Annotated in this window: 56 protein-coding genes and 1 other annotated feature (2 of these 57 cut by a window edge); of the genes, 15 read left to right on the top strand and 41 right to left on the bottom strand. The window is 40.3% G+C overall.

Going from position 1 to position 57,671, the window contains the following annotated elements:
* The 8 genes from L2737_RS01825 to murJ all read right to left on the bottom strand — a co-directional run.
* On the bottom strand, positions 1 to 870 hold the 5' portion of the coding sequence (locus L2737_RS01825; protein WP_248954549.1) for a PilW family protein. Its footprint begins 102 nt before the window's first position; only the first 870 of its 972 coding nucleotides appear in the window; its start codon is at positions 868 to 870; its stop codon lies off the left edge, out of view.
* Between the two features lie 10 nt (positions 871 to 880).
* Entirely contained in the window at positions 881 to 1,426 is a 546-nt protein-coding gene (gene pilV / locus L2737_RS01820) for a type IV pilus modification protein PilV (RefSeq protein ID WP_248954548.1), read from the bottom strand.
* 287 nt (positions 1,427 to 1,713) lie between these two features.
* Positions 1,714 to 2,673, bottom strand: coding sequence for a 4-hydroxy-3-methylbut-2-enyl diphosphate reductase (gene ispH / locus L2737_RS01815; RefSeq protein WP_248954547.1), 960 nt, complete (start codon positions 2,671 to 2,673; stop codon positions 1,714 to 1,716).
* 1 nt (position 2,674) lies between these two features.
* Positions 2,675 to 3,109 (bottom strand): FKBP-type peptidyl-prolyl cis-trans isomerase, encoded by a 435-nt coding sequence (gene fkpB, locus L2737_RS01810; RefSeq protein WP_283108210.1) that lies wholly within the window; start codon positions 3,107 to 3,109, stop codon positions 2,675 to 2,677.
* 11 nt (positions 3,110 to 3,120) lie between these two features.
* Positions 3,121 to 3,618, bottom strand: a complete 498-nt coding sequence (gene lspA / locus L2737_RS01805) for a signal peptidase II (RefSeq protein ID WP_248954546.1) — start codon at positions 3,616 to 3,618, stop codon at positions 3,121 to 3,123.
* Between the two features lie 9 nt (positions 3,619 to 3,627).
* Positions 3,628 to 6,450, bottom strand: coding sequence for an isoleucine--tRNA ligase (ileS, locus tag L2737_RS01800; RefSeq protein ID WP_248954545.1), 2,823 nt, complete (start codon positions 6,448 to 6,450; stop codon positions 3,628 to 3,630).
* A 32-nt stretch (positions 6,451 to 6,482) separates the two neighbouring features.
* Positions 6,483 to 7,418 carry a bifunctional riboflavin kinase/FAD synthetase gene (gene ribF, locus L2737_RS01795; protein ID WP_229367732.1) on the bottom strand — a complete coding sequence of 312 codons (936 nt, stop codon included), beginning with the start codon at positions 7,416 to 7,418 and terminating at the stop codon, positions 6,483 to 6,485.
* A gap of 64 nt (positions 7,419 to 7,482) precedes the next feature.
* The gene (gene murJ, locus L2737_RS01790; protein WP_248954544.1) at positions 7,483 to 9,042 is read right to left on the bottom strand and encodes a murein biosynthesis integral membrane protein MurJ; all 1,560 of its coding nucleotides are present in this window, start codon (positions 9,040 to 9,042) and stop codon (positions 7,483 to 7,485) included.
* A gap of 255 nt (positions 9,043 to 9,297) precedes the next feature.
* Here murJ and rpsT point away from each other — a divergent pair, with 255 nt between their 5' ends.
* Positions 9,298 to 9,564, top strand: a complete 267-nt coding sequence (gene rpsT, locus L2737_RS01785) for a 30S ribosomal protein S20 (RefSeq protein WP_102529664.1) — start codon at positions 9,298 to 9,300, stop codon at positions 9,562 to 9,564.
* A gap of 201 nt (positions 9,565 to 9,765) precedes the next feature.
* Here the strand turns inward: rpsT and L2737_RS01780 are convergent, their stop codons facing one another.
* Positions 9,766 to 10,062: an ArsR/SmtB family transcription factor gene (locus tag L2737_RS01780; protein ID WP_102529665.1), complete on the bottom strand. Its 297-nt coding sequence runs from the start codon at positions 10,060 to 10,062 to the stop codon at positions 9,766 to 9,768.
* Positions 10,063 to 10,197: 135 nt separating this feature from the next.
* On the opposite strand from L2737_RS01780, the gene L2737_RS01775 reads away from it, so the two are divergent.
* On the top strand, positions 10,198 to 11,643 hold the full coding sequence (locus tag L2737_RS01775; RefSeq protein WP_248954543.1) for a M28 family metallopeptidase: 1,446 nt from the start codon (positions 10,198 to 10,200) through the stop codon (positions 11,641 to 11,643).
* 119 nt (positions 11,644 to 11,762) lie between these two features.
* Here the strand turns inward: L2737_RS01775 and yaaA are convergent, their stop codons facing one another.
* Positions 11,763 to 12,539, bottom strand: a complete 777-nt coding sequence (gene yaaA / locus L2737_RS01770) for a peroxide stress protein YaaA (RefSeq protein ID WP_248954541.1) — start codon at positions 12,537 to 12,539, stop codon at positions 11,763 to 11,765.
* Positions 12,540 to 12,711: 172 nt separating this feature from the next.
* The gene (locus L2737_RS01765; protein ID WP_229368150.1) at positions 12,712 to 14,148 is read right to left on the bottom strand and encodes an alanine/glycine:cation symporter family protein; all 1,437 of its coding nucleotides are present in this window, start codon (positions 14,146 to 14,148) and stop codon (positions 12,712 to 12,714) included.
* Between the two features lie 551 nt (positions 14,149 to 14,699).
* On the opposite strand from L2737_RS01765, the gene L2737_RS01760 reads away from it, so the two are divergent.
* From L2737_RS01760 to L2737_RS01740, 5 genes are all read left to right on the top strand, one after another.
* A complete protein-coding gene (locus L2737_RS01760) occupies positions 14,700 to 17,066 on the top strand; it encodes a phosphoketolase family protein (protein WP_102529785.1) in 2,367 nt (788 codons plus the stop codon).
* A 339-nt stretch (positions 17,067 to 17,405) separates the two neighbouring features.
* A complete protein-coding gene (locus tag L2737_RS01755) occupies positions 17,406 to 18,524 on the top strand; it encodes an OmpA family protein (protein WP_248954540.1) in 1,119 nt (372 codons plus the stop codon).
* A gap of 305 nt (positions 18,525 to 18,829) precedes the next feature.
* A complete protein-coding gene (gene tal, locus L2737_RS01750; RefSeq protein ID WP_248954539.1) occupies positions 18,830 to 19,783 on the top strand; it encodes a transaldolase in 954 nt (317 codons plus the stop codon).
* A gap of 25 nt (positions 19,784 to 19,808) precedes the next feature.
* Positions 19,809 to 21,446 (top strand): glucose-6-phosphate isomerase, encoded by a 1,638-nt coding sequence (gene pgi, locus L2737_RS01745; protein WP_248954538.1) that lies wholly within the window; start codon positions 19,809 to 19,811, stop codon positions 21,444 to 21,446.
* A 199-nt stretch (positions 21,447 to 21,645) separates the two neighbouring features.
* Positions 21,646 to 21,831 (top strand): DUF3545 family protein, encoded by a 186-nt coding sequence (locus L2737_RS01740; RefSeq protein ID WP_055025622.1) that lies wholly within the window; start codon positions 21,646 to 21,648, stop codon positions 21,829 to 21,831.
* Between the two features lie 86 nt (positions 21,832 to 21,917).
* Here L2737_RS01740 and L2737_RS01735 read toward each other — a convergent pair whose 3' ends face one another.
* From L2737_RS01735 to thrA, 4 genes are all read right to left on the bottom strand, one after another.
* Positions 21,918 to 22,460: a hemerythrin domain-containing protein gene (locus tag L2737_RS01735; RefSeq protein ID WP_229368153.1), complete on the bottom strand. Its 543-nt coding sequence runs from the start codon at positions 22,458 to 22,460 to the stop codon at positions 21,918 to 21,920.
* 209 nt (positions 22,461 to 22,669) lie between these two features.
* Positions 22,670 to 23,953 (bottom strand): threonine synthase, encoded by a 1,284-nt coding sequence (gene thrC, locus L2737_RS01730; RefSeq protein ID WP_248954537.1) that lies wholly within the window; start codon positions 23,951 to 23,953, stop codon positions 22,670 to 22,672.
* Between the two features lie 29 nt (positions 23,954 to 23,982).
* Positions 23,983 to 24,915, bottom strand: coding sequence for a homoserine kinase (gene thrB, locus L2737_RS01725; protein ID WP_248954536.1), 933 nt, complete (start codon positions 24,913 to 24,915; stop codon positions 23,983 to 23,985).
* Entirely contained in the window at positions 24,912 to 27,380 is a 2,469-nt protein-coding gene (gene thrA / locus L2737_RS01720) for a bifunctional aspartate kinase/homoserine dehydrogenase I (protein WP_102529673.1), read from the bottom strand. The genes thrB and thrA overlap by 4 nt, the downstream gene beginning before the upstream one ends.
* Before the next feature lie 692 nt (positions 27,381 to 28,072).
* On the opposite strand from thrA, the gene slyD reads away from it, so the two are divergent.
* Both slyD and L2737_RS01710 read left to right on the top strand, forming a co-directional pair.
* Complete coding sequence (gene slyD / locus L2737_RS01715; RefSeq protein WP_248954535.1) at positions 28,073 to 28,630, top strand: peptidylprolyl isomerase; 558 nt, start codon at positions 28,073 to 28,075, stop codon at positions 28,628 to 28,630.
* A 310-nt stretch (positions 28,631 to 28,940) separates the two neighbouring features.
* Positions 28,941 to 29,330 (top strand): hypothetical protein, encoded by a 390-nt coding sequence (locus L2737_RS01710; protein WP_248954534.1) that lies wholly within the window; start codon positions 28,941 to 28,943, stop codon positions 29,328 to 29,330.
* Between the two features lie 52 nt (positions 29,331 to 29,382).
* Here the strand turns inward: L2737_RS01710 and trpR are convergent, their stop codons facing one another.
* Positions 29,383 to 29,661: a trp operon repressor gene (gene trpR / locus L2737_RS01705; RefSeq protein WP_102529676.1), complete on the bottom strand. Its 279-nt coding sequence runs from the start codon at positions 29,659 to 29,661 to the stop codon at positions 29,383 to 29,385.
* Between the two features lie 207 nt (positions 29,662 to 29,868).
* Here trpR and L2737_RS01700 point away from each other — a divergent pair, with 207 nt between their 5' ends.
* A complete protein-coding gene (locus tag L2737_RS01700; protein ID WP_248954533.1) occupies positions 29,869 to 30,318 on the top strand; it encodes a c-type cytochrome in 450 nt (149 codons plus the stop codon).
* 174 nt (positions 30,319 to 30,492) lie between these two features.
* Here the strand turns inward: L2737_RS01700 and L2737_RS01695 are convergent, their stop codons facing one another.
* Positions 30,493 to 31,173: a cytochrome b/b6 domain-containing protein gene (locus L2737_RS01695; RefSeq protein ID WP_248954532.1), complete on the bottom strand. Its 681-nt coding sequence runs from the start codon at positions 31,171 to 31,173 to the stop codon at positions 30,493 to 30,495.
* Positions 31,174 to 31,722: 549 nt separating this feature from the next.
* Here L2737_RS01695 and hpf point away from each other — a divergent pair.
* Both hpf and L2737_RS01685 read left to right on the top strand, forming a co-directional pair.
* Positions 31,723 to 32,076, top strand: coding sequence for a ribosome hibernation-promoting factor, HPF/YfiA family (gene hpf / locus L2737_RS01690; RefSeq protein WP_102529679.1), 354 nt, complete (start codon positions 31,723 to 31,725; stop codon positions 32,074 to 32,076).
* 172 nt (positions 32,077 to 32,248) lie between these two features.
* Positions 32,249 to 32,367, top strand: a sequence feature (Phe leader region).
* A gap of 63 nt (positions 32,368 to 32,430) precedes the next feature.
* Complete coding sequence (locus tag L2737_RS01685) at positions 32,431 to 34,386, top strand: chorismate mutase (RefSeq protein WP_248954531.1); 1,956 nt, start codon at positions 32,431 to 32,433, stop codon at positions 34,384 to 34,386.
* 288 nt (positions 34,387 to 34,674) lie between these two features.
* On the opposite strand, the gene L2737_RS01680 is transcribed toward L2737_RS01685, so the two are convergent.
* The 8 genes from L2737_RS01680 to ffh all read right to left on the bottom strand — a co-directional run bounded on the left by L2737_RS01680 (position 34,675) and on the right by ffh (position 41,123).
* The gene (locus L2737_RS01680) at positions 34,675 to 35,007 is read right to left on the bottom strand and encodes a hypothetical protein (RefSeq protein ID WP_248954815.1); all 333 of its coding nucleotides are present in this window, start codon (positions 35,005 to 35,007) and stop codon (positions 34,675 to 34,677) included.
* A 115-nt stretch (positions 35,008 to 35,122) separates the two neighbouring features.
* Positions 35,123 to 36,262, bottom strand: coding sequence for a bifunctional chorismate mutase/prephenate dehydrogenase (tyrA, locus tag L2737_RS01675; protein WP_248954530.1), 1,140 nt, complete (start codon positions 36,260 to 36,262; stop codon positions 35,123 to 35,125).
* 36 nt (positions 36,263 to 36,298) lie between these two features.
* Positions 36,299 to 37,372, bottom strand: coding sequence for a 3-deoxy-7-phosphoheptulonate synthase (locus L2737_RS01670; protein WP_102529787.1), 1,074 nt, complete (start codon positions 37,370 to 37,372; stop codon positions 36,299 to 36,301).
* Between the two features lie 209 nt (positions 37,373 to 37,581).
* Positions 37,582 to 37,935, bottom strand: a complete 354-nt coding sequence (gene rplS, locus L2737_RS01665) for a 50S ribosomal protein L19 (RefSeq protein WP_055025610.1) — start codon at positions 37,933 to 37,935, stop codon at positions 37,582 to 37,584.
* Positions 37,936 to 37,969: 34 nt separating this feature from the next.
* Complete coding sequence (trmD, locus tag L2737_RS01660) at positions 37,970 to 38,716, bottom strand: tRNA (guanosine(37)-N1)-methyltransferase TrmD (protein ID WP_248954529.1); 747 nt, start codon at positions 38,714 to 38,716, stop codon at positions 37,970 to 37,972.
* Between the two features lie 15 nt (positions 38,717 to 38,731).
* Positions 38,732 to 39,262: a ribosome maturation factor RimM gene (gene rimM, locus L2737_RS01655; protein WP_102529684.1), complete on the bottom strand. Its 531-nt coding sequence runs from the start codon at positions 39,260 to 39,262 to the stop codon at positions 38,732 to 38,734.
* 20 nt (positions 39,263 to 39,282) lie between these two features.
* Positions 39,283 to 39,534, bottom strand: a complete 252-nt coding sequence (gene rpsP / locus L2737_RS01650; RefSeq protein ID WP_055025607.1) for a 30S ribosomal protein S16 — start codon at positions 39,532 to 39,534, stop codon at positions 39,283 to 39,285.
* Between the two features lie 215 nt (positions 39,535 to 39,749).
* On the bottom strand, positions 39,750 to 41,123 hold the full coding sequence (gene ffh, locus L2737_RS01645; RefSeq protein WP_102529685.1) for a signal recognition particle protein: 1,374 nt from the start codon (positions 41,121 to 41,123) through the stop codon (positions 39,750 to 39,752).
* A 265-nt stretch (positions 41,124 to 41,388) separates the two neighbouring features.
* On the opposite strand from ffh, the gene L2737_RS01640 reads away from it, so the two are divergent.
* A complete protein-coding gene (locus tag L2737_RS01640; RefSeq protein WP_102529686.1) occupies positions 41,389 to 42,177 on the top strand; it encodes a cytochrome C assembly family protein in 789 nt (262 codons plus the stop codon).
* 113 nt (positions 42,178 to 42,290) lie between these two features.
* Entirely contained in the window at positions 42,291 to 43,577 is a 1,287-nt protein-coding gene (locus L2737_RS01635; RefSeq protein WP_102529687.1) for an HlyC/CorC family transporter, read from the top strand.
* Between the two features lie 76 nt (positions 43,578 to 43,653).
* On the opposite strand, the gene L2737_RS01630 is transcribed toward L2737_RS01635, so the two are convergent.
* The 12 genes from L2737_RS01630 to rpoE form a co-directional block, all read right to left on the bottom strand.
* Entirely contained in the window at positions 43,654 to 44,196 is a 543-nt protein-coding gene (locus L2737_RS01630) for an Mpo1 family 2-hydroxy fatty acid dioxygenase (RefSeq protein ID WP_248954528.1), read from the bottom strand.
* Between the two features lie 226 nt (positions 44,197 to 44,422).
* Positions 44,423 to 44,803, bottom strand: a complete 381-nt coding sequence (gene acpS / locus L2737_RS01625; protein WP_102529689.1) for a holo-ACP synthase — start codon at positions 44,801 to 44,803, stop codon at positions 44,423 to 44,425.
* Entirely contained in the window at positions 44,803 to 45,540 is a 738-nt protein-coding gene (gene pdxJ / locus L2737_RS01620) for a pyridoxine 5'-phosphate synthase (RefSeq protein ID WP_248954527.1), read from the bottom strand. Before pdxJ ends, acpS begins: the two co-directional genes overlap by 1 nt.
* Positions 45,541 to 45,625: 85 nt before the next feature.
* Positions 45,626 to 46,333, bottom strand: a complete 708-nt coding sequence (gene recO, locus L2737_RS01615) for a DNA repair protein RecO (protein WP_248954526.1) — start codon at positions 46,331 to 46,333, stop codon at positions 45,626 to 45,628.
* 48 nt (positions 46,334 to 46,381) lie between these two features.
* Positions 46,382 to 47,386, bottom strand: a complete 1,005-nt coding sequence (gene era / locus L2737_RS01610) for a GTPase Era (RefSeq protein ID WP_102529692.1) — start codon at positions 47,384 to 47,386, stop codon at positions 46,382 to 46,384.
* Complete coding sequence (gene rnc / locus L2737_RS01605; protein WP_102529693.1) at positions 47,383 to 48,063, bottom strand: ribonuclease III; 681 nt, start codon at positions 48,061 to 48,063, stop codon at positions 47,383 to 47,385. Before rnc ends, era begins: the two co-directional genes overlap by 4 nt.
* Positions 48,063 to 48,977, bottom strand: a complete 915-nt coding sequence (gene lepB / locus L2737_RS01600; RefSeq protein ID WP_102529694.1) for a signal peptidase I — start codon at positions 48,975 to 48,977, stop codon at positions 48,063 to 48,065. Before lepB ends, rnc begins: the two co-directional genes overlap by 1 nt.
* 260 nt (positions 48,978 to 49,237) lie before the next feature.
* On the bottom strand, positions 49,238 to 51,028 hold the full coding sequence (gene lepA / locus L2737_RS01595) for a translation elongation factor 4 (RefSeq protein ID WP_102529695.1): 1,791 nt from the start codon (positions 51,026 to 51,028) through the stop codon (positions 49,238 to 49,240).
* A gap of 163 nt (positions 51,029 to 51,191) precedes the next feature.
* Complete coding sequence (locus L2737_RS01590) at positions 51,192 to 51,659, bottom strand: SoxR reducing system RseC family protein (RefSeq protein WP_248954814.1); 468 nt, start codon at positions 51,657 to 51,659, stop codon at positions 51,192 to 51,194.
* 72 nt (positions 51,660 to 51,731) lie between these two features.
* Positions 51,732 to 52,688, bottom strand: coding sequence for a MucB/RseB C-terminal domain-containing protein (locus tag L2737_RS01585; protein WP_248954525.1), 957 nt, complete (start codon positions 52,686 to 52,688; stop codon positions 51,732 to 51,734).
* A 12-nt stretch (positions 52,689 to 52,700) separates the two neighbouring features.
* The gene (locus L2737_RS01580) at positions 52,701 to 53,315 is read right to left on the bottom strand and encodes a sigma-E factor negative regulatory protein (protein WP_102529697.1); all 615 of its coding nucleotides are present in this window, start codon (positions 53,313 to 53,315) and stop codon (positions 52,701 to 52,703) included.
* Positions 53,316 to 53,340: 25 nt separating this feature from the next.
* Positions 53,341 to 53,919: an RNA polymerase sigma factor RpoE gene (rpoE, locus tag L2737_RS01575; protein WP_102529698.1), complete on the bottom strand. Its 579-nt coding sequence runs from the start codon at positions 53,917 to 53,919 to the stop codon at positions 53,341 to 53,343.
* Positions 53,920 to 54,143: 224 nt separating this feature from the next.
* Here rpoE and nadB point away from each other — a divergent pair, with 224 nt between their 5' ends.
* A complete protein-coding gene (gene nadB, locus L2737_RS01570; RefSeq protein ID WP_102529699.1) occupies positions 54,144 to 55,757 on the top strand; it encodes an L-aspartate oxidase in 1,614 nt (537 codons plus the stop codon).
* Between the two features lie 73 nt (positions 55,758 to 55,830).
* On the opposite strand, the gene L2737_RS01565 is transcribed toward nadB, so the two are convergent.
* The 4 genes from L2737_RS01565 to L2737_RS01550 all read right to left on the bottom strand — a co-directional run.
* Entirely contained in the window at positions 55,831 to 56,256 is a 426-nt protein-coding gene (locus tag L2737_RS01565) for a protein YgfX (protein WP_248954524.1), read from the bottom strand.
* A gap of 76 nt (positions 56,257 to 56,332) precedes the next feature.
* Positions 56,333 to 56,581, bottom strand: a complete 249-nt coding sequence (locus tag L2737_RS01560; RefSeq protein ID WP_102529701.1) for an FAD assembly factor SdhE — start codon at positions 56,579 to 56,581, stop codon at positions 56,333 to 56,335.
* 31 nt (positions 56,582 to 56,612) lie between these two features.
* Positions 56,613 to 57,545: a transcriptional activator NhaR gene (gene nhaR, locus L2737_RS01555; RefSeq protein ID WP_102529702.1), complete on the bottom strand. Its 933-nt coding sequence runs from the start codon at positions 57,543 to 57,545 to the stop codon at positions 56,613 to 56,615.
* Positions 57,546 to 57,572: 27 nt separating this feature from the next.
* A protein-coding gene (locus tag L2737_RS01550) for a hypothetical protein (protein ID WP_371997779.1) crosses the window boundary here: on the bottom strand, positions 57,573 to 57,671 show its 3' portion. 243 nt of this gene lie beyond the right edge of the window; the window shows 99 of its 342 coding nt (coding positions 244–342); the start codon falls outside the window, past its right edge; the stop codon is at positions 57,573 to 57,575.

Below are 57,671 nucleotides of genomic sequence, written 5' to 3'. Positions count from 1 at the left end.
ATAAGTTACTTCATTTGTATAACTTCTATCTATTTGAGACGAACGAACTAATAAGAAGACCCTTAAAGAAACTAAACGTTGAAATAGTTCGTTATCCCACATTAGTGAGGTAACATTTTGCACCGGCATATAACTATCAGCAGTATCATCCCCATTACTGTCAAAACCATACATAATACGCATATTTTCGATACCTTCGACAAGCTGCTCATCATTATTCATACCGTTACCTATTGATAACGTGCGCCGTTTTAACACAGGGATATCACCATCTTCCTCTACATAATAAACATGATGTTGAAACTCCCAAATTCGACTATTCACCAAAACAGGTGCAACCGAACTGCCATTAAAGATTTCAATTTGATTTGAGGTTGTAGAGGCATAATATCGACTGCTATTCATCTCAGCAGCAGTAACAGAAGGACCAATTAATCTTTTTATCTGTATAACATCCGTATTTGAGTCAGGTGTAATGCAATCCATATTTTCAGCACTAACATCAGCTTCATACCCCCACAAACGTCTAAAGTGAGCAGGCTGATTCTGAGGGAAACTTGCATTATTTAATCCTGCCCCAATACAATCATTAACTACAGCTGTGGCTGAAAGGTTGGTATTCGTTCCAACAATAAAATCAGTACCGGTTATATCACCAGTAAAACCAAGTTGACTTAAATCCCTATCAATAATAGCCAATGCTATACGGCCATTTTCTTGTAATTGATTAAATTGACTTGTAGTAGTGACATTCGTGGATGACATGCTGAACATAGTAAAAAGGCCAGCCGATAAAAAAAGACTGATAACCATTGCAACCATCAACTCTACAAGTGAAAAGCCATTGTGTGATCTACCTATTATTGGCATTTTATAATCCTTATAGAATAGCCGTGTTTATTTCTAGCACTCTACGGCGATCGCTTGTTGTGCCGCAGTTCTTTGCAAACGAACTACCTGCTGAAGCACCATCAGAAGTACCACGAATACCTTTCCATGTCATAACAACTGTGACATCTGACACATTAATATCAATACAAGCTGTTGCTGAATCCAAACCACCGATACTTTTGCCAGACAATTGCTCATTGTCACCTTGAAATAGTCGCTCCCATTGATACAAATCCCAACTACGAGTCTCTATTAGCGAACAAAGACTATTCCCGCCAACACCTACATCACAAGATTTTGGAGCCGTTGTTGAACCGCTATAAGTTCCTTCATAATTTGCTAGTTCAGCTCTATTTAATCGCATCCGATTAATGATATCGTTTATATAGTATGACGCTTGAGTTTGCTGAAAAGCTTCAAAGCTACCGCGCTTAGAAACGATATGCAGGTTAAAAATGCCAATTAACCCGACAGTTAAAATGACTAACGAAACCATGACTTCAATTAAGGAAAATCCATTCCTTTTAGCTGACATATGTGTCAAACCTCCATCGATTGCCATATCTTTGACATGACAATTAAAAATATTTGTTTAAAATCCTAAACTTAGATACAAAATACTATACTGCATATTAATAGTCGAGCAAGATGTAAACAAAAAGGTCACTTATTGTATACTAAATATTAGTTAATGATTAATTTTAGCGATCTTTACAGTATAGCCTAAGAAATAGTCCAATAGTTGTAGGCATAAAAAAACCGCAAACCCAGAGGGTTTACGGCTTTAGTAACGATATGAAATTTAGATAAAAAGTTGCAGGATTATCTTAATTCAGCAGGCACTGCAAAAACAGTGTCTTCTTTACGGCCTTCAACTTCTGTAATAACTGAAGGTTCAAATTTGGCAATAGCATCCACTACTTGCTGAACAAGCACTTCGGGGGCAGAAGCGCCCGCAGTCACTGCAACCTTAACGACACCAGTAAACCATGCTTCATCAACATCAGCGGCGGTATCTACTAAATAGGCTTTAGTGCCCGTTTTTTCAGCCAATTCTCGTAATCGATTTGAGTTAGAACTGTTCTTTGAGCCTACAACAATGAATAAATCAGCATCAGATGACATCGTTCTCACAGCATCTTGACGATTTTGTGTTGCGTAGCAAATATCATCTTTACGCGGCCCTTCAATTGACGGAAACTTAGCCTTTAATGCTTCGATAATATCTAATGTGTCATCAACTGAAAGCGTGGTTTGCGTGACAAAGCACAAGTTATCAGGGTTATTAACTTTTAACTGAGCAACACTTTCAGGCGATTCAACCAAATAAACACCACCTTCAGCATTGTCATACTGACCCATGGTGCCTTCAACTTCCGGATGACCTTCGTGGCCAATCAAAATACACTCAATCCCTTTACGACTTGCACGAGTCACTTGAAGATGAACTTTGGTCACTAAAGGACAAGTTGCATCAAACACTTTTAATCCACGACTTTTGGCTTCTTGCCTAACAGCTTGAGAAACACCATGAGCACTGAAAATAACAATACAGTTATCAGGTACTTCATCAAGTTCATCGACAAATATTGCACCGCGATCTTTGAGGTTTTCAACCACGTAACGATTATGGACGACTTCATGACGAACATAAATCGGCGGTTCAAATAACTCTAATGCGCGCTCAACAATACTAATTGCACGGTCTACACCAGCACAAAATCCTCTTGGATTAGCAAGCAATATATTAAGTTCAGGAGACGTCGGATCAACTTTAAGCATCTTAAAGTACCTCTACCACATCAAGTTCGAAAGTCACTTTCTGACCTGCTAGTGGGTGATTTAAATCTACAGTAATTGAATCACCAGCAATCTCTCTGACCATGCCAGGGATTTCGCTTCCACCTGGGCCGCCAAAACTGACGATTACACCTGGTTCAAGCTCCATATCCGCAGGGAAACGGCTTCTATCCATATGATGAATAGCATCAGGGTTGGACTCGCCAAATGCGTCTACTGGCTCCAAGGTGAAATTATGTTTATCACCTAGTTGCAAAGTATTTATCTCTGCTTCAAATGCTGGGCTTAAGCTACCATCACCAACATTAAATCTTGCAGGCTTACCTGATGACTTAGTGCTGTCAGCTGTCGAACCATCTTCTAAAATGATATTCATATGACACAAAATTGAACGAGATGAGGCTTGTTGTTCTGACAAAGTAATTCTCCCTAACTTTCTTTTACAGGTTCTTCAGGCTTAAATGATTCCCAAATTATCAATACTGCACCGATAAAAATACCTGCATCTGCAATATTGAACGCTGGGTAATGGCTAGTGTTCCAATAGAAATCAATAAAATCGACAACATAACCATGCATTAAACGATCAACCAAATTACCAATAGCACCACCAATGATCAGGGTATAGGCTAAATTCGTACGCCATAACGAAGATGACTGCTTACGTAACCAAATAGTCAGAAGCGTACTAAAACCAATTGCAATAATGGCAAAGAACCAACGCTGCCAACCACCCGCTTCGCTTAAAAAGCTAAATGCAGCACCATAGTTTCGAACATAGGTAAAATTGAAAAATGGTAAAAGCTGTATGGATTCAGACAGCTCAAAGTTTGCTAACACCCATTGCTTAGATAGCTGATCGGCAAAAAATACCAATACAGCTACCCAATACCAACGAATGCCACTTTCTTTCCAAGTAAGAGGCATTATTAGTCCTTATGCAAAGTTACGATGTTCACCATCGCCTTCAATGTTGGTTACACAACGACCACATAGCGTTGGATGAGCTTCGATTGTTCCTACGTCTTCACTGTAGTGCCAGCAGCGATCACACTTCTGTGCGTCACTTTTATTGACTATTAATTTCAGTGAGTTTAGTTCGGTTTCTATTGCGTCAGCTGGCGCGGCGTCTAACGTTTCAACAGCTGTTTTAGATGTAAGCAATACAAAGCGTAACTCATCAGCCACTTTGGCAAGTTGCGATGCTAAATCTGCATCAGCAAATAAAGTGATTTCAGCTTCTAATGAACCACCAATTCGCTTATCACGACGTGCTTGTTCAAGTACTTTGTTCACTTCATTACGAATTGTAAGCAACTGCTGCCAGTAATCATCACTTAAGTCACCTTCTAACGTGACAGACTCAAGACCTTGATACCATTCTTCAGTGAACACAAACTCAGTGCGCTCGCCTGGTAACAACTTCCAGATTTCATCGGCAGTAAAGCTTAAGATTGGTGCAATCCAGCGAACCATCGCCTCGGCAATATGGTAAAGCGCTGATTGACAGCTACGACGAGCATGACCATCTTGTTTCGCTGTGTATTGACGATCTTTAATGATATCTAAGTAGAAGCTGCCTAACTCAACTGAACAGAATTGCATTAATTTCTGCGTTACTGAATGGAAGTTATATTGCTCATACGCTTCAATAATTTCACTTTGAAGCGCGGCCGCGCGGCGCACAACCCAACGGTCAAGCGATACCATATCTTCAGTCGCAATCATGTCTGTTTCTGGGTTAAAGCCATTTAAGTTAGCTAATAAGAAACGAGCAGTGTTACGAATACGTCGGTATGAATCAGCACTACGATTTAGGATTTCATCAGAAACCGTCATCTCACCACTGTAATCAGTAGCAGCGACCCATAAACGTAAGATATCAGCACCCAGCTTGTTGATAACTTGCAAAGGTGCGATGACGTTGCCAACTGATTTCGACATCTTGCGGCCTTTACCATCAACGGTAAAACCATGGGTTAATACTTGTTTATAGGGTGCTTTACCATTCATAGCAGTTGAAATCATCAACGATGACATGAACCAACCACGATGCTGATCGCTACCTTCAAGGTATAAATCAATGTCATGTCCGTTAAATTCAGGACGTGATGCAACAACTGATGAGAACGTTGAACCAGAGTCATACCAAACGTCTAACGTATCAGTCACTTTGCGGTATTGCTCAGCTTCATCGCCAATCAGCTCACTGATTTCAAGATCCCACCACGCTTGGATGCCTTCTTGTTCAATGCGATGTGCAACACGTTCCATAATAGCTACGCTATCTGGATGCAACTCATCCGTTTCACGATTAACTAATAATGTGATCGGTACGCCCCAAGTACGTTGGCGTGAAATACACCAATCAGGACGGTTCTCAACCATTTTCTCAATACGGCTTTGACCCCAATCTGGGATCCATTGAGTTTGCTCAATTTCGCCTAATGCTTGCTTACGTAAGCCATGGTTATCCATTGAGATAAACCACTGCGGCGTAGCACGGAAAATAATTGGTGTTTTATGGCGCCAGCAATGCGGGTAGCTATGACGGTAAGCCACATGATGTAATAGTTGACCTTTTTCTTCTAAAAGTTCAACTACGCTTTTGTTTGCTTTAAATACATGTTGACCAGCAAAAAACTCTGTATCAGCTTTATATACACCGTTGTCACCAACTGGATTGGCAACTTCCAAACCGTATTTTTGACCAACAATGTAATCGTCTTGACCATGGCCAGGAGCTGTATGAACAACACCAGTACCTGCTTCAGTTGTTACGTGATCACCTAAAATAGCTGGCACATCAAATGCTGATAAAGGATGGTTAAAACGAAGCAGCTCAAGTTCTGCGCCTTTAGCTGTACCGATAACAGTATGACTTTCAGCTTCAAATCGAGTCATACAAGACTCAACTAACACTTCAGCTAAAATCAGAGTTTTAGTTACGCCTTCTTTTACAAACTCAACAAGGCTGTAATCAAGCTCAGGGCTTAGACATAACGCGCGGTTAGCTGGAATAGTCCAAGGCGTCGTGGTCCAAATAACAGCTGAAATTGTTGGGGTATAACCTTCAACACCAAACTTTGCTGCAACCGCTGCAGAATCTACAGCATTGAATGCAACATCAATCGCTGGCGATGTTTTGTCTTCGTATTCTACTTCTGCTTCAGCAAGGGCTGAACCACAATCAGTACACCAATGAACAGGCTTTACACCTTTGTGTAAATGGCCACTATCGATGACTTTAGATAATGAACGAACAATGTTCGCTTCTGTGCTGTAATCCATTGTTAGATATGGATTATGCCAATCTCCTAAGACACCTAAACGAATAAAGTCATCTCGCTGACCATCAACTTGTTTAGCTGCATACTTACGACATTCAGCACGGAACTCTGCTGCAGAAATTTTCTGACCAGGTTTTCCGACTTTCTTTTCTACCATCAGTTCGATAGGTAGACCATGACAATCCCAACCTGGAACATATGGCGCGTCAAAACCTGCCATCGTTTTAGATTTAATGATGATGTCTTTTAAAATTTTATTTACTGAGTGACCGATATGGATATTGCCATTCGCGTATGGAGGGCCATCATGTAAAATGAATGGTTTGCGTCCAATACGACTATCACGGATCTTTTGATAAAGTTCGTTTTGAGTCCAACGGTTTAACATTTCTGGCTCACGATTAGCCAGATTACCGCGCATCGGAAAATCTGTTTCCGGCAAATTCAACGTAGATTTATAGTCGGTCATTGATCCTATACCATTAATTGGGCTGATTTATTTCAGCCTGCATCATTGCCAAACAAAGCTTTTGCTTCATTTGCATCATTCAAAATTTGTTTTTTTAGTGCTTCCAGTGACTCGAACGGATGTTCATCACGGATTTTTGCCACAAGTTCTACTTCAACACGCTTACTATATAAGTCGCCGGTGAAATCAAATAAGTGGACTTCTAACTGACAGACTTGCCCATCAACCGTAGGTCTAAAACCTACATTGGCAACGCCTTCATAAATATCGCTGTCATCCCAATACATTTTTACCGCAAACACACCACGAACAGGTGAAACCTTTCGCTTTAGAGCAATATTTGCAGTAGGAAAACCTATGGTTCTGCCTAACTTTTGTCCGTGTGCAACACGGCCAGTTAATACAAAGGGGTGACCTAATAATCGTCTTGCTTGCTCTAGATTACCTAAAGCAAGTTGCTCCCTCACTGCTGTAGAACTTACTCTAATAGAGCCTAGAATAAAACTCTGAGTACTCACAACCGTAAAGCCGAACTTTTTACCCGCTTCAAGCAACATCTCAAAGGTGCCAGATCTGTTTTTACCAAAGCAAAAATCATCACCAACAACTAAGTATTTCACCCCAAGCTTTTTAACCAGCAAATCTTCAATAAACTGCTCAGCCGGTTGATTGGCAAAATGACTATTAAAATTAACACAAAGCAATCGATCAATATTCAGCTCATCAAGCAAACTAATCTTGTCACGCAATAAACTAATTCTTGCTGGGGCATCTTGTTGACGAAATAGCTCTTGAGGTTGAGGTTCAAACGTCATAACCACTGCTGGCAATTGAAAGTGTTTTGCTTTATTAACTAAGTTATTAAGCACTTGCGCATGGCCACGATGCACACCATCAAAGTTACCAATAGTGAGCACGCATCCATGATGCGAAGGTAAAATATTGTGTATACCGCGAATTAGTTCCATTACGCCAATTAACTGCTACTGTAAATCGGCTGATTATATACTAGATAGATTCGATAATCAGCATTCATGATTGACGTTTCATCTTCCAAGGTCTCAGCCCCATCAATACTAAGCTTAATAAATAAACACCTGCACCCGAAGCGATCAATTTAACTAAGGTTAGTACCTTCACCATCATCGGCATATCTAACCATATCGATTGGGCAGGTAATGTGTATAGCAGCAGTAGTGCCATAATCGCCGTAGCGATAACCACTTTCAAGAAAAACACTAATGTCGCGCGGCTAAATTTGTACACCCCAGCGATATGTAATCCACGATATAGAAGACTTGCATTAAGTAAGGCTGACATAGAGGTGGCAATAGCAAGACCAACATAGCCAAAAGGAATGGCAAAAATAATATTGAATATCATATTACTTATCATGGCGATAATGCCGTATTTAACCGGTGTTTTCGTATCTTGACGAGAGAAGTAACCTGGCGCTAAAACCTTAATCATCATAAAGCTCAACAAACCACAACCGTATGCAACCAAACTATATGATGCCATCTCTACATCTGTGACAGAAAATGCGCCTCGCATAAATAACACCATTAACATTGGCTGAGCTAAAATAATTAACCCAAGCATCGCTGGGGCGCCAAGTAATAAAATGGCTCTAACCCCCCAGTCCATGGTGTCACTAAAACCGCTTCCTTTGGCATCAACATGCTTTTTTGATAATGCTGGCAGAATGACCGTCGCAATGGCAATACCAAACAACCCTAGTGGAAATTCAAGTAATCTGTCTGAGTAATATAACCAACTTATGGATCCCGTCATTAAAAATGAGGCTATGAAGGTATCAAATAACAAGTTTATTTGAGAAACCGAAACGCCAAATAAAGCTGGGATCATCAAGGTTCTAATTTTTACCACCCCAGGATGGTTCCACCCCCAAGAAGGTTTAACTAATGCATTTTCACGCAATAAAAAAGGCAGTTGAAATAAAAACTGCACTAAGCCACCAGTAAATACCCCCCATGCTAGCGCTAACTCAGGTTGCTCCATCGTAGGCGCAAAATAAAGAGCTGCAACAATAATGGTGATATTTAAAAATACTGGAGTAAAAGCTGAGACTGCAAATTTACCTCTGGTATTAAGGATCGAGCCTGCTAATGCCGTAAAAGTAATAAACCATAAATAAGGAAAGGTAATTTTTAGCATTAATGCTGCAAGTTCAAATTTTTCAGCATTCGGCCCATCATTTAGCCAATCATAAAACCAACCACCAGCAAATAGTGCCGCAAGTATTGGCGAAGCAATCACACCTAATAACGTCACAACACTGACTATTCCCCCCAGTGTTCCTGCGACTTTAGCTAAAAGTTCTCGTGTTTCTTCTGGGGTATTTTTTTGTTGATACTCAGTCAGAACCGGCACAAATGCCTGTGCAAAAGCTCCTTCAGCAAAAAGGCGACGTAAAAAGTTAGGGATCTTGTTAGCAAAGATAAACACATCGGCACTACTACCTGCGCCCATTAAGTTTGCAATTACCACATCTCTTATCAGGCCTAATACTCTTGAAACTAATGTCATAACACTGACAATTGCACCTGATTTTAATAGCTTTTTACTCAAACACCCCTCCATAGCAGTTTGCTAACGAATGATTAAACGTGGATATATCTCAATTTTTCAATTCTAATACTGTTTATGCAATACAAGAACTGGTAGAATGCGCCACATCTTACACGAGTTGGGTTGAAGATAACCGAGCAAGGTAGTTTTATTTGTCTTTTTGAGGATATTTCTGCCATATTCATTGACAAAATGAATAAAAGCAGGCATATTCCTCGCCCTCAAAGTATTAATCCCAGTTTTAGGAGTTGCACCTTGGCTAATAGCAAGTCTGCAAAGAAGCGCGCGCTTCAATCTGAAAAACGTCGTCAGCATAATGCTAGTCGTCGTTCAATGTTACGTACATACGTTAAACGTGTTATCGCTGCTATCCAGAGCGGTGACCATAAAGCGGCTACAGAAGCATTCGCAGAAGCACAACCAATTGTTGACCGTATGGCGACTAAAGGCCTTATTCACAAGAATAAAGCTGCTCGTCAAAAGGCACGTCTAAACACAAGAATCAAAGCAATCGCTGCTTAATTTTGTGATTTAGTTTTTAAAAAACCGACTTAGGTCGGTTTTTTTATATCTATAATTTACCATCCCTTGCATTCAAGCTCTCTGTTTCTCTATTCATCATAAATTTTAAGCATAAAAAAACGCCTTAATCATAACTTACATCACGTAAGTATAATTAAGACGCTTTGAGTATGTTCAATCTGAGTATTTTAAACTGAGCCACTAGTGGCAATATAAGTTGTCCAATACTTTGATTAACTCACGTACTTCTTCACTTTTCAGTGAATAGAAAACAGTTTGGGCTTCTTTACGTGTACAAACGAGATTATCTTTTCTTAGCCAAGCTAAATGCTGCGATAACGCAGACTGGCTTAGACCTAGCTTTTTGTTCATCTCACCAACGCACATTTCACCTTCATTAAGCAAATGACACAAAATAAACAGACGACGTTCATTTGCTAGTGCTTTCAGCATTACTACAGCATGATCTGCACGCTGTTGCATTAATTCAATATTCATCACGCGCTTGGTTCTCCTCAATCATCTCCATGGCTAATATAGCCTTCCCTAACAAATAGGGCAGCGACATGAAGCACACTTTTTGGTAGATTGTTTTTAAAAATGAGACTTAGCTAATAAAAATGAAGGAAACTCATGAAAAACTACAATAAGACTCTCTGCGCCGCGATGATTTTGACAGCATTATCAGGCTGTCAAAGTAACCAAAGTGATACACAAGTAACAAACGAGACGGTAATAGAGAACAATAAGAATAACCAAATTAGTCAACAACTAGCGACAAAAGCCCTGTCGTCTTCATTAAGTTATGACATCGTTGAGTCATTAACTGTGGAAGTTGGCCCTAGATTAGCGGGCTCTGAAAAAGATATCATCGCCGTTAACTGGGCTATGAACAAACTAGAATCATTAGGTTTTGATAAAGTTTATAAAGAATCTGTTCAAGTACCCGCTTGGTATCGTGGCAGTGCAAAGGCTTCTATTATCGCTCCTTTTGAGCAACCACTGGTTATTAGTGCATTAGGCGGTAGCGTCTCGACACCAGACTCAGGGATACAAGCGCAAATAGTGCGTTTCGATACCCTCGCCGACTTACAAGCTGCCGATCCAGATAGCGTAAAAGGTAAAATTGCTTTTATTGATCATAAGACGGAAAGACACATTACAGGCAAAGGTTACGGTAAATCAGTAGGAGGTCGCTCACGAGGCGCTGTTGCAGCTGCCGAAAAAGGAGCTGTTGCTGTCGTCATTCGCTCAATAGGAACCGATCATGACCGCATGGCGCATACTGGAATGATGCGATATAAAGACGGCGTAGCAAAAATACCTGCAGCTGCGTTGTCTGCACCTGATGCCGACATGATTAATGCCATGCTAAAACGAGATGACAATATTCAACTGTTACTTAATCTCACTTCAAAGAACTTAGGCGTCGCGACTTCTTACAATGTCATTGCAGAGGTAACAGGAAGCAGTAAGCCTGATGAAGTCGTGCTAATTGGTGCTCACTTAGATTCTTGGGATGAAGGCACAGGCGCAATTGACGATGGCGCTGGTGTAGCCATCGTTACTGCTGCAGCCAAACTTATTCAAGACTTACCAAACAAGCCTGCAAGAACAATCAGAGTCGTTTTATACGCGGCTGAAGAAGTAGGCCTAGTTGGTGGTAAAGCTTACGCTAAACAGCATGCTGACGAACTGACAACACACTATATTGCCGCAGAGTCTGATTTTGGCGCAGGCGAGATTTATCAAATCGACTTTAATGTTAACCCAGCTGTATTTGAACAAGTAAAAGTAGAGCACAGCGGGATGACTGTCAATGGCGTTAAGCTCGGTAACAATAAAGCAACTGGTGGTCCAGATGTGTCAATGATGCCTTCTCTGGGCGTTCCAGTGGCATCACTAAGGCAAGATGGTACTGATTACTTCGATTATCACCATACGCCAAATGATACCTTAGATAAGATTGATCCTAAGGCGCTAGCTCAAAATGTTGCAGCTTATGCACAATTTGCTTATATCATGGCGCAATCAGAATTAGATTTACGTCCACTTGCCAAAAAAGATGATAAAAAGTAGTCCTTCTGAGCTTTATTTCATCCAAACAAAAAGCAGCTAATTAGCTGCTTTTTGTTTAACACCACATTAGCCCAAAACACATAGCTAATTATAAATTTACTTAATCAAGATCGTTGAAGTTACGTTCTTTCTTCACGTAAGAACACAGGTGCAGCTGGTGTAGATAATTCTTCACTAAAGTAATAACCATCAGCATCAAACTTCTGGATCCCTGCTAATGTGTTAATGTCATTATCAATCAAATACCTCGCCATTAAACCACGGGCTTTTTTAGCGTAAAAGCTAATGACTTTATATTGACCATTTTTACAATCTTTAAAAGCTGGAGTAATTAAGCTTGCCTTCAGTTGCTTTGGTTTAACCGCTTTAAAGTACTCATTCGATGCTAAATTTACAATAATGTCATCAGCTTGCTCATTAACAGCAGCATTTATTTCATCAGTTATGATATCTCCCCAAAAGGCGTAGAGGTTTTTGCCTTTAGGGTTAGTTAAACTTGTGCCCATTTCTAAGCGGTAAGCTTGCATCAAATCAAGCGGCTTTAATAATCCATAAAGCCCAGACAGGATTCGCAGATGGTTTTGAGCTTTTTCAACTTGTTGTTCCGACATAGAATCGGCATCAAGTCCGGTATACACATCACCTCTAAAAGCAAACATGGCTTGTTTCGCATTTTCAAGAGTGAAATTAGGTTGCCACTCACTGAATCTAGCCGCATTTAAGCCTGCTATTTTATCGCTTACTTTCATTAATGAAGCAATATCCATTGGTGTAAGCTCACGACAAACCTTAATCAATTGCTGACTATGATCTAATAAAGTGGGTTGAGTAAATGACGTGGTTTTAGCCGTGGTTTCGAAATCTAATGTTTTTGCAGGAGAAACTAATACTAACATCGTTAACTATCCTATTAAGCCATACAGTATTTAACTTTAATGCTCTCTATAATACTGGGCTCAATAAAAAAAACCATGCAATATATGCATGGTTTTTTAGATTGTTCTAATAGAGTTTTACTTTAGTTAACTGAATACTCAGAAATTAAGCACCCTCTTCAGAAAATATCAGTTACTTATCAGATTCAACTGGCTTATTTTTCCAGATACCATCTTCAAGTTGATCAGCAAGTTCAGGGAACTTATCTGTATCAAACACCGGCTCTTCACCCGCTTTTACCTGTTGGCGGTAATCATTAATCACTCGCACAGCAAGTCCTGATAATAGTAACAATGCAATCATGTTAACTAATGCCATTAAGCCCATAGATACATCAGCTAGGTTCCATACGATATTAATTTTCGCAATAGCACCAAACATTACCATACCTAAAACTGCTAAACGGAATAACGGTAAAGCACCTTTCTTGTTACCTGAAAGGAACATTACGTTAGTTTCAGCGTAAGAGTAGTTAGCAATAATAGAAGTGAAACAGAATAGTAAAATAGCGAAAGCAATGAATGCACCGCCCCAATCACCAACATGAGAAGATAACGCATTAATTGTCATCTCAATACCATCGCCACTACCAGCAGCATCGCCAGACAATAAAATAATCGCCGCAGTTGCAGTACAAATGACGATAGTGTCAAAGAAAACACCCATCATTTGCATGTAACCTTGTGATGCTGGGTGATTTGGGTTTGGTGAAGCACTCGCTGCAATATTTGCTGCACTACCCATACCCGCTTCGTTTGAGAATAAACCACGTGCAATACCCGCTTGCATCGCTTGAGCAATACTGTAGGCAACCGCGCCACCAGCTGCTTCTTGCCAGCCAAATGCGCTCTTAATCACTAATGTAAAGACAGCTGGTAATTGCTCAATGTTCATTAATACAACAACCAATGCGATAGCAATGTAAGCTACAGCCATAATTGGCACGATAACTTCAGAAACTTTAGCAACCTTCTTAAGGCCGCCCATAATCACAACGCCACTAAATAACGCAATGGCAATACCTACATAGACAGGTTCAAAGCCAAATACCGCAGTCATTGCGCCAGTAATTGTATTCGCTTGTACCGCATTGAAGACAAGACCAAAACAGATAATCAACAAGATTGAGAACAAAATCCCCATCCAACGTTGACCTAGGCCCTTCTCCATGTAGTAAGAAGGACCGCCACGGTATTGTCCGTCTGAATCTTTCACTTTATAAACCTGCGCTAAAGTGGATTCAATCATTGCGGTTGCCATACCCAACACGGCAATTGCCCACATCCAGAACACTGCACCAGGGCCTGCCATACCAATCGCTACAGCAACACCTGCCATGTTACCTGCACCGACACGGGCAGCCATACTGGTACAAAAGACTTGGAAAGAAGATAGACCATGACGGCCTGGACGACGGCTGATCGCGAGGATCTTGAGGCCGTGTGTAAAATGCGCAATTTGGATAAAGCCAAGACGCACAGTGAAAAATAAACCTGCACCAACTAGCCCGTAAACTAACAATTTACCCCAGAGTAAATCGTTCATGAAATTCACAATCGTTTCTAACATTGCCATTGCTTTATTTATTCCTTGGAATAACTTTATTTTGCAGGAAGTCAGCCTGTAGTTAATTACCCCAATGGCTTATAGCTTCAGACAAAATAAAATTATCGTATTATTTTAATAAAAACACTCAAGGTCTATGTCAACAGCCCTTTTCAGGCTAGCTGCCTAGATTGAGTTTCAGTGAGCGAAAATATTAGTTATTTATTATTTAGGATTTGATCGAGTTAACTTTACTTTTTTTAAGCACGAATGCCTAGCAAACTTTCTCAATTCATTATCTCCGATTTTTTCGGAGCAAAAAACTAGCATAGATGATCTGAACCGTCAGGTGATCTTTATCACATTTATCTAATTACTCACCTTTCCCCTCATCACAAATAACATTCTTAGGTCCTGAAGCCTAAAAGAATTAACACTAAATCAACCTGCGCCCATTTTTTTAATAAAAACATTTAATAAAAACTTAGACAAAGACCACATTATTGCAACGATTTAAAGAATACAGTGTTCTCATTAAAGGTTAAATGAATTTTACTTTACACATTGAGGTCAATATGACGCATGCAAATGAAATCACGTCGCTAAAGAAATTTGTTCGAGCTACAAATTTCCTCGCTACTTCTCAAATCTACCTAAAACAAAATGTATTATTTAAAAGAGATTTGAAACACGAAGACATCAAACCACGACTACTTGGCCATTGGGGTACATGCCCTGGTATCAACTTTGTCTATGCCAACGTCAATCGACTTATTGTAAAACATCAAAGAGATTTCATTTATCTTGTCGGTCCAGGTCACGGTTTTCCAGCAGTTCAGGCAAACTTGTTTGTGGAAGGTTCATTAAGCCACTTTTACCCAGAAACAATTCCATATAATGAAGCTGGGATCGAAGACATCTGTAAAAAGTTCTCTGCTGCTTACGGCTACCCTTCTCATGCAAACCCTGAAGCACCAGGTCAAATACTTGAAGGTGGCGAATTAGGTTACTCGTTGTCAGTTGCTTGGGGCGCTGTGCTTGATAACCCTAATTTAATTGCTGCTTGTCTCGTCGGTGATGGCGAATCAGAAACAGGCCCTCTTGCAGCATCTTGGTATGCAAACCGTTTAGTCGATCCCGCTACCAATGGTGCTGTACTTCCTATTGTCCATATTAATGGTTATAAGATCTCTGGTCCGACTCGCATGGGTCGCATGGATCATGAAGAACTGGATTTAGAATTTCGTGGTTTAGGTTACCATCCTATTATTGTTGATGATGAACTTGAAGAAGACGTATTTGAACAAATGGCCAAAGCCATGGACCTTTCTTACGAGATGATCAATGACATTCAAACTCGTGCTAGAAATGGTGAAGATGTATGTAAACCCCGCTGGCCAGTGATTTTAATGCGTACAGCCAAAGGTTGGACGGGGACCGCTGAACATGGCGGCAAAAAACTTGAAGGCAACTGCGAGTCACATCAAGTTATCGTTAATAAATGTGCAACTGACCCTAGTCATTTAACCGCGTTAAACGAGTGGTTAGACAGCTACAAATTTGACGAGTTGTGTGACATCAACGCTGAAGGTGAAATTACCTTTGATAAAGACATTCAATCTCTGATCCCACCTAAACATCTTTGTTGTGGCCGTCAGCATTTGAGCTACGGCGGCGAAATTGTACGCGCGCTTGCGCAACCAGATCTTAAAAAGCTCAGCTATGGCCCTGAGACGCCTCGTGGTTCTCGCGGTGTTTCAATGTATAAAATGGGTGAATGGATGCGTGATGCATTCAAATTAAATCGCGACCAACGTAACCTACGTATCTTTAGCCCAGATGAAACATACTCTAACCAGTTGCAAGCGGTCTTCGAAGAAACAGATCGTGCTTGGCAATGGCCAATCAAGAGCTGGGATCAAGACATGGCTCGCGACGGTCGTGTGATTGAGCTACTCTCAGAGAACTTACTCTTTGGGATGATGCATGGTTACACTGTCACAGGTCGTCATGCAATGTTCCCGACCTATGAAGCTTTCTCACAAGTCGTTTCATCAATGGCAGACCAATACTGTAAATATGTATATGCAAGCCAAGGAGTGCACTTCCGTAAACCTGTACCTTCTTGTAATGTGGTACTGTCTTCATTACTAGAGCGTCAAGATCACAATGGCTACTCTCATCAAAACCCTTCTTTCTTAGGGGCAATGTTAGAAAAGCACCCTGACATTATCTCTGCTTATTTACCTGCAGATGGTAATACTACACTTACCTATACAGAACGTGCTTATGAAGACCGCGATAAATTGAATATTTTAGTCGCAGGTAAAAAAGACTTACCTCAATGGTTGTCACTTGATGAGTCACGTAAACAAACTGAAGATGGTGTAATGGTTTGGGATTTCGCTTCAGATGAAAACCCGGATGTCGTGCTTGCTGGTTGTGGTGATTACGTCACCCAAGAATGTATGGCATCACTGGTACTCATCCGAGAACTATTACCAAGAGTGCGGATCCGCTTTGTTAGCGTTACCGAATTAAATAGTAATGGCTTAGGCAGTAGAGCATTCCAAAATAAACCTTGGATGATGGACGAAATCTTTACTGAAGATAAAGGCGTAGTATTTAACTACCATGGTTACCCAAATACAATTAAGAAATTGGTCTTTGATTATAAAGGTAGCCGCCGTTTCAGAATTAAAGGTTATGAAGAAGAAGGTTCAACGACAACGCCATTTGATATGGGCGTTCGTAATGGCACATCACGCTACCATTTAGTGATTGATATGGCCTATAAGCTGTTCCAACAAGGTGTAATAGATGAAACACAGCACGTGGCTATCACCACAGACATGCTGCAGCGATTAGTTGAACACCGTAACTACATCAAAGCTAACGGTGTTGACCCTAAAGAAATTGAAAACTGGGTTTGGACCCGTTAACTACCCATTTCTATTTAAACAACTCACGAAAGCGCCTAAGGGCGCTTTTTTTTGTGATTGCTTTTAAAGACCTCAAATTTATGTGAATCAATAAAAATATCAGTAAAAAATGAGAGAATACGATTTTGACATAGCACAACAATCTCAACAAGCAAGCAATATAATTCACTACAAATTACAACATTATGCTTTTTTACTATGGAAAACCATTGAATTTACGACGATAATTACGCTGCTGACAAAAACATAATAGGAACACCACATAAGCGTCGGCGGCACATGTCATAAACAACTCATTTACATGTGTTTTGGTGAAGTAACATAACAATGGACTTATACATGATGAAGAACACATTAAAAGTAGTATTACTCACCTCACTGTTACCTTTTGCTGCTGTTGCAGAGCAAGAGTTAACGCCGTGGTACGTTGGTGGTGGTTTAGGTATCAATAACTACGAGCCTAACTGTGACCTTAAAACAATGAAAATTTGTGGCGAAGATGACCCATATGCATGGGATGTTTTCGGTGGTTATTTATTCAATGATTACTTTGGTGTTGAGCTTGGCTACCGTGACCTAGGCCGAGCTGAATGGACTGATTATAGTAATAAACGTAATGATGTCGGCGCTAGAGGCATGACATTAGGTTTAGCGGCGTTTATGCCAATTGCAGAAAAGTGGAGTTTATCAGCAGAAGCTGGTGCAATGAACTACCTAATTTCAAATAAAAAGAACTACAACACAGAGTACTACAGTGACAGTGGTATTGCTCCATACGTGGGTGTCGGTGTTGGTTATAACTTTACTGAAAACTTAAAGTTACAAGCGAAATACCGTCGTTATGAAAACCTTGATGACGACAAGTACAATACCTTAGATATGGAAAGTAACTACTGGGGACTTGAGCTTAGCTACCGCTTTGGCACTGAAAAGCCAGCGGCTGTTGTCGCACCTGTTGCTGTAGCAGCAGTTGTTGCTGCACCAATCGATTCTGATAATGATGGTGTTACTGATGACAAAGACATGTGTCCTGATACGCCGTCGACTCATAAGGTCGATGCGCAAGGATGTACTATCTATGAAGATGCCCCAATTTCTTCACGCATGGAAGGTGTATATTTCGACAACGATTCTGCAGTATTGAAACCTGAATCATACGATCGTCTTGAGAAAGGCGCGAAATACTTAAAAGAAAATCAACATACTACAGCTGTAATTGAAGGTCATGCTTCACTTGTAGGTAACGCTGATTACAATATGAACTTATCAGAACAACGTGCTCAAGCTGTTGTTGATGCACTAGTTAATAAATATGGCATTGATGCAAGCCGTTTAAAAGCTGTTGGTTTTGGTGAGGATAATCCATTAATGGAAGGAACATCTGCAGAAGCTAACAAGCAAAACCGTCGTATTGACGCTGTTGTTAGTGGTGCAGAGAAACGCCCTGTACTAAAATAATCACAGAACTGTGGTACTAGATTAAAAAGTCGCTGCTTACAGCGACTTTTTTATTTTAAAACTTTCATCATACAAATAAAAAATGGTAACTCTTTATATTTACTAAGTTAAATTGGCTTTATACATTAGTAAATTGGCTTTACTACCAATAGATTCAGGTATTAAATGACATGTTTTACTTTTAAATCGCTCTGAATGGCATTTTTTATGTAATTTTTTTACAAATTGTATTGGAAAATACAGTAAAATCGCATCTAATATCCGCATTGAACAAAATAACTTTGTTACTTGAGAGGGAAATTTCCATGGCGAACACGTTAGCTCAACTTAAAGCACTGACAACCATCGTTGCAGACACTGGCGACATCGAAGCAATTAAACGTTACCAACCTGAAGATGCAACCACCAACCCTTCTCTGATTTTAAAAGCTGCACAAATTCCTGAATACGCACCGCTCATTGATGATGCAATTGCTTGGGCTAAAGCTCAGTCAAATGATGTTGCACAACAAGTAGAAGATGCAGGCGATAAATTAGCGGTCAATATCGGCGTAGAAATTTTAAAAATTGTTCCTGGTCGTATCTCAACAGAAGTTGATGCACGTCTTTCATTTGATAAAGCAGGCTCAATTGAAAAAGCACATAAACTTATCAAGCTTTATAAAGAAGCGGGTATCGATCAATCTCGCATTCTGATTAAGCTTGCTTCAACCTGGGAAGGCATTTGCGCCGCTAAGCAGCTTGAGCAAGAAGGCATCAACTGTAACCTGACCTTATTATTTAGCTTTGCTCAAGCTCGAGCTTGTGCTGAAGCCGGTGTTTACCTTATTTCACCGTTTGTAGGTCGTATCTTAGATTGGTACAAAAAAGACACAGGTCTTGATTACACTGCAGAAACAGACCCTGGTGTTGTATCAGTAACTGAAATCTACAACTACTACAAACGTCATGGTTATAACACTGTTGTTATGGGCGCAAGCTTCCGTAATATCGGCGAGATCATTGAGCTTGCAGGTTGCGATCGTTTAACGATTGGCCCTGCATTACTAGAAGAATTAGCTAACAGCGACGTAGCGATTACTCAAAAGCTAACAACTACAACTTCAGTTGAAGCAGCGCCAACACCGCTGACTGAAGCTGAGTTCCGCTGGGAGTATAACCAAGACCCTATGGCAGTGGATAAACTTGCTGAAGGTATACGTAACTTTGCTATTGACCAAGGAAAACTAGAGGTCATGTTAAACGAGAAACTTGGCTAAATCCAAATTCAATGGAGTGATTTGCATGACACATTTAACGCAGAGTAATACCTGGCAGCAGTTATCTCAAAATGCAGCAGCATTACCACATATGCGCGACCTGTTTGCTCAAAACCCTTCAAGGTTTGAGCAACTTAGTGTTAAAGACTGCGGTTTACTATTAGATTACTCTAAAAACCGCGTTAATGATGAAACCCTTACCTTGCTGTTTAAGTTAGCTGAAGAAGTAAACTTAAGTGATAAAATTGCAGCAATGTTTAACGGCGATATTATTAATAATACTGAAGGACGCGCGGTATTGCATACCGCACTTCGCAGCAAGCCTGAGCAAGTCATTATGGCTGAAGGCTGTGATATTGTTCCTGAAGTGCAACAGACCTTAGCCAAAATGACACAATTTGTTGAATCCGTTCAACAAGGTCACTGGAAAGGACATACCGGAAAAGCCATTACTGATATCGTCAGTATTGGTATTGGTGGTTCTTTTTTAGGGCCAAAAATTGTCTCTCAAGCACTTCGTCCATATTGGGTTAAGGGCCTAAATTGTCATTTTGTCGCCAATGTTGATGCAAGCTCTATATGTGAAAAGCTTAAACTTTTAGATGCCGAAACTACTTTGTTCGTGATGTCTTCTAAGTCGTTTGGCACACAAGAGACTTTAACCAACACTCTGAGTGCCAAAGACTGGTTCCTTGCAAATGGTGGCTCTCAAGCAGATGTAGCCAAGCACTTTGTTGCAGTCACTTCAAATGTCGTTAAAGCAACTGACTTTGGTATTGACGCGAGTAACATTTTCCCTATGTGGGATTGGGTTGGCGGTCGCTATTCATTATGGTCTGCAATCGGATTACCCATCGCACTACTAGTAGGTATGGATAACTTTAAGCAACTGCTTGATGGTGCCCACCAGATGGATAACCACTTTGCCAACGCCCCATTTGAGCAAAATATGCCAGTGATCATGGGCATGCTGTCTGTGCTATATGGTAACTTTCATCATGCTCAATCTCATGTTGTACTCACTTACGATCACTATTTGCGTGGCTTACCAGCTTACTTCCAGCAACTTGATATGGAAAGTAACGGTAAATCAGTCATGTTAGATGGCACTGAAGTTGACTTCAGCACAGGTCCCGTAATTTGGGGCGGTGAAGGAACCAATGGTCAACATGCTTATCATCAATTATTGCATCAAGGTACTGCATTAATTCCAGCTGATTTCATTATGCCTTTGCAAAGTCACAATCCATTAGGCGAGCATCACAACCAGCTTGCTTCTAATTGTTTTGGGCAAACTCAAGCATTAATGCAAGGACGCACATTTGATGAAGCATTGGCTGAGTTATCAGGTAAGCATTTACCTGATAGTGAAAAAGCACTTATCTCTAAACATAAAGTGATGACGGGCAATAAGCCAAGTAACACCTTATTAATGGATAAATTGACTCCGAGCACCTTAGGTTCACTCATCGCACTTTATGAGCACAGAACCTTCGTACAGGGCGCTATATGGCAAATAAACTCATTTGACCAATGGGGTGTAGAGCTCGGTAAGTTGCTAGGCAATGATGTACTTGATCGGATTGGCGCTGAAAATGACGCTTCCGAACTAGATTCTTCCAGTAATGCATTAATTAATTTATATCGACAAGGTCAGATATAAACACTAAAAAAGCCAGCGCAAGCTGGCTTTTTTGTATGTGGTTCATGCAACTCGGTAGCAGATGTCACTATTTTATCCAGTCCAGCTTCATTAAACCGTCAGACCCCCTTAACAATAATGAAACATAACTATTGCACTATAGCGAAGAAATATGATACTTATTTGCATAGAGACATCATAATAACAAGGGAGGTTTACCATGGATCGATTAGACTATGGTGGTGCGCTAGACCAAGTTGTTGAAAGACCAACTCGCTCAAAAAGCTCGAACAAAAAACGTAAATGGCGGGAGATAGAAGCGTTAAAGGACAAACAGCGTCTACTAAAAGAACTTCAAGACATTGATACAAGTTTTGATTTTGACTTTGAAACTATGCCACTTTAGGCATAAACAGCCAACTGCATATTTATTCAGTTATAGAAGTAAAAAAAGAGCGCCTTAGGCGCTCTTTTTGTATCTAAATTGTTAAATCAACTTTTGTCAGCATGAAAGATATGCTCTCTAAGCTCATCAAATATCGTCTCGTCATTATCACTGAATAACGGATCTTCGACCAATTGTTTATCGCATTGTGACTTAATCTTTAGCCAGTCTTCTTCTTTCAGTTGTTTAGCGAACAAAGGAAATAACTCTGTTTCTTCATACTGCATATGCTTTTGTTGAATTTCTACATAAGCCTGCAGGTCAGTCACCAGTTTTTCTCTTGAAATGACTACGTCTGATAAGATTAAATTCAAACTATACATTAACGCGCCAGAATACTCAGCGAGGCGGCTATGCTCTTCGTGTAATTGTGTATTACATGGACTAGAAAACTTTTTCACAAAGTAATCATACGTAATGTCTTCTAAAGGATGATGACTATGCTCAGCATAAACTTGCATATATTCGACAACATCTCTGATAAGCGCAAAATTAACCGCTTCTCCTTCAGAAAGTTTGATGTTTTTCTTCGCTAATACATCAAGTAAGATAGCAATATGCTTATGATCATTCATAAGCCTTTTCAGTATCATCTTATCCATTATCACCATTCCCTCATGTATAAAGATTAAGCAAACATTGAATATATTCAATCTACACTAGTGGTATTGATGATGTTATGACGAAGATCATAAAATAGAAATTTTTCAAAAAAGCCATTTAAAACAAAGAAAAAGAAATATTAAAAATAAAAAAGCACCCAAAAGTGCTTTTGTAGTTACACACAAATTTAGCCTTTTTAAGTTAAGGTTTTAAATAAGTGCGTTTTAAGTTGTTCAAAATCAGCCGCTATTTGTGCGGATAAAATAGGTTTATCAACCACAGCTTCAAGCTCTGGGGGTAAAGGCAGATTGATATTTAATTGCACATCGACCACATCTTTAAATTTAGCAGGGTGTGCGGTGCCTAAAAATATTCCGGTTTCCCCAGCCTTAAGTTCACTTGATAAGGCTTGGGCTGCAATCGCTGCGTGCGGTTCTGATTGATAACCTAATTGATATAACTCAGCTAACGCAGCAGACGTTTGTGCCTCTGTTAAGGCTAAACCTGTGATTGATGATAAAGGCCAACCCATCGCTTCACAAATGGCCTCAACGCGCGGCCAGTTTGATGGTTCTGAAACATCCATCGCGTTTGACATCGTGGCTACAGTCGAATTTGGCGCCCAATCGCCTGCGGCTAAATAGCGCGGTACTGTGTCATTAGAGTTAGTGGCTGCAATAAAGCGCTTAACCGGTAACCCCATTGCCTTTGCAAATAGACCTGCGGTTAAGTTGCCAAAGTTACCACTGGGTACTGATATAACAACTTCATCATCACTATGACGTTTAGCTTGCGCAACAGCTTCGAAGTAATAACAAATTTGCGCTAATAAGCGACTGATATTAATAGAGTTGGCAGAATTCAAATGCAAGCCATCACGAATGTCACTATCATCAAAAGCTTGTTTAACTAACGTCTGGCAATCATCGAAATCAGAAGTCACAGCGACAGTGTGGATATTCTTACCTAACGTCGTGAACATCTTTTCTTGCAGTTCACTAATTTTACCCTTGGGGTACATCACCACGACTTGAACGGCATCTAAACCGTAAAAAGCATCAGCAACTGCAGCGCCAGTATCGCCAGAAGTTGCCGTTAATATAGTTAACTTATTATCGCCTGCGAGTAAATTAACGCACTGAGCCATAAAACGGGCACCGAAATCTTTAAAAGCTAACGTAGGGCCGTGAAATAACTCAAGACAAGCACGATTGTCGTCAGCTTTGACTAGAGGTGCATCAAATGTAAACGCATGATCAACTAATTTATCTACACTTTCTTGCCCCAATTCACTTGCAAGCCAAGCACCTAGGATACGCTTACTTCGCGCAGCAAAGGGGAGAGCCAATAACTCGTCCATATTTTCAAGCACAGGAATAGACTTAGGAAAAAATAACCCTCTATCTTTACCTAGTCCTAACTGTACTGCTTCACTGAAATTCACGACTTGTGAAGGATGCTTTAAATTATATAATTCCATTTTGAACGCCTTTATAAAATAATTCAGTATTAAACCCGACGAGTTCCAGACTCATCCAGTTTACAGACATGGGCAAAACCACCAGCCTCAGATAAATAATGTTGCTCAAGCCACACTTGAGCAGCTTGGGCTGTTTCAAGAGAGTCAGTCACAGAGAATAACGTCGGGCCACTACCCGAGATGCCAGTCGTTAACATGCCTAATTTTTCAAGCTCACTACGCGCATCTGTGTAACCCGGAATAGCTTCTGCTCGATAAGGTTCAGCCATGACATCTTTAAGCACTGCAATGGCCAAATAAGCATCTTGCTGATAGCTCGCATGCACAAATGCACTTAAATGACGTGCAAAATCAATTGCTACTGATTTGTCATATTGACTTGGTAATAGTTCACGCATTTTAGCGGTAGATAATGAAATACCAGGATAAGCGACAACCCAATACCACTGCTTAAAACTTGGGATAGTTGCGCACACTTGCTTAGGCGTATTTAACATTAACTGCATACCGCCCAAGTAACATGGCGCGACATTATCAAAATGCACACTACCAGAAATCATTCCCTCGAACTCACCCATTAGAAGTAATAAAGCTTGTTCATCAAATGGTTGTTCAAAATGTTCGTTGAGTGCGTAAAGCGCAGCGACAACTGAGCTTGCGCTCGAACCTAAGCCACTGCCAACCGGTAAGTTTTTTTCTAAATCAATAACAACACCTTGAGTGCTATTTAGCTTTTCTAGGAAAAATTCAGCACATTGATAAACAATATTTTGCTTACCGTCTTCAGGTAACTTATGTGCCCATGGCCCTGTTTGCGAATAATGAACACCAGAATCTGCAGCCTCAATCATCACTCTGTCACCCAATAAGCTGCCATCAATTGGCGCGAGTGCTGCGCCGAGTAAGTCATAACCTACCCCGACATTGCCCATAGAGGCTGGCGCATAAACCGTTATGCTCATAAGCCCACCTCACGCGTCCAGTTGAGTGTTCTAAGCACGTCAGCAAAAGCACCTGCAGCAGTAACATCTGTTCCTGCGCCATAACCTCTTAGTACAAATGGAATAGGTTGATAATAACGACTGTAAAATGCCAATGCATTCTCGCCACCTTTGACGCTGTATAGGGGATCTGTCGCATCGACTTCTGCAATACGGACATAGCATTTTCCTGACTCAATCTGACCAACATAACGCAGCACTTTACCTTCAGCTTTGGCCGTTTCTACACGGGCGCTCACTTCAGCGTCCAATTTCGGTAGGTTGCTCATAAAGGTGTCAATATCACCTGAATCATCGAATGAGCTAGGTAAAACGGACTCTACGTTAATGTCTTCAAGCTCTAACTCCATGCCAACTTCACGAGCTAAGATCAGCACTTTACGTGCGACATCCATACCGCTTAAATCTTCACGAGGATCCGGCTCAGTAAAGCATTTCTCGCGGGCTATTGAGGTTGCAGCAGATAGACTCATCCCTTCATCTAACATACCAAAGATGTAAGAGAGTGAACCCGATAAAATACCGTTAAAACGTTGCAGTTTATCACCGGCATATAAGAGCTTTTTCAGATTATCGATAACTGGGAGCCCTGCTCCTACGGTGGTTTCATATAAAAACTGGCGACGCTGTAATAGTGCTGTAGTACGAAGCTGTTGGTAATATTGATAATCACGCGTATTGGCTTTCTTGTTAGGGGTTACCACATGAAAACCAGCATTCATAGCATCGACATATCTGTCTGACACCAGTTCACTTGAAGTACAGTCAACCAATACAGGGTTCAACAACTGTTGCTCTTTGCCCCAATTAAAGAGTTCAGTTAAATCATATTGGGTATCACAATCTGCAAGTAATGCCTGCCAATTAGCTAAATCAACCCCATCACTGTTGAGTAGCATTTTTCGTGAGTTGGCAATACCACAAACACGCATAGTAATATGTTGCTCTTTAAGCATCGCAGCTTGTTGTTTGATTTGTTCTAACAAACCAGCGCCAACATTACCTGCACCGACTAAAAACACATCAAGGTATTGCTGCACATCAAAGAATGCTTGATGACAAGCTGCAATGGCGTGTTTTGTTTTTCGCTGTTGAATTACCGTTGAAATTGAGCGCTCTGAAGAGCCCTGTGCAATCGCAACAATGTTCACGCTTGCCTTTGCCAGTGCACTGAAGAATTTCGCTGCAGCGCCCTTATGAGTCTTCATACCATCGCCAATTAATGACACAATAGCTAAGTCTTGTCTTAATTCAATTGGCTCTAATAACTCAGATTGAATCTCTAATTCAAATTCAAGTTCAAGTGCTTGCTTAGCCTTTTCAGCTTCATCAGTATTAACACAAAAGCTAATACTGTATTCAGATGAACTTTGAGTAATTAAGGAGACAGAAATACCACTTCGAGAGATGGCTTCAAGCGTACGGCTAGCCATACCAACCATGCCTTTCATGCCTGGGCCTGAAATATTAAACATGGTTTGGTTATCAAGATTAGATATAGCTTTAACTTGTAAACCGGTTTTATCAACCTCATTGGATACCAAAGTACCTGGTGCAGAAGGGTTAAAACTGTTTTTGATATAACAAGGTATATGATATTGAGCAATGGGGGCGATAGTCTTAGGGTGAAGTACTTTAGCGCCAAAATATGACAATTCCATCGCTTCTTGATAGCTCAATTGTTCAAGTAGTTTTGCGTCCGTCACCACACGAGGATCTGTATTGTATACGCCATCAACATCGGTCCAAATTTCACAGCTTGATGCATCTAAACAGGCAGCTAACACAGCAGCAGAATAGTCAGAGCCATTTCGGCCCAAAGTTACCGTTTTTCCCTGTTCATTTGCTGCAGTAAACCCTGGCATGATCCACACTCTTGCATCAGCTAGCTGAAGCGCAGCAAAGCGTGGCTTACTGACACTGATATCGACTACTGACTCTAACGCTTTACCGTGTGCTAAAAATAGCTTTGTTGGATCAAATTGTGCTGCGGTTAACGACTTAGCCAACATCACTTGTTCCATTAGCGCAGCAGACAAACGCTCACCAGAAACAACCACTTGCGCTTGCACATGATCTGGACACTCATTAAGCAGCTTAATCCCTGTTAGCTTGTCATTCCAATCATCAAGCTGGTTCGCTAACTTATTTTCTAGTAAATGTTTTTGTTCATGAGAAATTAACTCAGCAGCAGCTTGTTCAAACAAACCATTAAACACGGTTTCAATATGCGTCAATACCGCTGAATAATCTTCACCACGTTGAGCTAAATCAACTAGCTCAAGCAATCCATTCGTGACAGTCGCAGGAGCAGATAACACAGTTGCAATTGACTCTGTCTGCGCAGATTGCTCTATGATATCCGCAGCCATCAAAAAACGCTGCCAATTGGCTAACGAAGTCCCACCAAATTTCATTACTTTCATTTTCTACTCCCTTGACTCGCTAGCGCTAAGTTAAATTTAATTCCTAAATCATTATTTTTAAGTCTGAAAACAAAAAGCCCGCTTCTTTGTGGGAAGCGGGCTTGTTGTAAAAATCTTTAGGGTGTACTCAGCCCGCCCCCACAATGTTAATTGTGGTGGTTGTAATAATGGTAGCTACAACGTGGAACTGGATTTTCATCATGACACTCGATTAATTTTTATGTATTTGTTTTGAATTAATAATAGAATTGCTTTTTTACCTGCCTGTTGTCAACCCCTCAACATAGCTTTATTTGAACATGTATATTCCACATCAATCTAAATCAGCACCGAAATGAACTAAACCCTATATTTTATACAAAAATAACAAGCTTATAACGCCCACGGTAACACTTTACGTTAACGTAAGGTCAATTAATGAGAACTTAAAAATAACTTTATTACAACCACTTACAGCAACAGGCGGTCAAATAAAACTCACTAACCATCTAATAAGTCACTTACAACGCTAAAAAAGCATCAAGGTCACAAATGACAAATTTCAATAATCAAAGGCTCACTCACGATGATGAAATTGATTCATCTAACTGAATTTACAAAACATGTGATTGAATAAGCAAAAGCTGATACTGATCATTCCCCCCTACTATAAAAAGTATTATCATGCGCGCACATTATGAATTGGAGTCGTTATGAAAATCACAAAACATTCAGCAGTGACTATTCACTACCGTTTAACAGACCAAGATGGCCAGCTAATCGAAAGCTCATTTGAAGCAGAACCAATGGCTTATCTTCATGGTACTGAAGGCCTGATCCCAGGCTTAGAAGTCGAACTTGAAGGCAAAGTGGTTGGTGATAAATTTGACGCCAACATTCCTACTGAGCAAGCTTATGGTGAATACCATGAAGGGCTAAAGCAAGAAGTACCTTTAGAAGCGTTTGGTGATGTTGAAGATATCGTTCCTGGTATGCGTTTTATTGCTGAAACTGAAATGGGCCAACGTCCAGTTCAAGTAACTGAAGTTAAAGATAGTGTTGTCGTGGTTGATGGCAACCACCCATTAGCAGGTCAAGCATTAAACTTCAGTGTTGAAGTCATGGATATTCGCGAAGCAACAGCTGAAGAAGTCGCTCACGGACACATTCATGCAGCAGGCGGTTGTGGTCACGATCATGCTCAAGAACATGAACAATGTGATACAGAAAAGCCAGGTTGTGATGGTAATGGCGGCTGTGGCTGTCACTAATAGTGAAAAATAGCTAAGCCTGATTAAGCCTAATTCAATAACTTAGCTATAAACGACTAAACCGAAAGTTTGAAATCAAAGATACGTTAGCCAAATCCTTGGGTAACGTATTTTTTTTGCGTTATTATTCATATTAGTTGATTAACATTTACCTGCCTAAATGCAATCAGCTAACACTAATTTATTCACCCTTTGATTCTTAATAATACGTCGGTTAGCTATGACGTGTATTAATAGTAGGTACTAGATGAGGCTATAGACTTAGCCTAAAAAGACTTACTTATGATTAATCACAAGCGACGGAGTGCTTATGTTAATTAAACCGATTTATGAAATTTTGCCATTCACTTATATGATTATAGGTGCCGGAAGTGTTGCCTTGCTCAAAGAGCCCTACGCAATCATAGCCTCACTACTCGTCTTCTTTTATGGCGCTCATATTTGGAATCAACGATCTAAAAACCGTCGAACAGATAGAAAAAGAAAACGTATTGACGGGATATTACCTGAATCGATTTACGGATATTTACCATTCATCTATATCATGTCAGCAGGATTAATCTTTCGCTTTCTTCCAAAAGACTCTGGTGTTGTTATTTCTATATGTCTCTTTACTTATGGTACTTATGTACTGTTAAGAAGAATCAGCTACCGACATCATAAAATCCCAGGCGTACAAACGAGAGCAAAGTTTAACTAGCCGAATCTTAGATTAGACATAACTCATTAAGCAGCCATCAATCCAGTAATTATTAGTCAAGTAATAGTTGCTGGATTTTTTGTTTCTGTTCCGGCTGCATGTTTTTTAAATAATTTGAGCAACGCGTAATAGTCGCAATACTTACCTGATAGTCTGCAGAGATTTGCCTTTGACTTAAATCGCCTTGAAGAAGTAATTGGAACACTTTTAAGCGGCCAGCTACAGCACTACGCTCCTCTTCAGTTAATAACAATTGGAATAATATTCCTAATTCATCAGAATTTGGATAACTTAACACTTTCTCAACCACAGATTCCCAATTGGCTCGCATAACACTCTCTTTTAGTAATGCCTCAACAGTACAAAGTGTACCAATATTTCTTATCCAGCAATAAGAAAATTTAAAAATAATTTTATTTTTGAACATTTCACGAGATTACTTACAAATAGACACAAACAAGATTCGCACTCAGTTCAAATTTATGTGTAAAATGTGATTTAAACCACCGTCATATAATTAGAAAATAAGAGAAAACTTATGAAACACAAAATTTTTGCAATTGCTGTAAGCGCACTGCTCATCCCTACTGTTAATGCACATAACTTCGAAGATGCTAATGAAGCAATTGAATACCGTCAATCAGCCTTCAGCTTAATTCGCTACCAGTTCGGCGATATGGGCGCAATGCTAAAAGGTAAGAAGGATTTTGATTTAAACGTATTTCAAACCCGCGCGGCAAATTTAGCTGGTCTTGCAAATATTCCTCATGAAGGTTTTATCGACGGTTCAGATACAGGTGATACAGAAGCACTTGCTAAAATCTGGAGCAACAAAGCTGATTTCGATAGCCAAATGACCACTTTCCAAGAGAATGCGGCTAAATTAAATGTCGCAGCGCAAACTGGTGACAAAAAGCAAATTAAACAAGCTTTTGGCAATACAGGTAAAAGCTGTAAAGGTTGTCACGATATGTACAAGAAAGACTAAGCCTCTTTCAATAGAATGCCAGTGATTGAATAGATGATTAATCACAAGTAATAAAAAGCCCACTTTTGTGGGTTTTTTATTATTTAACAGACGCTACAGTTAAATGCTCAATTTAGCCTCAGTACAACTTATTTTTTAAGCTGATGTGAAATAAACAAGCTAGCCTTATTGCTGTTAAAGGTACGCTACAATCGGTGCGATCAACCAATAACCAATCACTAGACTAATAGCTGCAACGATAATGATAGCTAATACTGATGATGTCATTTTAGGTTCTTGAGATAACATATTATACTCTTTATCTGTCATTTTTTTATTCCCTGAAATCATCGCAGTCACTAAATTATTTCCTTTAATGGCATAAAGCAAAATGACTGAAATGTGGAGTACTATACAAGCTAGAATCACATTAAAATTGACTTTATGAAGCCAAGTAAACCAGGCACCTAGATCAGAAGAAACGGTTGAATATAAAGGGCCTTCGGTAAAAATATCATCACTAGAGAATAAACCACTAAACAGTTGTAAAGATAAAACTGTGAGCATGAATAATACCATGTAACCACCCAGTGGATTATGGCCAACGACAGTAGACTTATGCTTACCCGTAAGGTAATTCAAAACCTTTGTAGGTCCAGATACAAAGTCAGTAAAACGTGAAGTCTCACTGCCAACAATGCCCCACAAAAGCCTAAAAATAACTAACACCATCAGGCTATATGCACATATTTGATGCCACTCCATTTCGCCACTATCAGCTGTCCACCAAAGTGAAATCAATAAACCAACAGTTAGCCAATGAAATAATCGAGTGGGTATATCCCATACCTTAATTTTTTTTTGTTCTATACTCATATTATTCGCCGTTAATTCTATTCATGTTAAACGTAATCAATATTGTTCAATTATGATTATAAAGATACAGCACTAGCTCTCATAGGGTAGGAACGTAAAGAAAGGTAATTTATGTGTGAAAATTTCGTAGTTTGTAACAAGCGAAGTACTTTATACAGGGTGTAATAAACAATACATAACTTTTTGCACATAACCGTTAATGGGTCATCCTCAAGTCAACTATCATTTAGCTGAATTGAACATACATTATTGAGTTGGTCATTGCTTTAGAAATGAATTGATGAATTAGGCTATATAGGAATGAAGAGGAGTGTGAATTTAAACCAAAATTAACGAAGGTTTAGATTTCTCGTCCCTTGTTATTTATTCCAATATGAGCCTAATAAAATAAGATTACAAGGCTTTTAAGAGACTTTTTGCTCCATTTTGTCTAAGCGATCAAATATGAATCAAACAGATTAAAACAGCGATAAAAATGTGATTTAGATCACGATTTTTGTCTGTAAGCTTGGTAATCTGAATTCAAGCAAACAACAGAAGGTTCGAAATATGCTGAAAATCACTAGCAAGCAACTTGAAGTCACTGCACCAATTCTTGAACGCATCGAAGGACAGTTTGAAAAGTTAACACGACACGATATTCAATTAATAAACCCGCACGTCATCATCACTCAAGAAAAGCAGAGCTTTAAGATTGAGTCTTCTGTAGGCTTGCCAAGTGGAGAACTATTTGCCCAGGCGAAAAACGAGAACCTTTACGCAGCTATTACTGCAATGGGTAAAAAGCTGGAAAAACAGCTAAATCGCCTGACACATAAACCCCAATCTCAACGTCACGTTTCGCCAACAGCTGAAACGAATAATGATTTTGAGTATGACTATAAGGAGGAAACTGCAGCTTGACGATTTATTTACTGATTAACCAAGAGCGCATCCTCGGATGCGCTTTTTAATGCCTAATCATCTGCTAAGAAGCTAAATGATTACTGACATCCTCTCCCGACAGCAGAATATGAGCAATCTTCAGCATTATTTGATTGACACATTCTCCTTAGCCCTTTAGTTTTAATGTGATGAAAACATTTACTCAGAACGATTTTATTTTCTTTTTTATTCAGCCCCCTTATTGAGGCGGATTTTTTGTGTAAAAACGAAAATGAAATATGAAGCCTCCCACTTGGGGGGCTTTTTATTATTAACTTTAAAATGCTACCTGTTTAAAGGTATGTCAGCTAAGCAGTCGTCATTGAGGCAATTATGAACAAAGCGCCAGAATTAAACCAAACCCGCAAGCAAATTACCGCCTTAGATAAAGAACTGCTGTCTTTATTGTCTAAACGTCGTGACTTAAGTTTAGATGTCGCTCGCAGCAAAGAAATCGATGTAAGACCGATTCGAGATACCCAACGAGAAAAAGAACTACTAGCAAGGTTAGTTGAACAAGGAAGAGAGCACGGTTTAGATGCTCATTTCGTTATTTCTTTATATCAAAGCATCATCGAGGACTCGGTATTAAACCAGCAAGCCTATTTACACGGCAGGGCGAACCCAGAGATCCAGCAACAGCAATCAACCATCGCATACCTTGGCGCTCGAGGCTCGTATTCCTTTTTAGCCGCAAGTCGTTTTTGTCAACGTCGTCAGATAGACATGATAGATCTCGGTTGCCAAAGCTTTGATGAAATCATCAAATCAGTAGAACTTGGACATGCTGACTTGGGCTTTCTGCCGATTGAAAACACTTCTTCTGGTTCAATTAATGAAGTTTACGACGTACTTCAGCACACTTCGTTATCTATTGTTGGCGAAACCACTATCGAGGTTGGGCATTGCCTATTAACCAAAGATGGCGCTGGTTTAGATAGTATTAAAACCGTATTTGCTCATCCACAGCCTATTAGTCAATGTAGTCATTGGTTATCGCAACACCCAAGCCTGACGCTAGCCTATTGCTCTAGCAGTGCTGAAGCGATGCAGAAAGTGATAGACGCTGAAGATAGCAGTGTTGCGGCCATTGGCAGCGCTGAAGGCGGCGCCTTATATCAGTTAACCGCTGCAGAAAATGGTTTAGCAAATCAAAAAATAAACCAGAGTCGTTTTATTGTGGTTGCAAGAAAAGCGGTTGCTGTCCCTTCACAATTACCCGCTAAAACCACGCTTATTATGGCCACTGGACAAAAGCCAGGTGCATTAGTTGAAACTTTATTAGTGCTTAAAGCGCACAATATCAATATGAGCAAACTTGAATCCCGCCCTATTCCGGGGACACCGTGGGAAGAAATGTTCTATCTCGATGTTGATGCAAATCTTGCGACAACTGAACTACAGCAAGCACTTAAAGAGTTAGAGCGTCTCACCCGCTTTATCAAAGTATTAGGTTGCTACCCTTGCGAAACAGTCAAACCAACTCAGCTTAATAACAGCCAATTAGTGATCGAGCCTAATAGTTCAAAAGAATCTATTAGCACCCCGTCAGAAGATAATGACGCACCCAAATTTTCAAAACGATATCGCCAGCAAAATACTCAAATTGAGTTGAAACAATTTAATGTCGGCGGCAGCGATTTTGCGGCAATGCAACAAGTCAGTTTACCAATAGACAAGGATGTATTTGCCACTAAAGTTAAGCAAATTAAAGAATCAGGCTTTCAGGCGGTATTATTACTCGATACTACAACCGCCAGTCTCAGTGCGATTGAGATAAAAGAATATTGTCACTTAATCGATCAAGCAGGCCTAACGAGTGCAGTTCAAATTGATTCTGTGAATCACTTTAACGAAACCGTCAAAGTGGCAGACATGATCTACCTTGCAGGTAAAGAGATGTATAACGAGGAATTACTTGGTTTAGCGGGTTCTGTTAGCACACCTGTTTTGCTAGAGCGCAATACAATGGCAAGCACAACAGATTGGTTAGCATCAGCAAATAAAATATTAACCCAAGGCAACCAACAATTAATATTGGTTGAGGCGGGAATAAGAAGTTTTAGTAACCCTGAGCAACTTGCTTTAGATCTCGCAGGGCTTATTGAAGTACTGTCTGAGAGCCATTTACCTGTATTAGGTAATGTGAGCTATGCCGTTGAAGATAAACTAGTCTGTCAGCAAGCAAAAGCCTTAAAACAGCTGCACGCAAACGGTGTCATTATTAACGACAACCAACTCAACTGTCCTGAACAACAGGCCGAGTTATTACACCGACTGCATCAATAGAGATATGTTCATCACTGTCGTTAAAGGCATGGGGTTTCTTGTTAACTGAAATTTTTGCTAACGAAACTCTTGTTAACCAAAATTGCTAGTAACCTAAATTATCGGTACTAAGCGATTTGTTTAACATCTTGCTTAGGCTATAACTGTGACTGTGACTGTGACAGTGACTTAGCACAGACTCAGTACTGTATAAGCAAATCTATAGCTAAATTGAAGACAATAAAAAACCGAACTCATGGGTTCGGTTTTTTTATGCCTTCTGCTTAACAAAGGTTGATTAATTAATCACTAATACATACTGAGGTTATCGTTTAGGCCTAACCAACCTTTGAAAATACGATAACTGAACCAAATTAAAGCAAAAGTGAATACTGGAATACTCAGCCAAAGTTGCGGTATAAAGTAGCCAATGATCAATAATGGCATTAAACCTGTAATACTATTACGTTGCCATCTAAGGTGTGTTGCCAGTAACGATTGAGAAGCAACATTAGTCTGCGAGATATTAATCACTAAACTAAAGAAAACCGGTAAAAAAAATAACGGAAATGCACTCATCAACGCATATAAAAAATGCCCAAGCGATAAATCTTCTGCGGTATAAACCTCAGCTTCTGTCATAAGATTCACTCCTAGTGCGTTAAAATTAAGGGAGTTACTCATCGTAACTCCCTTATAACAATAATCCTAGATCTTTGGTTTCGCAATATTTTGCAAACTTATCCAGCAAAATGACTTAATTTGTCTTCATATCGTTCACTGATTGCAACATTGCACGGCTTTCATGTTGAAATTGCGGTGCAAAATCGCCAAACCATTTAGCCACATCTCTGAACTGTGCAACGAATGCATCTCTATTACCGCTTTTCAATAAATCTAATGCATCACGGTAATTGTCCAGATAATCGCTGATAGCAACTTGACTACCTTCTTGTGCAAAAATTATATCGGCGTAGAGCTCAGGATCTTGAGCAAACAACCGGCCTACCATGGCAAGCTCTAATCGATAAATAGGCGAACTGAATTGCAATAAACTTTCAATATCAGCTTCTTCTTTACACAGATTAACTCCGTACACAAAACTTGAGAAATGTCGCATTGCTTGCACTAGCTGCATGGCTTTATCATGTCGCTCTGCATCTTCATTAACAATGCGGGCTCCCCAAATCGTAATTTGCTCTAAAAACCATTGATATTTCTCGGTATCACGTCCATCACACACCACTACAACTTGTTTGGCTAAACTACCCACATCAGGTCCAAACATTGGGTGTAAACCCACTACAGGTCCCTTATGGGCCTCTAACATTGCATTGAGCGGCTCTGACTTAATTGAGGTGAGATCAGCTAAAATACAATGATCAGGTAAATTGTTTAATTTGCTACGAATAAGCTCACAAGTCACGTTAATTGGCACAGTAACAATCACCATCCCTGCACCATCAAAAAGTGCATCAGCCTGATCCCAGTCATCTTTATCTAAGCTTTTCACTTGATAACCTGAAAGGGTTAGCATTTGACTAAACAAACCACCTAATTGACCTTCACCACCGACAACCACGATGTGTCCGAGATCGGTTTTAACCTGCTTAAAGCCGACATCCTTTTCATTAAGGTACGACTCACGCATTAAGCGTCTTAGGATATCTTCAATCAATTGCGGAGAGATATCCATTTCACTGGCTTCTTTACGACGCTTAGCTAACATCGAAGCTTCACGTTGTGGTGCATAAATTGGCACCCCTGCAGCATGCTTAACAGTACCAACTTGCGCGACTAGATCGAGACGTTTACGGAGTAAATTTAATAACTGTTGATCAACGCCGTCAATCAGGTCTCGTAAATTTTCTAAATCTAATGTGGTTTTTTCATTCATAGCTTATATCCATCTATCGCACAACTTACTTATAAATTAACCAGCAAAGCGATTCGGTAAAACAGGTTTTAATAAATCGGCATTACGACGCAAAAGTGATTCAGTAGTTGCCCAGTTAATGCAAGAGTCAGTAACTGAGACACCGTAAGCAAGTTCAGGTAAAGGTTTATCAGAAGACTGATTACCTTCATTTAAATGGCTTTCAAGCATGACGCCTATCACTGAGCGATTACCATTTTGAATTTGCTGGAATACATCCTCGCAAACTATGGTCTGTCTTGTATAGTCTTTCGATGAATTACCATGACTACAATCAATGATTAATCGCGCATTGAGTTTAGCCTTGTGTAATTGTTCTTCACATGTGGCAACACTTTCGGCATCATAATTCGGCGTTTTACCACCACGTAAAATAACATGACCATCTGGGTTTCCTGCAGTTTGCAATAACGATACTTGTCCTTTCTGATTAATTCCCATAAACCTGTGGCTGCTAGCTGCTGACTTTAAGGCGTTAATTGCTACATCAAGTTTTCCATCAGTACCATTTTTGAAACCAACAGGCATAGATAGACCTGATGCCATTTCGCGGTGAGTTTGCGATTCAGTGGTTCGTGCGCCAATAGCAGACCAAGTCACTAACTCAGACATGTATTGTGGGCTAATTGGATCAAGCGCTTCTGTAGCTACAGGTAACTCTAATTCAGCAAGCCAAATCATCAACTCACGCGCCATTCTTAAGCCTTTTTCGACATCGAATGATTCATTCATATCAGGATCATTGATAAGGCCTTTCCAGCCAACGGTGGTACGTGGCTTTTCGAAGTAAACCCGCATTAAGATGTAGAACTCACCACTTAATTCATCATGCAGCTTCTTAAGTTTCAATGCATACTCTTTTGCTGCGTCAATGTCATGAATAGAACAAGGCCCAGTCACAATTAAGACACGGTTATCACGCTTGTGGACAATATCCGCCACGGTTTGGCGCGCGTCTAAAATATACTGATAAGCATGATCAGATAACGGTAACTCTTTTTTTAACTCAGCTGGGGTTACCAACACTTTTTCAGAACTAATGTGGACGTTATTAATCGTATCTTGTTGCATGCTCATTACTCACTTCTTAAGGTTTCTACTCAATAACACTTCAATAAATATCAGTGTAGCGCTACACCATTACAAACTTGTGCTAACTATGCCTTTTTCAATAAGGCTTAGCAACCTATAAATGACATTTTCTCCAAATAAACAAAAACCCGCCATATAGGCGGGTTGTTGTGCGAACACTGCATCTTATTTTTTCAAGCGGGTAACTATTACTTAGTTGCCAACTTCTCACGGATACGTGCAGATTTACCTGAACGCTCACGTAGGTAGTAAAGCTTAGCACGACGAACACGACCGCGACGCTTAACTTCGATGCTAGCTACTAGTGGACTGTGAGTTTGGAAACCACGCTCAACACCTTCGCCATTAGAGATTTTACGTACAGTGAATGCAGAGTGAAGACCACGGTTACGCTTAGCGATTACCACACCTTCAAACGCCTGTAGACGCTCTTTTTCACCTTCTTTAACACGTACTTGAACTACTACTGTATCACCAGCACCAAATTCAGGTACGTCAGTTTTCATTTGCTCATCGTTGAGCATTTTAATGATATTGTTCATAACTTACTCCGTTCTAGGATTAACTGAGCTTCGACTAAACAGGCTTGTTCATATTGGTAACAAACTCTGCTAAAAGAGTCTTTTGTTCGCCAGTCAGAGCTAGATTTTCAAATAATTCTGGTCGTCTCAAAAAAGTCCTACCAAGACTTTGTTGTAACCGCCAGAGTCTAATTTTTTCGTGGTCACCGCTTAATAACACTGCTGGAACACCGACACCATCTAAGTTTTCTGGGCGAGTATAGTGTGGACAATCCAATAAGCCATCAGAGAAAGAATCTTGCTCTGCTGACGCTTGCTTACCTAGTACACCAGGTACTAGCCTTGCAACTGAATCGATTAAAGTCATCGCAGGTAACTCTCCGCCCGAAAGCACATAATCACCAATCGACCACTCTTCATCTACTTCAGATTGGATGATACGTTCGTCAACACCTTCGTATCGACCACATACCAATACCAAACTAGATGATTTACTTAACTCACTGACACCTTGCTGATCCAGCTTGCGTCCTTGAGGTGATAAATAAATCACTTTCGCACCGTCACCTGCCGCAGCTTTCGCTGCATGAATAGCATCGCGTAACGGTTGCACCATCATCAACATACCTGGACCACCACCATAAGGACGGTCATCAACAGTATTATGTCGATCATTCGTAAAATCACGAGGATTCCACGTTTGCAACTCTAACAGGCCGTTTTTAACGGCTCGACCCGTAACTCCAAAGTCTGTAACAGCACGAAACATCTCAGGAAACAGGGTTACTACCCCTAACCACATATGTTGTACCTCGACTTAAAAGTCTGGATCCCAGTCCACTAATATCTGTTTACTTTGCACGTTCACCTCAAGGACGAACTGCTCAGGGACAAAGGGGATCATTCGTTCCGCTTTGCCGAATGCATCTTTTACGTTAGCTTTAACAAGTAGTACGTCGTTAGATCCTGTTTCCACGATCTGTTCAACTTCACCCATGTTATAGCCTTTAGTATTGGTCACAGTACAACCAATCAAGTCTCGCCAGTAGAATTCATCTTCCGACAAGTCTTTAATTTGGTCAGCCTGAATTGCAATCTCACAATTTGTAAGTAATTGCGCATCCTCACGTGTATTTACACCTTCAAGACAGGCAACAAGTGCTTTACCTTGAAAACGCCACTGAGTGACTTTTACTTCACGCCATTCACCTTGTTCTTTAATGAACCAAGGAGAATAATCAAAAATACCTTCAACAGAATCGGTATAAGAAGTGATTTTCATCCAACCTTTAATACCATGACTAGAGCCAATTTTGCCTAGTACGATTGGTTGTTGGTTACTACTCATCTATTTATACCTTAACGCTATTAAGCAACAGCTTTACGAGCGTCTTTGATCAATTTCGCTACGCGTTCTGAAGTTGCTGCACCTGTAGCAACCCAGTGATCTACACGGTCTAGATCTAAACGTAGAGTTTCTTCTTGGCCTTTAGCTAAAGGATTGAAAAAACCAACACGTTCGATGAAACGACCGTCACGAGCATTGCGGCTATCAGCAACAACGATATTGTAAAATGGACGCTTTTTTGCGCCGCCACGAGCTAAACGAATGGTAACCATGCGTTTTATTCCTCTAATGATTTGCTAGTAAGCAAAAATAAAAACTGGGACTCCGTGTTCGCGAAGGGCCCCAGAGAAAGCCGCAAGATTTTACCTGATTTTTCAACTATTGCAACCAAATCCGTTGTTTTAAAAACCAAAGGGCTTATGGTCACATAGTTGATAATCAGTCTTACGAACTGATGTAGATAATTTTTTTGGAGTTTTAAAGCGAATTAACGCCCTGGAAACTTCATTCCAGGAGGCATCATTCCGCCCATGCCGCGCATCATTTTCTTCATGCCGCCTTTACCTGACATTTTTTTCATCATTTTTTGCATTTGAGTAAACTGCTTCAATAAACGATTGACGTCTTGAATTTGAGTACCCGAACCTAATGCAATACGGCGCTTACGCGAACCTTTGATGATATCAGGACGTTGGCGTTCACCAGGCGTCATTGAATTAATAATGGCTTCCATTTGATTGGTCATTTTGCCGTCTTGAACTTGAGCTAATGCTTCTGGAGGCAGTTGTCCTACCCCTGGTAGCTTTTCAATCATGCCCATCATGCCGCCCATGTTTTTCATTTGCTGCAGTTGTTCACGAAAATCTTCTAGATCAAATCCACCGCCTGACTTCACTTTTGAAGCAAGCTTCATCGCTTTGTCTTTATCGACACCACGTTCAACTTCTTCGATAAGTGACAATACGTCACCCATACCAAGAATACGTGAAGCGATACGTTCTGGGTGGAACGGCTCTAATGCGTCAGTTTTCTCACCGACACCTAAAAACTTAATTGGCTTACCGGTAATGTTTCTAATTGATAATGCTGCACCGCCACGGGCATCACCATCAACCTTTGTTAAAATAACACCGGTTAGAGGTAGTGCTTCATTAAATGATTTAGCAGTATTTGCCGCATCTTGACCTGTCATTGCATCGACAACGAATAACGTTTCAACAGGTGTTACAGCAGCATGGAGATCTTTAATCTCATCCATCATGGCTTCATCAACATGCAAACGACCTGCTGTATCGACAATTACAACATCAATGAATTTTAATTTTGCATGCGCAATTGCAGCTGTCGCAATATCAATTGGCTTTTGGCTTACGTCTGATGGGAAAAAGTCCACTTCAACTTCTGCAGCCAATGTTTCCAATTGCTTAATCGCTGCTGGACGATAAACGTCGGCACTCACAACTAAAACAGATTTTTTCTCACGCTCACGTAAAAATTTTGCCAGTTTTGCAACACTGGTTGTTTTACCCGCGCCTTGCAAACCCGCCATCATTAATACTGCAGGTGGCTGGCTGGCTAAATCTAATGCTTCATTAGCTTCGCCCATCGCTTTTTCAAGTTCATTTTGGACAATCTTAATGAATGCTTGTCCTGGACTTAAACTTTTAGAGACTTCTTGACCGACTGCACGTTCTTTTACGCTGTTTACAAATTGGCGTACAACGGGCAAAGCAACATCAGCCTCAAGTAGTGCCATGCGCACTTCACGTAAGGTTTCTTTAATGTTGTCTTCGGTTAAGCGACCACGACCACTAATATTCTTGAGGGTTCGTGACAGTCTGTCGGTTAGATTCTCAAACATGCTCTGCTGTTTACCTTAAACGATTCGATAATTGCCGCCTATTATACCCAAACTACTTCAAGATGCGAGATTAGCCTGAGGCCTGTCTATTGATGTATGTCATTTTTCGTAAATTATTTGGAGTTAAATGGTGGAAACTGTTAAATTTTGAGTCTTGGGTCACTGCCCTAATGGGTAGGGTTCATGTTAATCTAAGATAAATATAGATGTGCTGATTTTATTTTTAAAAACAACCTGCACTCATAACTTGATAGGTTTATTCCAGATGGTCATTTTTTCAGCTTCGGCTATGTTGTTTTATTGCATTGCACTCGTATTAGTGACGAGTCGTTTGTTCCATGCAGAAGGGCCGAATCGTCGATTGGTTGCAATTTTTGCATCTATTGCCGTTGTGCTTCACGGTATTGCACTTTCGCAAACTATTTATACTGCTGACGGTCAAAACTTCAGTTTAACGAATGTGATTTCATTAGTTAACTGGATTATCGCCTTCAGCTTTACCATTATTATGCACCGCTTAAAGGTGATAGTTGTGGTACCTGTGGTTTATGCCTGCTCTGTTATTTCAGTTGCAGTGTTATGGCTCATACCGCCACAGTACATTATTCATTTTGATATCCACCCTGAGATCTTAGCGCACATTGTGCTTTCTCTTATGGCTTACAGTGCATTAATGATTGCCGCGCTCTATGCGATTCAATTGTTATTGATTCAAAATAAGCTTAAAAACAAGAAAACCATGATGAGCCCTGGCATGCCGCCTTTAATGACAGTTGAAAAACAACTTTTTCATTTAGTCACTATCGGTATGTTCTTACTGACTCTTTCATTAATCACGGGGTTTGTGTTTTTAGAAGATATGTTTGAAGATGGTAAAGGTCATAAGGCAATTTTATCCATCTTAGCTTGGTTAGTATACGGCGCTATGCTATGGCAAAACTACACCATTGGTTGCCGTGTTCGCACAGCCGTCATCTACACATTATCAGGTGCAACATTATTATCTTTAGCTTATTTTGGCGCTCGAATAGTGACTGAAATCATTTTAAGATAAACTACAACTCTGGCAGGTTAACCTTCCCAGACTTGACACTCATGACGAATGATTGATACTCATCATTCGTCTTTTTTTTACTCAGTTTTTAATTACGTTTACTGGAGCCCTTTTTGGACGCTATTTCTACCAGCGCACTCCTCCTCTCTCTTCTAGTGTTAATCTTAATCTCAGCCTACTTTTCTGGGTCTGAGACAGCCATGATGACATTAAACCGCTACCGTCTTCGTCACCTTGCTTCTAGTGGGCATAAAGGGGCGCAAAGAGCATTAAAGATGCTTGAAAGACCTGACAGGTTAATTGGTTTGATTCTAATTGGTAATAACCTCGTCAACATCTTAGCCTCGGCCATTGCCACCATTATTGGTATGCGCTTATTCGGCGATATGGGTGTGGCAATCGCAACGGGGGTGCTGACATTAGTAGTGCTGATATTTGCTGAAGTTACGCCGAAAACGGTTGCAGCTCTTCACCCTGAACGTATCGCTTTTCCATCTAGCTTCTTACTAAAAGCCCTGTTATCAGTGTTATGGCCACTGGTTAAAGTCATTAATCTGATCACATCAGGCTTTTTGCGTGTATTAGGTATAAAAAATATCAGTGTCAACGATGCATTAAGCCAAGAAGAGCTGCGCACTGTGGTTCATGAGGCTGGTGCACTGATCCCTCAGCGACATCAAGAGATGTTGATATCCATTCTCGACTTAGAAAAGGTCACCGTTGAAGATATTATGATCCCGCGATCAGACATCTATGCAATTAACGTCAATGACGAGTTCAAGTTAATCAATAAGCAAGTCACTCAAAGCCCACATACTCGAGTGTTGGTATATCGTGACAATATTGATGATGCCGTCGGCTTTATTCACCTTCGTGATGCCCTTAGACTTCGCTCGAAAGAAGAATTCAGTAAGTCCTCTTTGCTTAGAGCAGTAAAAGAGTTGTACTTCATTCCTGAAGGTACACCGCTCACCGTACAACTATCTAACTTCCAGCAAAATAAAGAACGCTTTGGCTTAGTGGTTGACGAGTATGGTGACATTCAGGGGCTAGTGACGCTTGAAGATATCCTAGAGGAAATTGTCGGCGACTTTACCACTTCAATGATCACCACTGCCAGCGAGGATATTGATATTCAACAAGATGGCAGTTTTGTCATTGATGCGACGATAAACATCCGTGATTTGAACAAAGAAATGAAATGGGACTTTTCAATTGATGGCCCTAAGACACTCAACGGGCTTATCATCGAATATCTAGAAGATATTCCTGATGCGGGAACAAACGTCACTATCGATAATTATAATATTGAAGTGATTGAGGTCTCTGACAACATGATTAAAGCGGTCAAAGTAGTACCTGGACTTAAAGAAGATACTACTGAAGAGTTGACTGATTAGTCCAATTCAAACGCCATCAAAAAAGGCGCTGATAAGCGCCTTTTGTATTGCTCGTATAAACTTTATTTCGCTTACTTTACGCTGTCTGACGGCGATTGGCTTCTAATGCTCTTCTTTTATCTCGAGCGATAGGCGTAATTTCATGCTCTAAATTTTTGTTTAAGCCCATCATGAAGTACAACTCAGCCATTAAGAAAAAAGGGCCTATCAATAACTGATTTAAATCATCGATGAATGCAGGTTTCGCCTTTTCATATTTATGGCCAATAAACTGAATAACCCAACCAACAAAAAATACACCAACACCCATCATCCAAGCATTATCTAATTCAGCCACCATTGAAGAAGTCATCAGGACTGGGATGATAAAAATGGTTAAACCAAGCGCTAAGCCTTTATGCAATATAAAATAATATATCAATGTCCCCAAAGCGAAGATGGTTGCGATATTAATCTTAAATCCATCTTCGGCTAACAAAACAAAATTAATTGGGATTAGATTTAGCAATAAAAAAACAGACCAAATAATTAGCGGTACGCCAACAAAGTGAGTTTTAATATTTTTGGGGTTTAAATGCACACTTTTATAAGTGGCAAGCTGCTCAACGGCCGATTTCATTACGAGTCCTTATTATTTTTATCAAGTAACATCCTATTAACTTACCCTACTTCAACTATGGAGCTCAAGCTCTAGAATCATTCGCAGTTGTAATTTAATGCCCGATAAGAAATAAATACCAGCAAACACCTTTTGATAAGAGTCGAAAAAGGCGCCCAAAAAAGACGCCGAAGCGCCTTAATAGATTACTTGTGCAATCAAGTAGTGAAATCATCCTAATACCGATTTAAGACTCTATGATAACTGTCGCTACAGCATAGTGTTGCTCATCGGCGATAGTGATGTGAACATGGCTAGCGCCAAGTTCATTCATTCTCGTTAAGGCACCATCAGTAAAACTCACAATGGGGGCACCACTGTCATTATTGGCAATATGAATATGCTGAAATGACACCCCACGTCCAATGCCAGTGCCTAAGGCCTTGGCTGCAGCTTCTTTAGCAGCAAAACGCTTTGCAAGATATCGATGCGGTATTTTAGAACTCTGATAAATTTCAAGTTCTGCTGGCGTTAATACACGTTTAGCCAGTTTATCACCAAGGCGCATAAACTGGGTCTCAATACGAGCAATCTCGACAATATCAGTACCTAAGCCAATAACAGCCATTATTCGCCTCTGCGACCTTCTTGCATCAGTTGCTTCATGCCTTTTACTGCAACAGCTAAGCCGTCAATTGCTGCGCGCGCTATCACAGCATGACCGATATTAAGTTCATACAACTCAGGAATAGCCGCAATTGGTTTGACATTATGGTAATGCAAGCCATGACCTGCGTTAACAATCAGGCCTTTACCGTGAGCATATTTTGCCATTTCGGTAATACGCGTTAACTCTTGTAATTGCTCTGCATCAGTTTTCGCATCAGCATAACAGCCTGTGTGAATTTCAATATAAGGCGCTCCCGAGGCCACTGCAGCATCTATTTGTGCTTTGTCTGCATCAATAAATAAAGACACCTTAATACCCTGTGCCGCAAGACGTGTGACAGCTTGGGTGATTTTATCAAGTTGGCCCGCAACATCTAAACCACCTTCGGTAGTTAATTCCTCACGTTTTTCAGGTACCAAACAGGCATAAGCTGGCTTAACATCACAGGCAATTGAAATCATTTCTTCAGTCACAGCAAACTCAAAGTTCATCCGTGTTTTTAGGGTTTTGGCCAGTAGGTAAACATCACGATCGACAATATGTCTGCGATCTTCACGTAAATGAATTGTGATGCCATCAGCACCAGCATGTTCTGCCACGGCTGCGGCATGTACAGGATCAGGGTATTCAGTACCACGAGCTTGGCGTAAAGTGGCGATATGGTCGATGTTAATGCCTAATAAAATTCCACTCACTGTGGGCTCCTTATATATTTTTGTTCTTGTCTAATTTCAGCACTGTTATCAGAACTAATATCGTTCTAATATCAGTGCTAATCTGTTACTTCTTAATAAATAATTTTCTGCTTAATAGTGGTTTCCCACCTAACAATGGAGTTAATAATAACCTCATTAATCCTTTCGCCTGCACTAAATTATTTTCAACAAGTTGTTTGGATTTTAAGTTAATCAGCATCTCACCAGATAATAAATGGCGGCTATTTGTCACGTTTGCTGATGCCTGCTGAGCCACAGGTAAAAAGCCTTCATCGGCAATAATCCGATAACTCATATCAGGCATAATACTTTCCCCTTGAGTATCATATTCAAGTGAAGGTAAAGCGCCCAGTTCATTAAGCAATTCCATTTCAAAATAGCGTAAATGCTCTGAGCTAAACTCGCTCGCTAACGCCATCAAACTGCGATGATAATGTAAAAATAAGCTTTCGGCATGTTGGCCTGAATTAAGTACTCTCACCAGAAGCTCATTAAGGTACATCGCAGAATATAAACTATCTGATTTTAAGGGAAGTGCAGGCGCTGCAGGTTCAATTTGGGTAATAAACTTAAGTGAAGAATCTGCTGAGTCTGATTTACTATTGAATTGAAATATCAGAGGCTGAAAAGGCTGGATGATACTTTTAATGGACTTTTTACCGCTGCCTACCCTGACTAATGCATCAAGGCGACCCACACCATCGACTAACAGATTGACAATCACACTGGATTCTCTGTAAGGACGATGATGGAGTATATAGCCGCGTAACATCGAAAAAACGACTAACGGCTATAGCATGAGATCAAGGCTGACATTGTATTAGTCTTCGCCGTAACCTAGACTGCGCAGTGCTCTTTCGTCATCTGCCCAACCTGATTTCACTTTCACCCACACTTCTAAGAAAACTTTATTATCAAATAAGGTCTCCATATCAAGGCGTGCTTGGGTAGCAATGGTTCTAATACGCTCACCTTTGTTACCAATGACCATGCGTTTTTGGCCTGTACGCTCTACCAAAATCAAAGCATTAATTTGATAAACACCATTGTCCATCATTTTAAACTGCTCAATCTCGACAGTGGCATCATAAGGTAGTTCATCACCTAAGAAGCGCATCAGCTTTTCACGCACAATTTCAGATGCCATAAAGCGCTGAGAACGATCAGTCACATAATCTTCAGGGAAATAAAACTGCCCTTCAGGTAAAGACTCTTCCGCTAAATCTAAAATACGTTGCACGTTCGTGCCTTTAGTGGCTGAAATCGGCAAAATCTCATCAAAAGCAAACTTTTCAGAGAGCTCTGCAAGATAAGGAAATAAGGCTTCTTTATCTTTAATGTTATCGACTTTATTAATGGCTAAAACAGTTTTACGCTTACCACTACCTTGTTGCAGCTTATTAAGCACCATTTCATCATCTTCAGTCCATGTCATACCATCAACAACAAACACAACCATAGACACATCAGCTAATGAACTGGCAGCAGCACGGTTCATCAAACGGTTAATGGCGCGTTTTTCGTCAATATGAAGACCTGGGGTATCAATAAAGATGATTTGTTTTGCTTCATCTGTATGAATACCCATAATACGGTGACGTGTGGTTTGCGGCTTTTTAGAAGTAATACTCACTTTCTGACCAAGTAACTTGTTCAGTAAAGTTGATTTACCCACATTCGGGCGACCTACAATGGCAACCATGCCACAAAAAGTCACTTCATATTTCGCTTCAGCAGCGGGTGCGGCACCATTCATCCTTGCCAATAATTCATCCAAGCTTGGCTCTGCTGGCGAGCTTTCTGGCAAGTCTGTTTTTTTGGTCATTTATTAATTAGCTCCAATACCTGAGCTGCAGCTAGCTGCTCAGCTTTTCTTCTAGAAGTACTGACACCTGTCACTACTTTATCTATTTCTGATATTCGACATTCAACCGTGAATGTTTGATTGTGCGCATCACCCTTAACATCTACAACAAGATATTCTGGTAATGGCTTTTTATAACCCTGTAAATATTCCTGAAGGATCGTTTTCGGATCCTTTTGGTTAATACCAGGTTTAATTTCAGCTAAGCGTTGCTTATACCAGGTCAACAATAGACCACGGCATGTTTCTATATCGGCATCAAGATAAATAGCACCGATGATAGCTTCAACAGCATCAGCGAGTATCGACTCGCGTCTAAATCCGCCACTTTTAAGCTCACCTGGGCCTAAATAAAGGTAATCACCTAATTTAAACTCTTTCGCGATAACGGTAAGGGTTTCACCCTTTACTAATGTAGAGCGCATTCTACTCAAGTCACCTTCAGTGACTTTTGGAAACTGGTGATATAACGCATCTGAAATGATAATTGATAAAATCGAATCACCTAAAAACTCAAGACGTTCGTTATGCTTTGAAGCGGCACTTCGATGGGTTAACGCCTGAGTTAGCAGATCTACATTGGTAAACTCATAACCAAGTGTTCTACATAAACGTGGTAAGTTCTTAATTGGTTCCATTACTTAATTGCACCTACTCTGTCAAAACGCACACCCGTCGGCACCCAAGTTGGTAACCAGCTGCTTGCTGGTCGCTCAAACTCAAAACTAATCCAAATAGCGACTGCTTTACCAACTAGGTTCGCTTCAGGTACAAAGCCCCAAAAACGACTGTCTGTACTATTATCGCGGTTATCACCTATGGCAAAATACTCACCTTCAGGAACAATAAACTCACCCACAGCGGTGCCTGCTTGCTCATAAAAATGATTACTAAAATCTGGTCGAGATGGGTTAATCAAAATGTCATGTTCAATATCACCAAGTTGCTCAGTGTAACGAGATAATGGGATACCTTCTTGAGAAAACTCACCACGATTAACGCTGCTTAATTTCACTGCTTTCGCTGGCGGGCAATTTGCACCATCGTCACATTTTGGCTCAATCAAAAACTGCTTATTTTGATAAACAATTCGGTCACCCGGTAAACCAATAACTCTTTTAATATAGTCTATTTGTGGGTTTTCTGGGTACTTGAATACGAACACATCACCGCGCTCAGGTTCACCCGTTTCAACTAATTTACTGCGCCATACTGGATCACGTAAACCATAGCTAAACTTCTCAACTAAAATAAAGTCACCCACTAGTAATGTCGGCTTCATCGAACCTGATGGAATTTGAAATGGTTCATAAATAAACGAACGTAAAATCAACACAAAAGCAATGACAGGGAAAATAGAATGAGCAAATTCAACAACCGTTGATTCACGTATAATACTCTCTTTTGCTTCCTCACTAAGGTCTGCTTGTTTTGCTTCGGCTAAAGCAAGTGCTTCGCGGCGCTTTGGAGCAAAGAAAATAACATCAATTAGCCAAATCAAACCACTGACTAACGTGACGATGACTAAAATAAGAGAAAAATGGGCTGCCATTGGGTATTAAGCTCCTGCCTTTACACTTTTAAATGGGTTCAGTGATTAACACTGCTAAATAATGAGTATCCGACGGATAACATGCAGAATCACTATCTGTTGTGTTACAAAATATACAAAATCACTTCGATTGCAAAATTAACTTTTGCTCATCATCTTTGATGAAAAATAATAATTATGTTTAGGAATAACAACGCCGCAAACTGCGGCGTTATCTTCACTCTTAATAAAAGCCTTAATCAGGCATATTAATTAAGAGGTTAATCATTAAGCTTCAATACTGCTAAAAACGCTTCTTGTGGTACTTCAACATTACCAACTTGCTTCATGCGCTTTTTACCGTCTTTCTGCTTCTGCAGTAGTTTCTTCTTACGAGAAACATCGCCACCATAACATTTCGCCGTTACGTCTTTACGCATCGCTTTAATGTTTGAACGGGCAATAATCTGACTACCAACAGCCGCTTGAATCGCAATATCAAACATCTGTCTTGGGATAAGTTCTTTCATCTTATCAACAAGTGCTAGACCACGATGACGAATGTTTGAACGGTGAATAACCATTGCTAATGCATCGACGCGATCGCCATTAATCATGATATCTAAGCGCACCATGTCAGCTGGCTCGAAACGAATAAAGTTATATTCGAGTGAAGCGTAACCACGGCTGGTTGATTTTAGGCGGTCGAAGAAATCCATAACCACTTCTGCCATAGGCAGTTCGTAAGTCACAGATACTTGATTACCGTGATAAACCATATTGGTTTGAACACCACGCTTTTCAACACATAAAGTAATCACATTACCTAAGTATTCTTTTGGCACCAACATATTCGCTTCAACGATAGGTTCGCGAATTTCTTCAATATTATTAATTGCCGGTAAATCTGATGGATTATCAACATACAGCACTTCGCCACGAGTCATTTCAACTTCGTAAACTACTGTTGGTGCTGTGGTAATCAAATCAAGATTATATTCACGCTCTAAACGCTCTTGAATGATCTCCATGTGCAATAAACCAAGGTAACCAATACGGAAACCAAAACCTAATGCTGAAGAAGATTCAGGTTCGAAGAATAATGACGCATCATTCAAACTTAGTTTATTCAAGGCATCACGGAAGCTTTCAAACTCATCGGTTGAAATTGGGAATACACCCGCGTAAACCTGTGGAGTGACCTTTTTAAAACCAGGAAGTGGCTCCTCTGCGCCATTTTTGGCGTGAGTTAACGTATCACCAACCGGTGCACCATGAATCTCTTTAATACCAGAGATAACAAAGCCAACTTCACCTGCTTTTAATTCAGGTGTATCAGTTTGTTTAGGTGTAAAGATACCTACGCGATCAGCATTATAATTCTGACCTGTCGACATCACTTTAAATTTGTCACCTTTCTTCAGTACACCATGTTTAATACGTACTAAAGAAACTACACCTAAATAGCTGTCAAACCATGAATCAATAATCAAAGCTTGCAGCGGCGCATCAATATCGCCTTCAGGTGGTGGAATGTCAGAAACAATCGTTTCTAAAACATCTTTGATACCAATACCCGTTTTCGCCGAACAACGAACCGCGTCCATGGCATCAATACCAACAATGTCTTCGATTTCAGCAGCAACGCGATCAGGATCAGCTTGTGGTAAATCAATCTTGTTTAAGATTGGTACCACATCCAGGTCCATTTCAAGGGCGGTATAACAGTTAGCCAGTGTTTGTGCTTCAACGCCTTGACCAGCATCAACAACTAACAATGCACCTTCACAAGCGGCTAATGAACGTGATACCTCATATGAGAAATCAACATGGCCCGGAGTATCAATGAAGTTCAATTGATAGGTTTCGCCATCATCAGCTTTATAATCGAGCGTAACGCTCTGTGCTTTAATGGTAATACCGCGCTCACGCTCGATATCCATAGAATCAAGTACTTGAGCGGCCATTTCACGGTCTGATAAACCACCACAAAATTGGATAAGGCGATCTGACAATGTTGATTTGCCGTGATCGATATGAGCAATAACTGAGAAGTTTCTAATGTGTTTCATTTGGATGAAATGACTACTACTAAAATGATGGAAATAATGGTGCCAAATTGTACCTGAATAAGGGGTTAATACCAATCAGAATCAATAGGCCAACAGAAATCAGTGTAAAAATAGACAGTTTAAGCGGCAAACTTTAATGTTTTTACAAAGAATTTAGACATTTTTAACCGCGATGTAAACTCACTGCTTGCCCTAAATAAGCGGTTATTACTGGAGTAGAAGACTTTTCTAATTTTGCTGTTTGCTGTTTGCCAGCAAACCAAGCACTCACTCCGCCCAATGCAGCGAACAACATTGAACTATAATCAGCATTAACATTGAGTGAATCACCAAGCCACAAACCCATTGCCGCGCCCACGAACAAACCGAACAACGGCACAATATAAACAAGCATAGCCGCTTTAATAATAACGCTCTCCGGTAAAGCTAATTTGAGTAAATCACCCACTTCGCAAGGTTTTTCGCTCATCAATGAAAACCGCTGCCGTTTGACTGAAAACGCTTTTGCTACCGTCGAAGTACCGCAGTTCTCACTGCTAGAACAATGATTACAAGCACTTTTCAATTCAATTTCTACGGTTACCCAACCATCAGGATCATAAGCTGTGACAGTTGCCACCTCTTCCAGCATCGATTTTGACAATGCGGGTTGCGGCGGCGTTGAAGGAGTTTGAGTTGAAGGCGTATCTGACATGCTAGATAGTTACTTCAAAATGAGACTTTTAGCAATACGATTTAGAGTTTCTGCTGGCACTTTACCAACAGCGACGACTTCAACGTTCCCCACTTGCTCAACGACCATAGATAGGCCATTGCGGGTAATAAGTTCATCTGGCATTGGGCTGTCACCCATGCGCGCAACATAAACCGAAATATTCACTAAACCGTCGCTTAAAGCAATATATTCAACTGATTCATCACTGCCAATTAAACGATGGTGATCTTTTACCACCATATGAAAACCTGCAGGTAACCAACTGAACTCCCAGTTCTGGCCTTTAATGCGCTCAGCAGGATTCATTACTGGCGGTAAACCTTGTTTTTCCGCTTCGATTAAAATTTTCGCAGGCTCGTTAAGTTCAAGTAACTCAATGACCATCATTTGTTCGATCAATTGTTTTTCTTGATTCACCATGTCATATCGAAGTGGTAAACGTGTGTCCATATCAATCCACACTTGCGACATAAAGCGATTATCATCTACAGGAATAATACGGATCATCTGACCTGGACGGCCAGCGATTCTGCTGCGACCACCTAAGACAAACTGATAACCTTGCTCTAAAGAGCTAACATCAGTTGCAAAAATAGTTGGCCAAACACCTTGAATGCGAGGAGCGTTTATACTGTAAGCGGGTTGGTCGTGCTCAATAAAAGTGACAGTATCAGCAACTCTTACTGCATTTTTAGGTGGACCATTGAGGTATTCTAAAAAGGCAACTTCTTTATCATTCACCGTACCATGAAGATAAACTAATGGACGAATATGGTCTGCTTGAAGCTGAATAATAGAGGATTTGTACTGTTTGGTTTGTAGCGCTTGGCTCATACTTTCAAGCCAAGCTTTTGCAGACATTTCTTCTTCAGCAATACTTTCAGTATTGCTATTGGCAAATGTAGGAAATGCCAATACAACAAGGGCTAACAGGATTAGACGCAAGCTAACTCCAAATTATTTATTAACGTTTTGTTCAATAGCGTCATTGTGCTGCACAACGACACCTGAATTCAACCTTTGTTGTAGCATATGGTCTTGAATATAAGAATTAATTCTACGACGTTGCTCAACAACATTGTCATTACTAACGCTAGATTGATTCTGCACTGCGCCAGTTTGTAAACTCACAGGAGAAGCGGTACCCACTAATGGACGCGTGTTTAACACAGGTAATGGTGAATCAGCGTTTTGGTCTTGACCGTAATTTTGTACACCGACAATAGCAACCATAGCGACAGTAGCAGCAATTGCATATTGGCCAAATTGCTTAAAGAAAGGCACAACATTGTCTTTCTTAGTCTCAGTCGTAGCCACTTTGGCATCATGAGTTGACGTAGTTTCAGTTTGAGGCGCGATAATCGCAGGTTCTAACTCAATTGCTGCTGCAATGTTTGCAGTAAGATCTAAATCAATTGTCTGCGGTAACTCACCACGCATAGCATCACCAATCATATGATAGTTTTGCCACTGTTTGTGTGAGTTTTCGTCTGCTGACAGTTCCGCTAATGTTTTAGCATCTACTTCGCCGTCAACTGCTGATGAAACCCATTCTTGACCTGATTTAAGCATTTTTCACCTGTGTCAATAAAGACTATTACTGTTCCAGCAAAGGCTGGAGTTTTTTATCGATTGATTCCCTGGCTCGGAAGATTCTTGATCTTACCGTTCCAACAGGACAATCCATGATATTGGCAATATCTTCGTAACTCATACCATCAAGTTCACGAAGTGATATTGCAATCTTCAATTCTTCTGGCAACGTTTCTAAGGTTTCAAAAATCACCTTATTAATTTCATCCGACAAAACTAAACGTTCTGGAGATGCAAATTCTTTTAACGCATCACTGCCTTCGTAGTATTCAGCTTCTTCTGCATCAACACTGTTAGCCGGTGTTTTTCTGCTCTGAGAAACCAAATGGTTTTTTGCAGTGTTTACTGCAATTCGGTACAACCAAGTGTAAAACGCACTTTCACCACGAAAATTAGGTAATGCACGATAAGCTTTAATAAAGGCTTCTTGTGCCACATCGGCGATGTCAGCTTGATTTCGAATATAACGTGATATCAAGCTCATTACTTTATTTTGGTACTTCTGAACTAACAGATTAAATGCGTTTTTGTCACCGCGTTGTACACGCTCAACTAACTGTTGATCACTTATTTGTCCACTCATCCGAGCCGACTACTCCTAAATCTATAATACTGATTTCTCAGTCGCTCGAATCATATTCACAATAAAGTAGACTCGCATGCTTTGAAAAAGTTCGATATTGAATGAAAAAAATTTAATTTTTTATAAAAAATGGTTAAATATCGCTTAATAGTAATGTCTCAGTACCCAATAAAGCGGTTTTGTTTTACCATTATAGAACCATATTAAGTCACCCATGATACCTTATGAAACAAGCAGTTGAACACCAATCTGATATTTTGGTTATAGGTAGTGGCGCAGCCGGGTTAACGCTGGCACTCCATCTAGCTGAAAAGTCTAAAGTTATTCTTCTTTCTAAAGGGCCGTTAGCTGAAGGCTCAACCTACTATGCCCAAGGCGGAATCGCTTCTGTATTTGATGAATCGGATACAATTGAGTCCCATGTAAGCGACACCTTGATTGCTGGTGCGGGCCTTTGTGACAAAGAAGTGGTGACTTATACTGCCGAAAATGCCAAAGCTTCAATGAAATGGCTAATTCAATGTGGTGTCGCTTTTGATAAGGAAGAAACTCCTGACGGCGATCAAAGCACAGCGCCTTATCATCTTACGCGCGAAGGCGGACATAGCCATCGTCGAATTTTGCATTCTGCTGATGCCACAGGCAAAGCGGTGCAAACGACTTTACAAGATCAAGCATTAGCGCATCCAAACATCCAAGTCTTAGAGCGTTATAATGCAATTGACCTTATTACGACTCGTAAATTAAACCGACCGGGTAACCGCGTTGTCGGTGCCTACGTTTGGAATCGAGACGCTGAGCATGTAGAAACTGTCACAGCAAAGTTTGTTGCAATCGCTACAGGCGGTAGTTCAAAAGTTTATCAGTATACTTCTAACCCTGATATTGCCAGCGGCGATGGTATTGCTATGGCTTGGCGCGCGGGTTGTCGTGTTGCTAATATGGAATTTAATCAATTTCATCCAACCTGTTTATACCATGCTGATGCGCGTAATTACTTATTAACTGAAGCATTACGCGGCGAAGGAGCATACCTTAAACGTCCCGATGGTAGTCGGTTTATGCCAGAGTTTGACGAGAGAGCCGAGCTTGCGCCTCGTGATATCGTCGCACGGGCCATCGATTATGAAATGAAGCGCTTAGGTGCTGACTGTTTATATCTTGATATCAGCCATAAACCTGCAGATTTCGTGATAAAGCACTTCCCTACTATTCATAAACGCTGTTTAGAATTTGGCATAGATATCACTACAGACCCAATTCCAGTGGTGCCTGCTGCGCATTATACTTGTGGTGGGATCATGACTGACTTACATGGTCAAACTGACATTAATGGCTTATACGCCATTGGCGAGGTGGCTTATACAGGTCTTCATGGTGCAAACCGTCTAGCAAGTAATTCATTATTGGAATGCCTCGTCTTTGCACGCGCGGCTGCACATGACATAGAAAGCTTATTAACAAAAATCCCAACGCCTGGCCCTGTCCCTCATTGGGATGAAAGTAAAGTGAGCAACTCAGATGAAGAAGTCGTCATTGCCCATAACTGGCACGAACTGAGATTATTCATGTGGGATTATGTCGGTATTGTAAGAACCGACAAACGCTTAGAGCGTGCTTTACGTCGCTGCGCTATGTTGCAACAAGAGATCCAAGAGTATTACAGCAACTTCCGAGTCAGTAATAACTTACTGGAATTAAGGAACTTGGTTCAAGTGGCTGAATTAATTATTCGCTGCGCAATGGAGCGAAAGGAAAGTCGAGGGTTGCACTATAATGCTGATTATCCGGAACAATTAGAAAACCCACAGCCGACCATCTTACAACCTGAAAGATAACGAATGATAAAGACGATTGAGATAGCTCCTGAGAAATGTCAGGAGCTATAATTTGATCATTGCGCTAGCAATATTAATTGTCTTGATTTCGTTTAAGTTTGTTTAATTGCCGACAAAGTTGTCGGTAATCTTTATCCGTGAGCATGTCGCTCCACACTATCAACAATTGCCTTTTCTTCTTTTTTGAACTTGATGATTCAAACTCAATAAATATCACACAAGCAAACACTGTCGCGATAGCTGAGCGCCAAACGACAAAAGCATTATGATCAAGTGTTCCATCTCCCGTTTCAGAAAGGTATAAATCACAACGTTGCCGCCTAAGCTGGTTTATATTCCAAATGAAGAAGGCTGTGGCCGCTAACAAGGTTAAACCACGCAATATACTCAAACCAACAAAGTGGCTTACAGGCCACAACAGAAAACTGGTTAAGCAAACACAAATGAGGACAATATGAGAGAGGAACTGGTTAAAAGAGGCGCTTAAAGTTACATGCACAGGTTAAGCGCCATTTCTTACTTGATACAGCATTAATAAGATAGGCAAAATAGAGATTCTATTTTTATTGACACAGTTAAGGCTGAGGACGGCCACGTACTGTAATTACCATTTCAGCCATCGCGTTATTAGGGCACACTTCATGGCCCATAAACCATGCAAATAGCTCTGGGTCTTCACAAGCGAGTAGATCAATAAAGGTTTGTTTATCAATATCAGAAAGCGCTTCGTAATGTGCATCTACAAAAGGCTGAAACAGGACATCTAACTCGAGCATCCCTCTACGACATGCCCAGCGAACTCTAGCAATATTCATTAATTCCAACGCACTTCTCCTAACATCTTCTGAGGATATTTTATCTTTGATGTGAACTACGGTGTTCAACATCTTGTACCTGTGGATCAACACCTGCGAACAAATCAGTAAAATCAGTTTCTAATAACCGCTTAACTGCCGGGTGTTGGATCATCCGTTCGGCAAACATAACGTGATATTCTTCTTTAATATCGTCTGTTTCACCAATTAAAACCATACCTTGTGAGAGTATATCATGACGATAAATTGATGGAGCAACAAATATACCACGCTTAAACAGTCCAAACGCTTTCATCATCGCTGCATCGTCAAACTCACCTAATATGCTTACATCGAGATTTTTTTCAGCAAACCATCTATGTAGCTGCTGCCCAAGAGATGTCCGCTTACCTGGGATTAATAGCTTTTCTTGTTCTAAGCATGCAGGGAAATCTAATGAGGGTTTTGAAGCAGCAAAAAAACTAATACCACACTCACCGAGCTTCTTAGATAAAATCTCAGGATATTTAAGTGATTCACCTGCTGAGTCAGACAAAATCATATCTAATTTGTGTTCACGTAAGCGCTGAATCAAGTTTTCATGGGTAGATTCATAACAACTCAAATGCATCGAGCCATCATTAGGGATCACTGTTAACAGCACACGGCTAGCTAAAGCTTTAGACAAAGCTGCAGCAAACCCAACTTCAAATAATATTGATTCATCTTTATGATAAGCCAATAAATCTAGCATCTCATAGCTGAGGCTAAACATTTTATCAGCATAGCGAAAAATTAATTCGCCTAATTCGGTGGGTTCTAATGAACGGCCTACGCGATTGAATAAACTGCCATTTAGGCGTTCTTCTAAAGCGCGAATTTGACCTGTAATCGTTTGCGGAGCGAGACATAAAGCTTCGGCGGCCTTAGCCACCGAACCTTTTTTTCTAACCATCCAAAAATAATATAGATGGTTATAATTTAAATGTTGCATGCATATAAACCAGCTAAGAAAGATGGTTTATTTTAATCGCTGACAGTCCAACAAGCTATCAATTAATATCGACAACTCGCTTAAGTTGTTAACGTTTTTAGCAGCAGTTTGTTCCTGAATAGCTAA

The organism is Shewanella electrodiphila, assembly GCF_023283985.1.
GTDB classification, from domain to species: Bacteria; Pseudomonadota; Gammaproteobacteria; order Enterobacterales; family Shewanellaceae; genus Shewanella; species Shewanella electrodiphila.
This window is presented reverse-complemented; position numbering and strand designations above follow the sequence as displayed.

Coding starts and splice junctions, on each gene's coding strand:
- pilV (WP_248954548.1), bottom strand. CDS start 1,426: ATGTCAGCTAAAAGGAATGGATTTTCCTTAATTGAAGTCATGGTTTCG.
- ispH (WP_248954547.1), bottom strand. CDS start 2,673: ATGCTTAAAGTTGATCCGACGTCTCCTGAACTTAATATATTGCTTGCT.
- lspA (WP_248954546.1), bottom strand. CDS start 3,618: ATGCCTCTTACTTGGAAAGAAAGTGGCATTCGTTGGTATTGGGTAGCT.
- ileS (WP_248954545.1), bottom strand. CDS start 6,450: ATGACCGACTATAAATCTACGTTGAATTTGCCGGAAACAGATTTTCCG.
- ribF (WP_229367732.1), bottom strand. CDS start 7,418: ATGGAACTAATTCGCGGTATACACAATATTTTACCTTCGCATCATGGA.
- L2737_RS01780 (WP_102529665.1), bottom strand. CDS start 10,062: ATGAATATTGAATTAATGCAACAGCGTGCAGATCATGCTGTAGTAATG.
- L2737_RS01775 (WP_248954543.1), top strand. CDS start 10,198: ATGAAAAACTACAATAAGACTCTCTGCGCCGCGATGATTTTGACAGCA.
- yaaA (WP_248954541.1), bottom strand. CDS start 12,539: ATGTTAGTATTAGTTTCTCCTGCAAAAACATTAGATTTCGAAACCACG.
- L2737_RS01765 (WP_229368150.1), bottom strand. CDS start 14,148: ATGTTAGAAACGATTGTGAATTTCATGAACGATTTACTCTGGGGTAAA.
- L2737_RS01760 (WP_102529785.1), top strand. CDS start 14,700: ATGACGCATGCAAATGAAATCACGTCGCTAAAGAAATTTGTTCGAGCT.
- L2737_RS01755 (WP_248954540.1), top strand. CDS start 17,406: ATGATGAAGAACACATTAAAAGTAGTATTACTCACCTCACTGTTACCT.
- tal (WP_248954539.1), top strand. CDS start 18,830: ATGGCGAACACGTTAGCTCAACTTAAAGCACTGACAACCATCGTTGCA.
- pgi (WP_248954538.1), top strand. CDS start 19,809: ATGACACATTTAACGCAGAGTAATACCTGGCAGCAGTTATCTCAAAAT.
- L2737_RS01740 (WP_055025622.1), top strand. CDS start 21,646: ATGGATCGATTAGACTATGGTGGTGCGCTAGACCAAGTTGTTGAAAGA.
- thrC (WP_248954537.1), bottom strand. CDS start 23,953: ATGGAATTATATAATTTAAAGCATCCTTCACAAGTCGTGAATTTCAGT.
- thrB (WP_248954536.1), bottom strand. CDS start 24,915: ATGAGCATAACGGTTTATGCGCCAGCCTCTATGGGCAATGTCGGGGTA.
- thrA (WP_102529673.1), bottom strand. CDS start 27,380: ATGAAAGTAATGAAATTTGGTGGGACTTCGTTAGCCAATTGGCAGCGT.
- slyD (WP_248954535.1), top strand. CDS start 28,073: ATGAAAATCACAAAACATTCAGCAGTGACTATTCACTACCGTTTAACA.
- L2737_RS01710 (WP_248954534.1), top strand. CDS start 28,941: ATGTTAATTAAACCGATTTATGAAATTTTGCCATTCACTTATATGATT.
- trpR (WP_102529676.1), bottom strand. CDS start 29,661: ATGCGAGCCAATTGGGAATCTGTGGTTGAGAAAGTGTTAAGTTATCCA.
- L2737_RS01700 (WP_248954533.1), top strand. CDS start 29,869: ATGAAACACAAAATTTTTGCAATTGCTGTAAGCGCACTGCTCATCCCT.
- L2737_RS01695 (WP_248954532.1), bottom strand. CDS start 31,173: ATGAGTATAGAACAAAAAAAAATTAAGGTATGGGATATACCCACTCGA.
- hpf (WP_102529679.1), top strand. CDS start 31,723: ATGCTGAAAATCACTAGCAAGCAACTTGAAGTCACTGCACCAATTCTT.
- L2737_RS01685 (WP_248954531.1), top strand. CDS start 32,431: ATGAACAAAGCGCCAGAATTAAACCAAACCCGCAAGCAAATTACCGCC.
- L2737_RS01680 (WP_248954815.1), bottom strand. CDS start 35,007: ATGACAGAAGCTGAGGTTTATACCGCAGAAGATTTATCGCTTGGGCAT.
- tyrA (WP_248954530.1), bottom strand. CDS start 36,262: ATGAATGAAAAAACCACATTAGATTTAGAAAATTTACGAGACCTGATT.
- L2737_RS01670 (WP_102529787.1), bottom strand. CDS start 37,372: ATGCAACAAGATACGATTAATAACGTCCACATTAGTTCTGAAAAAGTG.
- rplS (WP_055025610.1), bottom strand. CDS start 37,935: ATGAACAATATCATTAAAATGCTCAACGATGAGCAAATGAAAACTGAC.
- trmD (WP_248954529.1), bottom strand. CDS start 38,716: ATGTGGTTAGGGGTAGTAACCCTGTTTCCTGAGATGTTTCGTGCTGTT.
- rimM (WP_102529684.1), bottom strand. CDS start 39,262: ATGAGTAGTAACCAACAACCAATCGTACTAGGCAAAATTGGCTCTAGT.
- rpsP (WP_055025607.1), bottom strand. CDS start 39,534: ATGGTTACCATTCGTTTAGCTCGTGGCGGCGCAAAAAAGCGTCCATTT.
- ffh (WP_102529685.1), bottom strand. CDS start 41,123: ATGTTTGAGAATCTAACCGACAGACTGTCACGAACCCTCAAGAATATT.
- L2737_RS01640 (WP_102529686.1), top strand. CDS start 41,389: ATGGTCATTTTTTCAGCTTCGGCTATGTTGTTTTATTGCATTGCACTC.
- L2737_RS01630 (WP_248954528.1), bottom strand. CDS start 44,196: ATGAAATCGGCCGTTGAGCAGCTTGCCACTTATAAAAGTGTGCATTTA.
- acpS (WP_102529689.1), bottom strand. CDS start 44,803: ATGGCTGTTATTGGCTTAGGTACTGATATTGTCGAGATTGCTCGTATT.
- recO (WP_248954526.1), bottom strand. CDS start 46,333: ATGTTACGCGGCTATATACTCCATCATCGTCCTTACAGAGAATCCAGT.
- era (WP_102529692.1), bottom strand. CDS start 47,386: ATGACCAAAAAAACAGACTTGCCAGAAAGCTCGCCAGCAGAGCCAAGC.
- rnc (WP_102529693.1), bottom strand. CDS start 48,063: ATGGAACCAATTAAGAACTTACCACGTTTATGTAGAACACTTGGTTAT.
- lepB (WP_102529694.1), bottom strand. CDS start 48,977: ATGGCAGCCCATTTTTCTCTTATTTTAGTCATCGTCACGTTAGTCAGT.
- lepA (WP_102529695.1), bottom strand. CDS start 51,028: ATGAAACACATTAGAAACTTCTCAGTTATTGCTCATATCGATCACGGC.
- L2737_RS01590 (WP_248954814.1), bottom strand. CDS start 51,659: ATGCTGGAAGAGGTGGCAACTGTCACAGCTTATGATCCTGATGGTTGG.
- L2737_RS01580 (WP_102529697.1), bottom strand. CDS start 53,315: ATGCTTAAATCAGGTCAAGAATGGGTTTCATCAGCAGTTGACGGCGAA.
- rpoE (WP_102529698.1), bottom strand. CDS start 53,919: ATGAGTGGACAAATAAGTGATCAACAGTTAGTTGAGCGTGTACAACGC.
- nadB (WP_102529699.1), top strand. CDS start 54,144: ATGAAACAAGCAGTTGAACACCAATCTGATATTTTGGTTATAGGTAGT.
- nhaR (WP_102529702.1), bottom strand. CDS start 57,545: ATGCAACATTTAAATTATAACCATCTATATTATTTTTGGATGGTTAGA.